This window comes from Nocardia gamkensis NBRC 108242, assembly GCF_001612985.1.
Lineage (GTDB): Bacteria > Actinomycetota > Actinomycetes > Mycobacteriales > Mycobacteriaceae > Nocardia > Nocardia gamkensis.
In genome coordinates this window covers 1-57,096 of the sequence record NZ_BDBM01000014.1, presented here as the reverse complement: position 1 = coordinate 57,096, position 57,096 = coordinate 1, and the positions used below count along the sequence as shown (strand labels likewise).

The window sequence follows — 57,096 nt, the reverse complement described above, 5'->3', positions numbered from 1 at the left end:
GCTGTATCTGTTCGGCACGCCTGCCGAGGACGGTCTCGTCTTCCTGTGGGACGAACTGGTCGACGGGGCGCTCGGCGCCGTGATCGTGGTGGACACCGGCCGGGTCGAGGATTGTCAACCCGTGCTGGACCATTGCGCCGAACGCGGTACGCCCTTCGTCGTCGCGGTCAACCGCGTCGACGGCGGTGACCACCGCGATGTCCGCGCGGTCCGCGCGGCGCTCGGGCTCGCACACTGGATCCCGGTTCTCGACTGCGATGCCAGGCAACGTGATTCGGTCAAGAAGGTGCTGGTCACCCTGGCCGAACAGGTCGTGGCGCACCGCACGGATCACCTCACCGCCCGTACCGCGGGCTGAGCGCGGCGCGGGTGCTGGCCCCGAGCGCGGGGCCCGCCGAGAATGTGAACCGCGCCGCCGATGAATTCTCCGCGTGCTCGTCGTCTGTACTGTTGCCCAGCCCTGACGAAGACAAGGAGCACCATCATGAGCAACGGCGCGGACCTCGCTCTCACCCATATCGCCGTACTGGTCGGTGACCAGGACAAGGCCCTGGAGTTCTATCGCGACGTGATCGGCCTCGAGGTACGGGCCGACATGCCGTTCGCCGGTGGGCGCTGGGTGACCGTCGGCCCGGCGAAGCAACCGGGCATCGAGTTCATTCTGGAAACCCCCGAGATGGTGCCGGACGAGGCGGCCGGTGCGGCGGCGCGGGCCCGGCTGGCCGGCGGCGCGCAGGGCACGTTGATCTTCACCACCGATGCCGTGGACGCCACCTTCGCCCGGCTGCGCGACGCAGGCGTCGAGGTGACGCAAGAGCCGATCTCGCAGCCGTACGGGGTACGCGACTGCGGCTTCCGCGACCCGTGGGGCAACTACCTGCGCTTCTCCGAACTCCTCGGCTGAGCCGCGGGCGGCCGGTGTGGGCCGCGTCGCATACCCGCGCGGCCCGGAGGGCAATACTGTCTGATCATGGGCGAATCGATGAGCGAGATCGAACAGGACGCCATCCGGCCGCTGCGCGACGACATCCGTTTCCTCGGCGGCGTACTCGGCGACACCATTCGCGACCACGAGGGTCCGGAGGTCTTCGACCTCATCGAGCGGGTGCGCATCGAGGCGTTCCGGGTGCGACGCGAGGAGGTCGAGCGCAGCGCCGTCGCGGAGATGCTCGACGGTGTGGACATCGCGGTCGCCCTGCCGCTCATCCGCGCGTTCAGCTACTTCGTGCTGCTGGCCAATCTGGCCGAGGACATCCAGCGCGACCGCCGCCGCGCCGCGCACGAGGCGGCGGGCGAACCGCCACAGGACTCGTCGCTGGCGGCCACCTACCGCAAACTGGACGCGGCGGCGCTCGACGGGTCCCGGGTCGCGGAGCTGCTGGCCGACGCGCTGGTGTCGCCGGTGATCACCGCGCACCCGACCGAAACGCGCCGCCGCACCGTGTTCGACGCGCAGGCCCGGATCACCGAGTTGATGCGCCTGCGCTTGCGCTACGCCGAGAACGAGCGTGAGCGGGCCGACCTCGAAGTGCGGATCCGCCGCCAGGTGCTGAGCCTGTGGCGCACCGCGCTGATCCGCCTGGCCCGCTTGCGCATCCAGGACGAGATCTCGGTGGGTCTGCGCTACTACGACCTCACCCTGTTCGACGTGATCCCGGCGATCAACGCCGAAGTGCGCGCCGCGCTTCGCTCGCGCTGGCCGGGCGTCGAGTTGCTGCCGCGTCCGATGCTGCGTCCCGGCTCGTGGATCGGCGGGGACCGCGACGGGAACCCGTATGTCACCGCCGATGTCGTGCGTCAGGCCGCTTTCCGCGCCGCGGGCGTCGCGTTCGAGCGCTACCTGCGCGAGCTGGTGGAACTGGAGAAGACGCTGTCGCTGTCGGCCCGGCTGGTCACCGTGACGCCCGAGGTCGCCGCGCTGGCCGAGACGGGATACCCCGATCCGGCGGCGCATGCCGACGAGCCGTATCGCCGGGCGCTGCACCATGTCCGGGCCCGGCTTACCGCCACCGCGCGTGAGGCGCTCGGCGAGGTTCCGCCGAACGGTCTGGATGCCGGTGCGCGGCCCTATCCGACTCCGCAGGCGGTGCTGGACGACCTGGACGCGATAGACGCCTCGCTGCGGGGCAGCGGCGACGGCTTGCTCGCCGACGATCGCCTCGCCGCGTTGCGCCACGCCATCGAGACCTTCGGCTTCCACCTACAGAGTCTGGACCTGCGGCAGAACTCCGAAGTGCACGAGCAGGTCGTCGCCGAACTGCTGTCCTGGGCGGGAGTCCACTCCGACTACGCGAGCCTGCCGGAGCAGCGCCGGGTGGAACTGCTGGCCGCCGAGCTGCGCACCCGCCGCCCGCTGCTCGGCCCGCACGCACGGCTGAGCGAGTCGGCCGCCAAGGAGCTCGGCATCGTGCGCGCCGCGCGGGATGTGGTGGACACGCTCGGCGCGGCCGCGGTGCCGAACTACATCATCAGCATGTGCACCTCGGTCAGCGACCTGCTCGAGGCCGCCCTGCTGCTCAAGGAAGGCGGGCTGCTCGACCCGGGGGAGCCGGACGGGCCGCCCAGCTGCCCGGTGGGCATCGTCCCGCTGTTCGAGACCATCGAGGACCTGGGCGCGGGGGCGGCGACACTGTCCGCGGCGCTGGAGGTGGGGGTCTATCGCGATCTGGTCGCCGCGCAAGGCATGCGCCAAGAGGTGATGCTCGGCTATTCCGACTCCAACAAGGACGGCGGATACCTCGCGGCGAACTGGGCGCTGTACCGGGCCGAGCTGGATCTGATCGAGGTCGCCCGCAAGACCGGGATCCGGCTGCGGCTGTTCCACGGCCGCGGCGGCACGGTAGGCCGCGGCGGCGGCCGCAGCTACGACGCGATCCTCGCCCAGCCTGCCGGGGCGGTGCGCGGCTCGCTGCGGCTCACCGAGCAGGGCGAGGTGATCGCCGCGAAATACGCCGAACCCGGTAGCGCGCACCGCAATCTGGAGTCCCTGATCGCGGGCACCCTGGAATCGACCCTGCTGGACGTGGAGGGCCTCGGCGCCGACGCCGAGCCGTCCTACGGGATCATGGACGACCTCGCGGCCCGCGCCCGCGCCGCCTACGCGCGGCTGGTGCACGAAACCCCCGGATTCGTCGAATATTTCCGGCAGTCCACGCCGGTCGCCGAGGTCGGGGACCTGAACATCGGCAGCAGGCCCGCCTCGCGCAAGCCGACGAATTCGGTCGCGGACCTGCGGGCCATCCCGTGGGTGATGTCCTGGAGTCAGGCGCGGGTGATGCTGCCGGGCTGGTACGGCACCGGCGCCGCCCTGGAGGAGTGGATCGGCGGCGACCCGCAACGCCTGGCCACCTTGGCGGACCTGTACCGGCGCTGGCCGTTCTTCCGCACGGTGCTGTCCAACCTGGCCCAGGTGATGGCCAAGAGCGATCTCGACATCGCCGCGCGCTACGCCGAACTCGTGGACGACGTGGCGTTGCGTGAGCAGATCTTCGGCATGATCCGCGACGAGCACGCCCGCACCGTCCGCATGCACGCCGCGATCACCGGCAACGATCACCTGCTGGCCGACAACCCGTCGCTGGCCGAGTCCATCCACAACCGCTTCCCCTACCTGGAACCGCTCAACCAGATGCAGGTGGAGCTGCTGCGCCGCCTGCGCGCCGGGGACGATTCCGAACTGGTGAAACGCGGCATCCTGCTGACCATGAACGGCCTGGCCACCGCGCTGCGCAACTCGGGCTGAGCCGCAGAGGGCCCAGGGCCGGGAAGGAATGTCGTGTCGATCGATGAAGCCGCCGTCGCGGCGCTCGCGGACCGCCGGATCGGTCCCGAGCACAAGGGCATGCCACCCGAGTCCTGGGGGCTGACCGTGCGGGAATTCCGCACCGGCGCTGTGCCGCTCGACTCGCTGGAGACGCCGGTGCTCACCGTCGACCGCGCGGCCTTGCGGACGAACATCGCGGTCATGGCCGACTGGGTGCGCGCGGCCGGTGTGCGGTTGGCGCCGCACGGCAAGACCACGATGGCGCCACAGGTGTGGGCCGACCAGTTGGCCGCCGGCTCGTGGGGCATCACACTGGCCACCATCTGGCAGACCCAGGTGGCCCGATCGTTCGGCGTCGCCCGGGTGCTGCTGGCCAACGCGCTGGTCGATCCGGTCGGATTGCGCTGGGTCGCGGCGGAATCGGCGCGCGACCCGTCCTTCGAGTTCGTCTGCTGGGCCGACAGCGTCGAGACGGTCGCGCTGATGGACGCGCACCTGCGCACCGCCCCGGAGTCGGCGCGGGTCCGGGTGCTGGTGGAACTCGGCGGCCCGCACGGCCGAACCGGTGCGCGCACGGTGGAACAGGCGCATGCCGTGGCGCGGGCGATCGGCGCGGCGTCCCGGCTGACGCTCGCCGGCGTCGGTGGCTACGAGGGCGCGCTCGCCCACGACCGCACCGCGAGCGGCGTTCGCGCGGTGCGCGACTACCTCGGCGAACTCGCCCGCCTGCACCGGGAACTCCTCGCGGCGGGGCGATACCGCGGTCCTGCCGTCGTCACCGCCGGTGGCAGCGCCTATCCGGAGCTGGCGCTCGAATACCTCGCCCCGCTGTCCGACGAGCAGGGCGCGCAGGGTGTCGCGACGACGGTCGTCCTGCGCTCGGGTGCGTACGTCATCCACGACGACGGCTTCTACGCGAGCATGTCGCCGCTGGCGGCTCCCGGACGCGCGCGGCCGCTGCGTTCGGCGATGCACGGCTGGGCGCGCACCCTCTCGCGCCCTGAGCCGGGGCTCGCCCTGCTGGACGCGGGCAAACGCGATCTGCCTTTCGACGAGGGGCTGCCGATTCCGCAACGCGTCGCGGGGCCCGCGGGCGGTGCGCTGGACGCGGGCGCGACGGTCTCCGCGCTCAACGACCAGCACGCCTTCCTCCGGCTTCCGGTCGGCGCCGCGGAGTTGCCCATCGGGTCGGTCGTGCGGCTCGGGCTGTCGCACCCGTGCACCGCCTTCGACAAATGGCGCCTGATCCCGGTGATCGACGACGCCGACGCCCAGACGCCCCGGGTGGTCGATCTGCTGCACACGTTCTTTTAGGAGACCCGGTTTCCCGGTATACGAAAAGCTTCGGCCCCAGCGAGGCCGGTCGCTCGCGCGACGGCTCGGCCCTGCGTTCCTCGATCACCCGGTGCGAGCGGCGCACGCTCCGAATGGTTCGGCGGGAAGGCGCGAAGTCCGGCACCGGAGCCACCCGTATTCGTCTCGCCAGGGCAGCGGCAGTGATACCGGTTACGCTCCCGCTACTTGACACTACATCTGTAGTAAAGTTTGCGGTAGCTGCTCGTCGAGCGGTTCGGAGAAAGGGGAAGCGATGGCCGAGGCGCTCATCGTGGGCGGTGGCATCGGTGGCCTGGCGACCGCGGTGGCCTTCTTACGGCGAGGTCACCGCATCGAAGTGCTCGAGCGGGCCGCCGAGATCACCGAAGTCGGCGCCGGGCTGTCGCTGTGGCCCAACGCGATTCGCGCCCTCGACGCCCTCGGCTTGGGTGACGAGGTGCGGGCACGGGCGGTCGAGCAGGGGGCGGCGGGCATCCGTGATCGCGCCGGACGGTGGCTGACCAGGATGGACGCCGAGGCGATCCGGGCTCGGTACGGCAGCCCGGTCATGCTGCACCGCGCCGACCTGGTGCACATCCTGCGCTCCGCGATACCGGCGGCGGCGCTGCGCACCGGCGTCACCGTGGCCGAGGCCCGAGCCGACGGCACGGTGGTGCACTCGGCCGGAACCTCCAGCGCGGACATCGTCGTCGGCGCGGACGGCATTCGCAGCGTCGTGCGTCGCACCGTCTGCGGTGAGATCCGCCCCCGCTACGGCGGCTACACCGCGTGGCGGGTGGTCGTCACACCGCGTGAGCCGGTCCAGGAGATGGGCGAAAGCTGGGGGCGCGGTGAGCGTTTCGGGTACGTTCCGCTCGCGGACGGCCGCGTCTACTGCTTCGCCACCGCGAACATGCCCGCCGGGAAGGCGGGCGGCGGGGTGGACGAGTTGCGCGCCCGGTTCGGCGGATGGCACGACCCGATCCCCGCCCTGCTGGCCGCGGCCGGGGACGCGGAGGTGCTGAAGCACGACCTCTACGACCTGCCGACGCCGAAGAGCTTCGTGGCAGGCCGGATCGCGCTCGTGGGAGACGCGGCGCACGCCATGATGCCCACCCTCGGGCAAGGCGCCTGCCAGGCGCTGGAGGACGCCGTGGTGCTGGCCAGGGTGGCCGACAGCGGCGGTGACCTCGCCGATTACGACCGGGAACGCAGGCCGCGCACCCGGATGATCGCCGCACGCTCGCGCCGGATCGGCGCGGTGGCGCAACTGTCCTCGGCGCCCGTCGTCGCGATCCGCGACGCCGTGGTGCGGGCGGTCCCCGACTCGGTGCAACTCGGATCGCTCGCCGCCGTTCTGGATTGGCGCGGCTAGCCGGTGCGCTCGCCGCGGTAGTCGCGCACGGCGCGCACGCAGCGGGCGGCCTGGGCGCGCAGCGCCTCGACGAGTTCCGGTGGGCCGTCGAGCAGGGTGAAGTCGAGATCGACCGAGGTGATCATCCACACCAGCTGCTCCGGCGACTCGCTGCCGACGCGCAGGCGGCAGCTGTGCTCGTCGACGGCTTCCAGGACGCCGGTGCCCGGCCACACGCGGTCGGCGGCGTCATCGGCCGAGCGGTGCAGGAGCACCGTCGCCTGATACGGCCAGGCACGGGTCGACAGCCGCATCGAAAGATACGCCGCGACATCGCCTTCCGGCGGCTCGCGTGGTGCGTAGCGTGGGCCGGTCGGAATCCGCGGGGTGATCCGGTCCGCCCGGAAAGTGCGCCAGTCGGTGCGTTCCACGTCCCAGGCGACCAGGTACCAGTGCCTGCTGAAGTGCACGAGGGTGTGCGGCTCGACGGTGCGCAGGCCCAGTGCTCCGTTGTGCGCGCGATAGTCGAACCGCAGCCGTTCGTGGCGCTGACACGCCTCGGCGATGGCCATGAGCGTGTCCGGATGGACCTCGGGCACCGGCGCCGCGACGCGCAGGGTGGCGCCGCGCAGCGTGCGGACCCGGTGGCGCAACCGGGGCGGCAGTACCTGCTCCAGCTTGCTCAGTGCGCGCAGCGACGCCTCCTCGAGGCCGGTCACGCTGCCACCGGCGGCGCTGCGCAGCCCGACCGCCACCGCGACCGCTTCGTCGTCGTCCAGCAGCAGCGGCGGCAATGCGGCGCCCGCGCCGAGCCGGTATACCGCGGCGCCCCGGGTGGCATGCACCGGATAGCCGAGTTCGCGCAGCCGATCGATGTCGCGGCGAACGGTTCGACCGGTGACGCCGAGCCGTGCGGCCAGCTCGGCGCCGGTCCAGTCGGGACGGGTCTGCAACAGAGTCAGCAGGGCGAGCAGGCGAGCCGACGTTTCCAGCATCACGCCAGGATGCCGGAAAGATAGGAACGACCCCGTCCTAAGCGCTTCCTACCGTGGCCGACATGACAACCGAACCGGACATTCGCCCTTTCCGCATCGACATCCCCCAGGAGAAAATCGACCACCTGCACCGGCGTCTCGCCGAGACGGCGTGGCCGAGCGACCTGCCCGGCACGGGATGGGGCAAGGGCATGCGGGTGTCCTACCTGCGGCCGCTGGCCGAGTACTGGCGGACCGAATTCGACTGGCGCGCCGTCGAGGCGAGGCTGAACGAGCTGCCGCAGTTCGTCACCGCCATCGACGGGCAGCGGGTGCACTTCCTGCACGTGCGCTCGCCGGAGCCGGATGCGCTGCCGCTGGTGCTCGGTCACGGCTGGCCCGCGTCGTTCGTCGAGTTCCTGGACGTGTTCGGGCCGCTGAGCGATCCCCGCGCCCACGGCGGCGACCCCGCCGACGCGTTCCACCTGGTCGTTCCCTCGCTGCCGGGGTTCGCGTTCTCGGAGGTGTCCCCGGATCCGGGTGCGGGCTCGACCGAGCGGTTCGCGGAGGTGATCGCGGCACTCATGGCGCGTCTGGGCTACGACCGCTACGGCGTGCAGGGCGGCGACGCCGGATACTTCATCGCCGCACAGCTGGGCCATATCGCTTCCGAACACGTCGTGGGCCTACATGTGAACGGCCCGATCACTATTCCCTCCTGGGACAGCGGCGACGGCGAATCGTGGGGGACGGCGGCGTCCGCTTCGGCCGAGTGGTCCCCGGCCGCATCGGAGGCGGAGTACAGCCCGGAGGACCAGGCGAGGCTGGCGACGCTGACCGGCCCGGAGAGCTACGCCCGCTACGACTACGCCACTGTGCAGGCCAACCGCCCGCACACGCTGGCGATCGGCGTGCAGGACTCGCCCGCCGGGCTGCTGTCCTGGATCGCCGATCTGTTCCGGCAGTACACGAACCCGGCGATCGAACTGCCGGACGACGCGGTGGGCCGGGACGCGCTGCTGACCAACGTCAGCCTGTACTGGTTCACCGCAACCTTCGCCTCCTCGCTGCGGCTCTACAGCGAATCCGCGGCCTGGGGCGCGCCGGTGGTGAAGTCCGATGTGCCGACCGCGGCGGCGATCTTTCCCGGCGACATGTCCGTTCGCAAGCTCGCCGAACAGGCGCACGACATCGTCCGGTGGACGGAGTTCGATCGTGGCGGGCATTTCGCGGCGATGGAGGCGCCGGACCTGTTGATCGCGGACGTGCGCGAGTTCTTCCGCACGCTGCGCTGAGACGCGGCCCTGCCGTCATCGGCGTCATCGGACAGGACGCGGTAGGAACGCGGGCCTACCCGCCGAATTGCCGGGCAGCCGAGCCCGGGTGGTCGGAGTTCGCGGAGTAGCGCGCGTGCATGGCGGCGGCTGTCGCCGCGAGCCGTGCGCGCAGCTGCGGCGGGTCCAGCACTTCGACGAACTCGCCGAGCGGCAGCAGGCCGTGCGCGAGCACCTCGTAGGACTCCGACGGCACGACCACCTCCACCCACCCCTCGGCATCGGGCGGCCCGCAGGAGGCCAGTGCTTCGGCGACCGCCGCCGGATCGTTCATCAGCCGCAGCAACCGCAGGTGGGTGGCGGCGATCCGGCAGCGCGCCCGGACACGCAGCATCGAACGCGCGAAATCGGCGGCGGCGTCGGTCCAGTGCGCCCGCAGATCGAATCCGGCCGGGCGGGCGAAGGATTCGCCGGTCGTCTCGGCGGAGAGGATCCGGCCCACCCGATACGAGCGGGGCGTGTGCCCGCTGCGGGCGACGAGGTACCAGGTGCCTGCCTTGAGCACCAGGCCGAGTGGGTCGAGCGGGCGTTCGACCACCTGGTCCTTGCGCGCGTAGCGCACGCGCAGCCTGCGATCGTGCCAGAGCGCGTCGGCGATCGTCGCGAGCGTCGGCGTCTCGTCCGGCCGGTGGAACCAGCCCGGCGCGTCTACATGCACCCGCTCGGCGATGCGCGTCGCCCGGCCCCGCAATTCCGGCGGCAGCGCGGCGAGCATTTTCAACTGCGCGGTGGCCAGCACGGTGCCGAGGCCGAGATCGGCGGCGGCGCCGGGCAAGCCGGTCAGCAGCACCGCGTCGGCCTCGTCGGTGGTCAGGCCCGTGAGCCGGGTGCGATAGCCGTCCACCAGCCGGACGCCGCCTGCCCGGCCCGGTTCGCTGTAGACCGGGACACCGGCCGCCGAAAGAGCCTCGACATCGCGATAGACGGTGCGCACCGACACTTCCAGTTCCCTGGCCAGTTCGGGCGCGGTGAGCCGGCCTCGGGTCTGCAACAGCAGAAGCAGTTGCACCAGCCGACTCGCCCGCATGCAGGCGACACTAGCCGCAAACCTTGACACGAGACGGCAGGGTTTCGCCGTACCGTCCTCGTCATGACCACTTGGAGCCGATTCACCGAAGAAGCACCGCACGTCGCCGAGGTCTTCACGCGCAGGCACCGCGCGGCGGGCAATCTCTGCATGCTCGGCACGATCCGGTCCGACGGATCACCGCGGATCAGCCCCGTCGAACCGCGCGTCTTCGAGGAGTTCCTGGTGATCGCGGGCATGCCGGGCACGACCAAGTTCCGCGATCTGGCTCGGGATCCACGCTTCTGCCTGCACACCGCCACCGTGGACGCGAACGTGTCCGACGGTGACGCCAAACTCTTCGGCGCCGTCGTCGACCTGCCCGACCGCGACGTGCACGTCCGCTTCGCCCAGCACCTGTTCGACGAGACCGGTTTCGACATCCGGGGGCGGGAGTTCGACCACTTCTACGTCGCCGATCTCACCGGGGCGTCGACGGTGGAGGTCGACGGCGACCACCTCGACATCACCATTTGGAAGCCCGGCGAAGGGGAGCGTGTGGTGCGCAAGCACTGAGTCGGCGGCTCGGCGCGACGACCTCACTCCCGCGCCGTCAGTTGGGCGGCGATCGGGCTCGGGACCGGGACGCCGCGGCGGTGCAGGTCGGTGAGGAATCGGCGGACGAGGGGATCGCCCGGGGTGGAGGTGAGGCAGACGACCTCGCGTGTCAGTGGCGGCCGCAGGCTGCGGACGGCGCCGGGGAACGTCGCGGTCAGCGCGCTGGTGGGCACGAGGGCGGTGCCGAGACCGGCGGCGGCGAGCTGGGCGGCGGTGGTGGCTTGACGGGTCCTGGTCGCCGCGGTCAGCACCACTCCTCGGCTCGCGGCGACTTCGTCGAGCCAGGCGCTGAGGCCGTTGTCGGGGTGGTAGTGCACCACCGGGCGTTCGGCGATGTCCGCCAGTGTCATCGCTGCCGGAGGCTTCCCGGCGTCGTCCGGCAAAGCCGCGACGATCTCCTCGTTTCCGATCACGACGAGGTGGCCCGCCCAGCGCGACGGCCTCGGCCCGAGGGCGAGATCGGCCGTGCCGATGGCCACCATCTCGGCCATGGCGTCGGCGCTGGACACCTCGGACAAGGTGAGGCGTACCTCTGGACGACGGCGATGCCAGACGCGCAGCACGGGGGCGAGCAGGCTCGCGGACATGCTGTCCGCGCACGCGATGCGCAATTCCCCGGTCGCGCCCGAGGCGACGGCGCGCCCGCCCGCGACCACCCGTTCGGCGGCAGCCACCGCGGCGCGTGCGTCCGCGGCGATCGCACGGCCCGCGGCCGTCGCCCGTACCCCACGCGGGAGCCGCTCGAGCAGCGGCGTGCCGAGTTCGCGCTCCAGCGAGGCGATCTGGTGCGACAGCCCGGGTTGCGACAGATGTAGTCGCGCGGCGGCTTCGGTCACCGACCCGGAGTCCAGCACGGCGATCAGGCACTCCAGCGCGCGCAACGTAGGCATTCGATAATTCTATGGCAAAGCACGAAACTATCGATCCCGCGACGGGATGGCGGTGATCGCCCAGGTCGTTCCTCTCGGTGGGGGACTGCACACCTACCGAGAGGAACACTCATGACAGGCACGTTGGACGGCAAGAAGCTCGTCATAGTCGGCGGTGGATCGGGCATCGCTCGACAGATCGCCCGAGACGCGGTCGCCGCGGGCGCGACCGTGGTGCTCGCGGGCCGCGACGAGCACGCCGTGGCCGCGGCACGGGAGCAAGTGATGGGCGCGGCCCGCGGTCGCCGTGCGGCGGTCGAAGCGATCCGGATCGACCTCGGTGCCGAGGACTCCGTCGTCCGGGCGGCCGAGGAAGTCGGTGAGCTGGACTATCTGGTGTCAGTGGCCGCGTCCCACGCGAACGGGCCCGTAGCCGAGCTGGCTCGGGCGGCGATCGTGCGGGCCTTCGACGCCAAGGTGATCGGCCCGATCCTGCTCGGCAAGCACTTCGGCGCCCGGATCAGGCCGGGCGGAGCGCTGCTGCTGTTCTCCGGAGTAGCCGCGTGGCGGCCCGCGCCGGGACGGACGGTGATGGCGACGACCAATGGCGCGGTGAGTTTCCTCGCCGAGGCGCTGGCGGTCGAGCTGGCGCCGGTCCGGGTGAACGCGCTGTCGCCGGGCATTGTCGACTCGGGCGTCTGGGACGGCATGGGCGAGCGGAAAGAGCATTTCTTCGATGAGGTCGCGGCCGTCAATCCGGCGCGCCGGGTCGGCAGCCCCGCCGATATCTCCGCCGCGGCGCTGCTGGCGCTGACCAATCCCTTCTTGACCGGAACGACCCTGCACGTCGATGGCGGCGGCCGACTGGCCTGAGCGCGGATCGCATCGCTACCGGTTCGGTTCACCTTTGCCGAGCTCGGCGCGCCGACGCGTCAGGAAATTTCGTTCGGCCGCGTTGTCGGTGCGGTCGAGGGCGGCGTCGTAGGCGGCGACGGCGTCCGCGGTGCGCCCGAGACGGGCCAGCAGGCTCGCGCGGATGGCGTGGAACAGGTGGTATCGCTCGAGAGCGAGGGCGTCCACCAATTCCAACGCCGTCGCAGGACCGTCCACTTCGGCGACCGCCACCGCGCGATTGAGGGCGACGACCGGGCTCGGTGTGAGCGCGGTGAGCTGGTCGTAGAGCCGCAGGATCTGGGTCCAGTCGGTGGCCGCCGCGATCACCGCGTCGGCGTGCACCGCGTTGATCGCCGCCTGCAACTGATACGGCCCCGGCCGGTTGCGGCGCAGGCACTGCCGCACGAGCGCGTGCCCCTCGGCGACGAGGTCGCGGTCCCATCGGCTGCGATCCTGTTCCGCGAGGGGGATCAGGGAGCCGTCGGGGCCGGTGCGGGCCTTCCGGCGGGACTCGCTCAGCAGCATCAGCGCGAGCAGGCCGGTCACCTCGGGCTCGTCCGGCATCAGCTCTGCCAGCAAGCGGCCCAGGCGAATCGCCTCGGCGCAGAGATCGGTCCTGACCAGCTGGGCACCGGATGAGGCCGTGTGTCCCTCGGTGAAGATCAGGTACACGACGGCGAGTACCGCGCGCAGCCGGGCGGGCAGGTCCGCGTCGGCGGGCACCCGGTACGGGATGCGGGCGTCGCGGATCTTGCCCTTGGCGCGAACGAGGCGCTGCGCCATGGTGGTTTCGGAGACCAGGAACGCGCGGGCGATCTCGGCGGTGCTCAACCCCCCGAGCAGCCGCAGAGTCAGCGCCACCTGCGCCTCCGGCGCCAGAGCGGGGTGGCAGCAGGTGAAGATCAACCGCAGCCGGTCGTCGCGCACGGCGCTCACCGCCTCCTCCGGCTCGTCCTCGGCATGCAGGAGGGCGGCCTGCGCGTGCCGGTCCGCGCGGGAGGCCTCGCGGCGCAGGCGGTCGATGGCCCGGTTACGCGCGGTGGTGATGATCCAGCCGGGCGGGCTCGGCGGGAGACCGTCGGCGGGCCAACGCTGGACGGCGGCGGTGAAGGCGTCCTGCACCGCGTCCTCGGCGACGCCGATGTCGCCGAAGACGCGGATCAGGCTCGCGACCGCACGGCCGTAATGCCGCGCGAAGACCGTTTCGATCACCGAGCCGGTCACGGGTTCGCCCATCTGTCAGTCCTGGATCGGACGGACCTCGACGGGCAGGCCGACGACGGCGGTGAGCTTGCGGCCCCATTCCAGCGCTTCGTCGAGATCGGCGGCGCGGATGACGGTGAAACCGCCGATGTGCTCCTTGCCTTCGACGTACGGGCCGTCGGTGATCAGCACGTCCTCGCCGCGGGCGTGCAACACGGTCGCGGTGCCGGGCGCGTGCAGACCGGCGGCGAACACCCAGGTTCCCGCCGCCCGCATCTCGTCGTTCAGCGCGCCGAGTTCGCGCATGATCTCGTCCAGGTTCTCCGGCGCCCCCGCGTCGGGCTGGTAGATGCTGAGCAAGTAGTGCTTCATCGCGTCGTCCTCCTCATCCGCGCCGGTAGGTGGTGATGACGACACCGGTTCCGGTCGTCACCGTGTCGGTCGTCCGCAAGCCGCCCAGCGCCACGCCGTCGAACAATCGGCGGCCCGAACCGAGTACCAAGGGGTGGATCAACAGGAGGTACTCGTCCACCAGATCGTGGCGCATCAGCGAGCGCAACAGGTCACCACTGCCGAGCACCACCAGATTCCGGTCCGGTTCCCGCCGCCGCAACTCGGGGACCGCCGTCACCGCGTCGCCGCAGAGCCATGTCGAGTTCTGCCAGGCCAGCGGCCCGCTTCCGGTGCGGGAAGCGACGAACTTCTCGGTCTTGTCCAGCGCATCGGCCATCGGGTTGCCGACCTGTCGCGGCCAGTATCCCGCGAAGTCCTCGTAGGTACGCCTGCCGAGCAGCAGCGCGCCGCGGTTCGCCGCCATGTGCCTGCCCATGACCTCGGCCTGCACCGGGTCGTCGTGCCGGTGCGCCCAGCCGCCGTGCGCGAATCCGTCTCGGATGTCCTCGTCCGTCCGCCCGGGCGCCTGCATGACGCCGTCCAGCGTCAGGTGCTCCACCGCGATGATCTTGCTCATCTCCGCTCCTTCCGGGACCGGCGCGGCGCCGGTCGCACCATCTACACGAACGGGCCCCCGGCGGATCGACAGCGTCGCCGAAAAAAATCTTCGCTCATGATGAACAGCCGCGAGAAGCCTCGACGGGCGCGGGCAAGAGACGTTGGATCTCGGCGTAGCCGACGATTCCCGGCGGAACGGAGGCGTCGTGCCGCACGGCGCGTGCGACGTCCAACGCGGCCGACAGCGCAGCCCGGTACAGCAGCGACCCGGTGCTGATCCGGCGCACGCCCAGCTCGGTCAGCGTCGCGAGGCCCGGACCTTCGGCCGAATAGAGGACGTTCACGGGCACTTCGCTCGCCGCCACCACCCGCTCGATACGCGCCGGGTCGGTCAGGCCGGGCACGAAGGCGCCGTCGGCTCCGGCCGCGGCATACCGGCGTACGCGATCGTGGGTGGAGCCGTGATCGAGCCCCAGCCAGTAGGTGTCGACGCGAGCATTGACGAACAGTTCCGGTGTGCGCTCCTTGACCGCCGCGATCAGCGCCGCCTGGTGCTCGGGCGCGGCGAGCGCCGATCCGAGGCGGCCGTCTTCCAGGTTGACGCCCGCGATCCCGCAGGCCGCGAGCTGTTCGGCGAAATCCGCGACCGCGCCGGGCCGCTCGTCGAACCCGGCCTCGATGTCCACGGTGACCGGGATCGGCAGCCGCGCGAGGCGCCGGGCCGAGGCGAACGTCTCCGCCTTCGTGACGCCCGCGCCGTCGGCGCGCCCGGCCGCGGCGGCCACGCCCAAGCTGGTGGTGCCGATCGCCGCGAATCCCTCGTTGGCCAGCAGGGCGCCCGAGGCGAAGTCCCAGGCGTTCGGCAGGACGAGGGGACGGTCGCGGTGGTGCAGGCCGCGGAAGATCTCGAACATGGCCGGCGGGGTCGCCGCCGCAGAAGACGAAGTCATGCCGCGACCGTAGCCACGGGACATTTCGGTGAGCGCCGAAACGACGGCCCGCCATGATGGTGTGGTGCCGACCAGAGGAACCGAACTGGCGGGCTTGGCCGCACTGCTTGCCGACCGCACCCGCGCCGACATCTGCCTGGCGCTGGTGGACGGGCGGGCCTGGACCGCGGGCGAACTCGCGCGCCACACCGGCGTCGCGCCGTCCACCGCCACCGAGCATCTGGACCGCCTGCGCGACGGCGGGCTGGTCGTCGAGCACCGGCAGGGCAGGCACCGCTATCTGCGGCTGGCAGGCCCGCAGGTCGCGGAGTTGCTCGAGACCATGGTCGCCCATCTCGGCCCGCCCGCCGCACCGGTCACCGGGCTGCGCACCGCCACCGTCGCGGCCGGGCTGGCCCGGGGCCGCACCTGCTACGACCATCTCGCGGGACGCCTGGGCGTGGCCGTCACCGACGCCATGACAGCGCGCGGTCTGCTCAGCGGTGACGGTGGTTTCGCCCTGACCGGGTCCGGCGCGGCGTGGCTCACCGGGCCGATGGGCATCGACCCTGCCGCGTTGCGCGCCACGCGCCGCCCGGTGGCGCGGCCCTGTCTCGATTGGACCGAACGCCGAGTCCATCTGGGCGGCTCGGCGGGCGCGCAACTGTGCCGCCGCCTGAAAGAGATGCGGTGGATCGAGAGCGTCGGCAGCGGCCGCGCCGTGCGCGTCACCGCGCTGGGCGAAGCCGGATTGGCGCAAGCACTGGACATCGACCCGCTCGCACTGCGCTGACCTGCGACGAACCGGCTGGGCGGGATTCGGGCCGCCATGCCGTTTGCGCGCGGACCGGGTGGGTATCAGGTCCTCGTGACCACGCTCGCGGCGACCAGGCTGTGAATGAGCTTGCATAGTCATGCATAATCATCACATGGTTGATTCCTCGGTCGGACCCGTCGTGCGGGTCGCGGTAGCCGGTGCCAGCGGGTACGCGGGCGGCGAAGTGTTGCGTCTGCTGCTGGGGCATCCGGCCTACCGAACCGGGCGCCTCGTCATCGGGGCGCTGACCGCGGGCTCGAACGCAGGTACCGCTCTGGGAGAGTTGCAGCCGCATCTGCTGCCGCTGGCCGACCGGGTGCTCGCATCGACCACGACCGCCGAGCTGGCCGGCCACGATGTGGTCTTCCTCGGCCTGCCGCACGGTCAGTCGGCGGCCATCGCCGCCGAACTCCCCGAGTCCACGGTGGTCATCGACTGCGGCGCCGACTTCCGCCTCACCGACCCGAAGGCCTGGGAGAAATACTACGGCAGCCCGCACGCGGGCAGCTGGCCCTACGGTCTGCCCGAGCTGCCCGGCGGCCGGGAGAAGTTGCGCGGCGCGACGCGGATCGCGGTCCCCGGCTGCTATCCGACCGTCGCCAGCCTCGCGCTGGCTCCGGCCGTCGCCGCGGGCATCGTGGAGCCCGCCGTGCACGTGGTCGCGGTGAGCGGCGCCTCCGGCGCGGGCCGCAAGCTGGACATCGGCCTGCTGGGGTCGGAGGTGATGGGTTCGGCGCGGGCCTACGGGATCGCGGGCGCGCACCGGCACACACCGGAGATCGCGCAGAACCTGACGGCGGCGGGCGGCACGGACGTCGCGGTGTCGTTCACACCGGTCCTCGCGCCGATGCCGCGCGGCATCCTCGCCACCTGCACCGCGCCCACGCGCGTGGACGCCGCGCAGGCGCGCGCCGTCTACGAGAAAGCCTATGCCGACGAGCCTTTCGTGCACCTGCTGCCGGAGGGCACGCTGCCGCAGACCGGTTCGGTGCTCGGCTCCAACGCCGTGACCCTGCAGGTCGCGGTGGACGCCGACGCGGGCCTGCTCGTGGTGATCGGCGCGATCGACAACTTGACCAAGGGCACCGCGGGCGCCGCGGTCCAATCGATGAATCTGGCCCTCGGATTCGAGGAGACCGAAGGACTTTCCACCGTAGGAGTGGCACCGTGACGACAGTCGACATCGCCGACGGCAAGCTGGTCCGCACGCAGGGCGTGACCGCCCCGCTCGGCTTCCGCGCGGCGGGCATCGCCGCGGGCATCAAGGCCAGCGGCAAGCCCGATCTGGCGCTGGTGTTCAACGAAGGTCCGGAGTACCCGGCCGCGGGTGTGTTCACCCGCAACAAGGTGAAGGCCGCTCCGGTGCTGTGGTCTCAGCAAGTGCTGACCGGCAAGCGGCTGCGCGCGGTGATCCTGAACTCGGGCGGCGCCAATGCCTGCACCGGCCCTGGCGGATTCCAGGACACCCACAAGACCGCCGAGGAACTCGCCGCCGCGCTGAGCAATTGGGGCACCGAGACCGGCGCGGGTGAGATCGCCGTCTGCTCGACCGGACTGATCGGCGACCGGCTCCCGATGGACAAACTGCTCCCCGCCGTCACCGAGATCGTGCACGAGATGGGCGGCGGACTGTCCGGCGGCTCGGATGCCGCCTGGGCCATCATGACCACCGACACCGTGCCCAAGGAGGCGGCGTTCCATCACCGCGACAAGTGGAACGTCGGCGGCATGGCGAAGGGCGCGGGCATGCTCGCGCCTTCGCTGGCCACCATGCTGGTGGTGCTCACCACCGACGCGGCGGTGACCGCCGAGCAGCTCGACCGAGCGCTGCGCAACGCCACCGCGCGAACCTTCGACCGGCTCGACGTGGACGGCTCCTGCTCCACCAACGACACCGTGCTGCTGCTGGCCAACGGCGCCAGCGAAGTCACGCCCGCCCAGGAGGAGTTCGACGCCGCCGTGCTCGCGGTCTGCGACGACCTGGCCGCCCAGCTGATGGCCGACGCGGAGGGCGTCACCAAGCGGGTGCTGGTCACCGTGGCGGGCGCGGCCACCGAGGACGAGGCCGTCGCCGCGGCGCGCACCGTCGCCCGCGACAGCCTGGTCAAGACGGCGCTGTTCGGGTCGGACCCGAACTGGGGCCGGGTGCTCGCCGCGGTCGGCATGGCACCGGTCACGCTCGACCCGAACCGGATCTCGGTGTCGTTCAACGGCAAGCCGGTGTGCATCGATGGCGTCGGCGCGCCCGGCGCCCGTGCGGTCGACCTGTCCGGCACCGACATCGAGGTGCTGATCGAGCTGAACGTCGGGTCGGCGAGCGCGAGCATCCGCACCACCGACCTGTCGCACGGTTACGTCGAAGAGAACTCGGCCTACAGCTCATGACCAGTCAGGTGCTGCATTCGCTCTCCGCGCTGGACAAGGCGCACGTCCTGGCCGACGCCCTGCCGTGGTTGCAGAAGTTCCGGGACAAGATCGTCGTCGTGAAGTACGGCGGCAACGCCATGATCGACGATCACCTCAAGCAGGCCTTCGCCGCCGACATGGCGTTCCTGCGCACGGTCGGCGTGCACCCGGTGGTGGTGCACGGCGGCGGCCCGCAGATCAGCGCGATGCTGAAGAAGCTCGGCCTGCAAGGCGAATTCCGCGGCGGCTTCCGGGTGACCACTCCGGAGGTGATGGACGTGGTGCGGATGGTGCTGTTCGGTCAGGTCGGTCGCGAACTGGTCGGCCTGATCAACTCGCACGGCCCGTACGCGGTCGGCATCTCCGGTGAGGACGCCGGGCTGTTCACCGCGACCCGCCGCACCGTCGAGGTGGACGGCGAGCCGACCGACATCGGCCTGGTCGGTGACGTCACCGAGGTGAACCCGGACGCCGTGCTGGACCTGATCGGCGCGGGCCGCATCCCGGTGGTGTCGACCATCGCGCCGGACGCCGAGGGCGTGGTGCACAACATCAACGCCGACACCGCCGCCGCGGCGCTCGCCGAGGGCATCGGCGCCGAGAAACTGGTGGTGCTCACCGACGTCGAGGGCCTGTACACGAACTGGCCGGACCGGTCCTCGCTCACCTCCAGCATCGATACGGCCGCGCTGGCCGAGTTGCTCCCGCGTCTGGATGCGGGCATGGTGCCCAAAATGGAAGCCTGTCTGCGCGCGGTGTCGGCCGGTGTACCGACCGCGCATGTCATCGACGGCCGGGTGCCGCACGCCGTGCTGCTGGAACTGTTCACCGGAGAAGGAATCGGAACGATGGTGACCCCCGCCCCGCTCATCCCGAACGGGTCCGGCGCACCGAACGGAACGAAACAATGAGCACAGCTGAACTGCAGAAGCGGTGGTCCGCCGCGCTGATGAACAACTACGGCACGCCGAAGGTCGCGCTGGTACGCGGTGCGGGGGCCGTGGTCTACGACGCGGACGGCAAGCGCTACGTCGACTTCCTCGGCGGCATCGCGGTCAACAGCCTCGGCCACGCCCACCCGGCGATCCTGGAGGCGGTCACCCAGCAGCTCGGCACGCTCGGTCACGTGTCGAATCTGTACGCCAGCGAGCCGGTCGTCGAGCTGGCCGAGCGGTTGCTCGCGCACTTCGGCGACGGCGAGGGCCGGGCGTTCTTCTGCAACTCCGGCACCGAGGCCGTCGAAGCGGCGTTCAAGATCGCCCGGCTCACCGGGCGGCCCAAGATCGTCGCCTGCGAGGAGGCGTTCCACGGCCGCACCATGGGCGCGCTCGCCCTCACCGGGCAGCCGTCCAAGCGCACCCCTTTCGAACCGATGCCGCCCGGTGTCGTGCACGTGCCCTACGGTGACGCCGCGGCACTGGAAGCCGCGGTCGACGAGCACACCGCGGCGGTGTTCCTCGAGCCGATGATGGGGGAGAGCGGTGTGGTCGTTCCGCCGTTCGACTACCTCGCCAAGGCGCGGGAGATCACCGCGCGCAAGGGTGCGCTGTTGGTGCTGGACGAGGTGCAGACCGGCATCGGCCGGACCGGGAAGTTCTACGCCCACCAGGCCGTCGGCATCGTGCCCGACGTGATCACGCTGGCCAAGGGCCTCGGCGGTGGACTGCCCATCGGTGCGGTGCTGGCCAACGGCCGCGCGGCCGATCTGCTCACCCCCGGCATGCACGGCACCACCTTCGGCGGCAATCCGGTGTGCGCGGCGGCGGCGCTCGCGGTGCTGCGCACGATCGACGAGACCGATCTGCTCTCGCACGTCGAGTCGGTCGGCAAGCGGCTCAGCGACGGAATCGAGCTGCTCGAGCACCCGCTCATCGACCAGGTGCGCGGTGCGGGCCTGCTGCTGGGCATCCTGCTCACCGACGAGGTCTCCGCGCACATCGAGGCGCGGGCGCGGGAGGCGGGCTATCTGGTCAACCCGGCCAAGCCCGACGTGATCCGGCTGGCGCCGCCGCTGGTGCTCACCGAGACCCAGGCGGACAACTTCGTCGCCGACCTGCCGGAAATCCTCGACGCCGCGCTCGCGGACGCGAAAGGGGCTGCGACGCAATGAGCCTTGTGAGGCACTTCCTGCGTGACGACGATGTCAGCCCGGCCGAGCAGGCCGAGATCCTCGCCCTCGCCGCCGAACTCAAGAAATCACCCTTCGCGCGCCGCCCGCTCGAGGGCCCGCGCGGCGTCGGGGTGATCTTCGAGAAGAACTCCACCCGCACCCGGTTCTCCTTCGAGATGGGCATCGCCCAGCTCGGCGGGCACGCCGTGGTCGTCGACGGCCGCGACACCCAGCTGGGCAGGGAGGAGACGCTCGGCGACACCGGCCGGGTGCTGTCCCGGTACGTGGACGCCATCGTGTGGCGCACCTTCGAGCAGTCCCGGCTGGACGAAATGGCCGCCACCGCGACGGTGCCGGTGGTCAACGCGCTGTCCGACGAGTTCCATCCCTGCCAGGTGCTCGCGGACCTGCAGACGCTCGCCGAGCACAAGGGCGACCTGACCGGACGCGAACTCGCCTACTTCGGCGACGGCGCCAACAACATGGCGCATTCGCTGCTGCTCGGCGGCGTCACGGCGGGGCTGAACGTGACCATCGCCGCGCCCGCCGGGTTCGAGCCCCAGCCGTGGGTGGTGGAGGCCGCGCGCAAGCGGGCCGCCGAGACCGGCGCCACCGTCACGGTGACCGGCGACCCGGTCGCCGCCGCATGGGGCGCCGATGCGCTGGTCACCGATACCTGGACCTCCATGGGACAGGAGAACGACGGCCTGGACCGAGTCGGTCCGTTCCGGCCGTTCCAGCTCAACGCCGATCTGCTCGCCCACGCCAAGCCGGACGTGGTGGCGCTGCACTGCCTACCCGCGCACCGTGGCGAAGAGGTCACCGACGAGGTGCTCGACGGGCCGCGCAGCGTGGTGTGGGACGAGGCGGAGAACCGCCTGCACGCGCAGAAAGCGCTGCTGGTCTGGCTGCTCGAGCGACGATCCGGGGGAGCGGCGTGACCGAGGTCAGAAGCGGCCCGGCCATCGCGCGCACCCGTGCCGGGCGGCAGTCGCGCATCATCGAACTGCTGTCGGCGCACGCGGTGCGCAGCCAGACCGAGCTGGCGGCGCTGCTCGCGGCCGAGGGCATCGAGACCACGCAGGCGACGCTGTCGCGGGACCTGGACGAACTGGGCGCGGTGAAGCTGCGCGCCGCCGACGGGGGCGCGGGCGTCTACGTGGTGCCCGAGGACGGCAGCCCCGTCCGAGGCGTCACCGGCGGCACCGACCGGTTGTCCAAGCTGCTCGGCGATCTGCTGGTCTCCACCGACGCCAGCGGCAACATCGCCGTCTTGCGCACCCCGCCCGGCGCGGCGCACTACTTGGCCAGCGCCCTCGACCGCGCCGCCTTGCCGTACATCGTCGGCACCATCGCGGGCGACGACACCATCGCCGTCTTCGCCCGCGAGCCGCTGAGCGGGGCCGAAGTAGCCACGAAGATCGAACAACTAGCCTGAGCCGGGCGCGTCCGTGCGACTCGCCTTCGTCGCTGATCCCCGACGTGCAGCGATAAGCAGTCCGATGCGCGGTTCGCTCGGCCCGAAGCCGGGCGCTCACCTGCTTGCGGGGCGCGCGGTTTCGGCTCCTTTTCGCCCACGGGTAGGCATCGCGAGCGCGGAGGACGGCGGCTGTGCGAGGGTGTAGACGGAGCCGTTGTCCCAGCACAGGGCGACGCCCCACCCGATTATGAATGGGCTTGCATCGTCGTGCATAATCATTTGCAGGACGTGCGGGCCGCTGTGGCGGGAAGCCGGTCCGCATCAGGCACACGAACCATCGAGGAGCACACAGAACATGTCCGAGCGCGTCGTACTCGCCTACTCCGGTGGGCTGGACACCTCCGTCGCGATCAGCTGGATCGGCAAGGAGACCGGCGCCGAAGTGGTGGCCGTGGCCATCGACCTCGGCCAGGGCGGCGAGGACATGAACGTGGTGCGCCAGCGCGCGCTGGATTGCGGCGCCGTCGAGGCGATCGTGATCGACGCCCGCGACGAGTTCGCCGAGCAGTACTGCCTGCCCACCATCCAGGCCAACGCGCTGTACATGGGCCAGTACCCGCTGGTGTCGGCGATCAGCCGCCCGCTCATCGTCAAGCACCTGGTCGAAGCCGCGAAGTTCCACGGCGCGAGCACCGTCGCGCACGGCTGCACCGGCAAGGGCAACGACCAGGTCCGCTTCGAGGTCGGCATCGGCGCGCTCGCGCCCGACCTCAACGTGATCGCCCCGGTCCGCGACTACGCGTGGACCCGGGAGAAGGCCATCGCCTTCGCCGAGGAGAACTCGCTGCCGATCAACGTCACCAAGAAGTCGCCGTTCTCCATCGACCAGAACGTCTGGGGCCGCGCGGTCGAGACCGGGTTCCTCGAGGACCTGTGGAACGCCCCGACCAAGGACGTCTACGACTACACCTCCGACCCCACGGTCAACTTCGAGGCGCCGGACGAACTGATCGTCACCTTCGACAAGGGCGTGCCGGTGGCCATCGACGGCCGCCAGGTGAGCGTGCTGGAGGCGATCGTCGAACTGAACAAGCGTGCGGGCCGCCAGGGCGTGGGCCGGCTGGACATGGTCGAGGACCGCCTGGTCGGCATCAAGAGCCGGGAGATCTACGAGGCGCCCGGCGCCCTCGCGCTGATCACGGCGCACCAGGCGCTCGAGCACGTCACCATCGAGCGCGAGCTGGGCCGCTACAAGCGCCAGGTCGAGCAGCGCTGGGGCGAACTGGCCTACGACGGCCTCTGGTTCTCGCCGCTCAAGCGGGCGCTGGACGCCTTCATCGGCGACACCCAGCAGCACGTGTCCGGCGACATCCGGATGGTCCTGCACGGCGGCTCCGCCGTGGTCAACGGCCGCCGCTCGGAGCAGTCGCTCTACGACTTCAACCTGGCCACCTATGACGAGGGCGACACCTTCGACCAGTCGCTGGCCAAGGGCTTCGTGCAGATCCACGGCCTGTCCTCCAAGGTCGCCGCCCGTCGCGACCTCAACCAGAAGTAGGCGCCGGGCGTGCCGGTGCTCTGACACGCACCGGCACGCCGACGGCCCGCGCCCGCTGCTCGAGATGGCATCGGCCATGCGCGATATCGCTCATACCAGCGACGCGCCGACCCCGGCGACATCGGTCTCCGCGATCAGCGGGTGCAGCCCGGGCGCGAGGTCGTGGCTCGAGACAGGCTTCGACGTGTGGCGACCCCCGCCGTGGACGCACGACCACGACCGCGACAATGATCTCGCGGGGACATGGGTAACTCACCGGGTACGCCCAGAACCCGAGCGACATCTGACGCAGGACCTGAACGCAACCCACCAGTCACCCGACTGGTACGGCCTGAGAACTCGGAGAGGCGGACGAGCATGAGTGGCGGCACGAACCAAGGCGCGCTGTGGGGCGGGCGATTCGCCTCCGGCCCGGCCGAGGCCATGGCCGCGCTGAGCAAGTCGACGCATTTCGACTGGGCGCTGGCCCCCTATGACATCCGTGCCTCGAAAGCGCACGCGCGGGTACTGCACAAAGCGGGCCTGCTGTCGGACACCGATCTGTCCGGCATGCTGGACGGGCTGGACCGCCTCGCGGCGGACGTGGCCTCCGGCGCGTTCGGTCCCGTCGAGTCGGACGAGGACGTGCACGGCGCGCTGGAACGCGGCCTCATCGAGCGGGTCGGCGCGGAGCTCGGCGGACGTCTGCGGGCGGGACGTTCCCGCAACGACCAGGTGGCCACCCTGTTCCGGATGTGGCTGCGCGACGGGGTGCGCCGGGTGGCCGCGGGCGTGCTCGCGGTGATCGACGCACTGGTCGAGCAGGCCGCCGCGCACCCGGACGCCGTGATGCCGGGCAAGACGCACTTGCAGGCGGCGCAGCCGGTGCTGCTGGCGCACCATCTGCTCGCGCACGCCCATCCGCTGCTGCGCGACCTCGACCGGCTGCGCGACTTCGACCGCCGGGCGGCGGTGTCGCCCTACGGTTCCGGCGCGCTCGCGGGTTCCTCGCTCGGACTCGACCCGGAGGCGATCGCCGCGGAACTGGATTTCGACGCGTCGGCCGCCAACTCCATCGACGCCACCTCGGCGCGGGACTTCGCCGCCGAGGCCGCGTTCGTGCTGGTCATGATCGGCGTCGACCTGAGCCGGATGGCCGAAGAGGTGATCATCTGGAGCACCCCGGAATTCGGCTACGTCACGCTGGCCGACGCCTGGTCGACCGGCTCATCGATCATGCCGCAGAAGAAGAATCCGGACGTCTCCGAGCTGACCCGCGGCAAGGCGGGCCGGTTGATCGGCAACCTCACCGGTCTGCTGGCCACCCTCAAAGCGCAGCCGCTGGCCTACAACCGCGATCTGCAAGAAGACAAAGAACCCCTCTTCGACTCGGTCGCGCAACTGGAACTGCTGCTGCCGGCCATCGCGGGCCTGGTCTCGACGCTCACCTTCCACACCGACCGCATGGCCGAACTCGCACCCGCCGGCTTCACCCTGGCCACCGATATCGCCGAATGGCTCGTGCGCCAAGGCGTTCCATTCCGGGTCGCGCACGAGGCGGCGGGCGCGTGCGTGCGCGCCGCCGAGTCCCGCGGCGTCGGCCTCGACGAGCTCACCGACGAGGAGTTCGCCGCCGTCGACCCGGCGCTGACCGGGAAGGTGCGCGAGGTGCTCACCGTGCAGGGGTCCATCGCGTCCCGCAACGCCCGGGGCGGCACGGCCGGTGTTCAGGTCGCGGCGCAGCTCGCCGAGGTGCGTGCGGCGGCGGCCACGGCGCGGGACTGGCTGGGCTGACGCCGGACTGGCTTGCCCGGACCGGCGCCGGGCGCGGCCGGTCGGGAATCGCTGTCGGCGCACCTACCCGGTGACAGTGATATCGGCGCCGCTGAACAGCAGATCGCTGCGCCGCCGGCTTTCACTGGAATCCGGCAGCAGGTCGGCCTCTGGAACCAGCTCGCGCAACTGCCGCAGAAATACTTCGACGGCCAACGTCGCCATGCTCTTGCCGGGGCACACGTGCCTGCCGAAGCCGAAGGTCAACGGCAACTTGCCGGTCCCGTCCAGGGCCAGGCAGTCGGGGAAGGCGTCCGGGTCACGGTTGGCCGCGGCGAACAGCACGAGCAGCGGTCCCGCGGGCAGCCGCGTACCGCTGGACAGCACGACCGGCGTCCTGGCCTGACGTTTCCACGCCACCAACCCGGGATCCAGTTGCAGGATCTTCGCCGCCACCCGGGTGCCGCCGTCCGGCTCGGCGAGCAGGTCCCACCACACGCGGTCCGGATCGCCGAGCAACCGCTGGACGCCTTGCTGGATGCTGCCGCTGACCGTGTGCACTCCCGCGGCGAGCGAATTCGCCATGGCGGACACCGCGATCCGATGGGAGAGCCCGGCGTCGCGCAGCCTGCGGGCGAACCCGGTCGCCTCGCTGCCCCGGCTCTCCCGCACCGCCGCTCCGCTCACCGTGAACAACCAGCCGAGCGCGCTCACCGCGTCGGCCAGTTCGCGTCCGCGCATCACCCGGCCGAGCAGTCCCGATTGCGCTCCGCTCCAGGCGGCCACCTGCGGCCAGTCCGCGGCGGGCAGGCCGACCGCCGCACCGACGGACCGGGCCGCGTAGCCGATCGATAGCGCGGTCACGTCCAACGGAGCACCGGTGCGGAACCCCGTATCGCGCACAGCCTCGTGGAAGTACTCGGCCATAGCCGCGGCCCGGGCGGGACGATCGGCCGGGGAGATGGTGAAATGTCCCGACGGTCCGGCCATGGTGTTCCACACGCGCTTGTGCAACCGGTCGTCGGCCAGGTTGGCGGTCGCCTTCGCGGGCGGGGGGATCAGGTGCCGGACGAACGGCGGGATGGCTCGCGGTGTCGCGGCGATCCGCGCGTAACCCACGAGCGGGTCCAGCGAATTCGCGTTGGAGATGCCCGGCGTGGCCGCCTCCAGCACCTCGCGTACGTCGGCGTACTTCCAGATCATCCGCAGCCCGGACCGATGCGCATAGCTCGGCTCGGGCCACTCGTGCAATCGCCGATACCGTTCGTCGCGCTCGGCGTACGGCAACTCGTTGCACGTCACCTCATCGAACGGAAAACCGGTCACCGCAACGCCCGAGCTACGCATCGGCCGATCGTATCGACGCGCCGTCCACCGCGACCGGGCCGCGAATCCCCGGGGCTGGGGAGCGGCTACGCCGGTGGCCGAGTGCCGCTGTGCCTGCCCGCGACTCTGACTACGCTGCGAAAATGACCTTGCTCCTGCTCGCCTTGGCCATCGCTTCCGAGGTGACCGCGACCGTTTCGCTGAAACTATCCGACGGATTCGCCAAGCTCGTCCCCTCGATCGTGGTGGTCGTCGGCTATTGCGCCGCGTTCTTCTTCCTGGCCCAGGCGTTGAAGCGAGGCATGCCGATCGGCGTGGCCTACGGCATCTGGTCGGCGGTCGGTGTCGCCGCGATCGCCCTGATCGGCGTGCTGTTCCTGGAGGAGCGGCTCACCCTCGTGCAACTCGGCGGCATCGCGCTGGTGATTCTCGGCGTACTGGCCTTGGAACTCGGGGGAGCGCATTGACTTCCTAGCGGCGCACGCACGCGACCCGAAGCCGTCTGGGCGACGCGAAGGCACCGTGTCGCAGGCCGGTTCGCCCCTGCGGGCGGCATCGCGGTCAATCCGCGGCGCGGACCGCGTATCCGGCGTTCGCGAGGGCGGTGAGTACGTCGTCGCGATGGTCGGAACCGCGCGTTTCCAGCGTGAGCGCTACCTCGACCTCGTCCACCGCCAGCCAGGTCCCGGTGCGCGAATGCGCCACGTCGACCACGCTGGCGCTGGTCTTGCCGATCACCGCCAGCAGCGCCCCCAGCGCACCCGGGCGATCGGAAATCGTCACGCGCACCGCGAGGTAGCGGCCTGCCGCGCTGAGCCCGTGCCCGATCACCCTGGTCAGCAGCAACGGGTCGATGTTGCCGCCGGACAGGATCGCGCAGACCGGCCCGCGCAGGCCGAGTTCCTCCGGCGTGCGACTCATCAGGGCGGCGACCGCCGCGGCACCCGCGGGCTCGACGATCAGCTTCGCGCGTTCCAGACACAGCAGCAACGCCTGCGACAGGGCTTCCTCGTCTACCGTCACGATGTCCGAAACATGCTGCGCCACGTGGGAGAACGGCACCACGCCCGGCCGGCCGACCGCGATGCCGTCGGCCATCGTCGCCATCCGCTCCACCCGGACCGGACGCCCCGCCGCCAGCGAGTCCGGCCAGGCGGCCGCTTCCGCCGCCTGCACGCCGATGACGCGCACGTCCGGCGCGAGATGTCGCAGCGCGACCGCGACGCCGGCCAAGAGCCCACCACCGCCGGTGGGTACGAGGACCGTCCCCACCTCCGGCAACTGCTCCGCGATCTCCGTGCCGACGGTGGCCTGACCGGCCACGATATCGGGATGGTCGAACGGGTGGATGAGCGTCGCGCCGGACCGGTCGGCGAACTCCAGAGCGGCGTCCAGTGACTCGTCGATGGTCTCGCCGACTTGGCGGACCTGCGCCCCGTACGCCTTGGTGGCCATCAGTTTCGGCAGCGACGCCCCGATCGGCATGAACACCGTCGACGTGAGGCCGAGAGCCGCCGCCGACCACGCGACCCCTTGCGCATGGTTACCCGCGCTCGCGGCCACGACGCCGCGTTCCCGCGCCTCCTGCGGCAGATTCGCGATCCGGTTGTAGGCGCCGCGCGGCTTGAACGAACCGGTGCGCTGCAAGTTCTCACACTTCAGCCACACCTCGGCACCCGTACGTTCGGACAGCACCCGCGAGGCCAGCAGCGGTGTGCGCCGGATCACCGGGGCGAGCAGCCGCGCGGCCGCCTCGATCCGGGACATATCGACCGACTCCATACCGTCATGCTGCCATCAGGCAGACGGGACCGGAGGCAACCGCTCACGCGCCCGCAGGCCCCGGCCCGGATGTGCGGGGAATCACCGAACGCACAGGGAAACGGCTGGGCGGATCTGCGTGAGTCAGAGCGAGAGTCCGCCCCGCCGCACACCGGCCCGCTGCGAGCAGACGGCGCTCGAACAGGTCAGGCAGCCACCGCGGTGGCGAGCTTGCGCAACTCGGTGTCGGGGTCGGCCACGTCGACCACGAGCCGTGTGACATCAGCGCCCGCCAAGTCGATACGGATGGCGTGCCCGTCGAAGCGCGTGTCCCAGAATTCCTTGCGGCCCTTGCCGCGGAATGTCCCGGCCGCGATCACTCCGGGGAAGAAGGTGCCGGGCGTGCGCACCCACGGCGGGCGGCGGTCGACCCCGGCCACGCCGAGCGCGGTGATGTCGGACAGGTCGAAGGTCAGCTGGTCGCGCAGCGCCAGCAGTTGATGGGTACCGAGTACGTGCACTGTCACCCTGGTTCCGGTGACTTCGAATTCCACCATCACGCACCTCACTTCACCGAGAACTCCTACAACATCAACGATGCCGAACGGTCCTGGCCGCAGCCTGTGCCGTTCCTTTGAGTTCTCTCAGTTTCCGTCCATGGTGTTACAGAAATATGCGCATCTATGGATGTAGCCAGGTCCGGGAGTCAAGGGGCGACTCGACGTGCAACACAGCCGGGAAGGGAGACCTTCCCGAAGTCCGAAGCTGGGCCGAGGCAGCCGCGCGGCCGCAGTCGACGACGCGCTCGACCGCCTCGGACCAGAAAAGTGCAGAACGCCGACGATCAGGGGGCCGAGATTCTTCTGACCTGCGCGTGCTCCGCGACGTCGAGGACACCGGCCAGCCACGGCGTGTAGGCGTCCGGATTGTCGGCCAGCGCGTCGCGTAAGGCGTCCGGGTGGATCCAAGCGAAATCGGCGACCTCGGCCGGGTCCGGGCGAGGCGCGCCGATGTCCAGCCGCCCGATCAGGACGTGGTCCCATTCGGACTCGACGCGGCCGGTGCGGAGGTCTGCCGCGTGGTAGCGGTAGATCCCCGCCTCGGTGAGCGCGATGGTCAGGCCCATTTCCTCCGTCAGCCGCAGGCCCGCCGCGGTAGCGACCGGTTCACCCGGTGCGGGGTGGCCGCAGCAGGTGTTGGCCCACAGCGACGGGAACCTGGTCTTCACCGCCGCGCGCTGCTGCAGCAGCACGCGGCCCGCCGAGTCGAACAGCAACACGGAGAACGCGCGGTGCAGCCGTCCCGGGGCCAGGTGGGCCTCCGCGACCGAGCACGCGCCGACCGCGCGGCCCACGTCGTCGACGAGCTCGACGGGCAGGGCCTCGCGGTCGGTGTGCGGCTGGGCGAGGGCGTCGGTCACCTTCCCACCTTATCGGCGGCTATGAGCAGGTACTGGAAGCTGCCCTCCCGATAGGCGGTGAGGAACGGCTTCTCGACACCCGTGGCGAGCTCGGATTTCGTGCGCAGCTCCCAGTACGGGATGGTCGCCGCGGTGAGGTCGGTCACGGCGATGGGCACCAGGTTGTTCTCGGCCATGGCGCGGAAGTACTCGCTGCGCGGATGGATCATGCAGCCGTAGTGCGCGTCGATCCAGCTCACCGAGGACGATCGGCCACCGGTCACGTCGTTGGAGCAGCCGGTGATGCACACGTAGCGCCCGCCCGGCTCCAGCAGCCGGGAGAACTCGCGGAACAGATCGAACAGGTCCACGTACATGGTGGTCTCGTTGGTCCAGATGCCGCGCATGGAACCGGACTCGAAGCCGGTGTCCAGCATGTTGCGGAAGTGGAACCTCACCTTGTCCGCGATGCCGCGATGCCCGGCCTGGTCGTTGGCGAAGCCCACCTGATACTCGGAGATGGTCACGCCGTCGACCTGACAGCCGAAGCGCTGATTGGCCATGAAGCTGGTGCCGCCGCGGCCGGAGCCGCCGTCCATCAGCCGGTCGCCGGGCCGGACGTCGCCGAGATGGTCGAGCAGGAAATCGGCCTGTGCGGTCTCCAGTCGATGCAGTTCGGTGACGAGACGTTCCTCTCGGGTGTCCTCCGGACCGGTCAGCACCGACAGGTCCGGGTCGCCGATGCCGTAGTGATGGTGGTAAAGCCCGTCGACCTCACCGAGTTTGGTGTTGACCCGGTCGTCGTTCGGGTTGTTGTTCCAGTACGCGGCGACAGACTTCTGGTAGCTGGTACGCAGAACGGTCCCGGTCTCCGGGTTGAGCATGGTCATGCGCGATCACCCTCTCTCGGTGCGGTACTGCTTCATTGCTTTCACTGCGGGTCGCGATAGCGTTTGCTGTCGGCGTGCCAGGCGCGGTTTCCTCCCATCCACGCCCACAGGCCGGTGAGGAAGCGGCGTAGTTCCGGCGACCCCGCCGCGGCCAACGGCGCCGCCTCCCGTTCGAACCGGTGCACCAGCTCGTCGTGCACCTCGGCGGTGCGCAGCACGGCCTCGCGGCGCGAGCAGCGCTCCTCGGCGGCGAGGACGGTCGGCAGATTGAACTCCCTGCCGTTGGACAGGTCCTCGCGAGCCATCGAGTACAGGTCGTTGACCATCTGACTGGCCAGCGCCGCCGTGGTGACGACGCGGCGCACCGCGGGGGCGGTGTACTCCGCGGCGTGCAGCTCGTATCCGCCCAGCACGTCGGTCGGTGCCATGCACGGCAGGAAACTGTGCGGTTGCCGGTTGGTCAGGTACTCCCATACCGGCGGCATCCGCCCGGCCGCGCGCCACCCCGCTTCCGCACCGAGCGCGATGAACCAGCCCGCGATCTCGGTGCGCAGCCGGGCCAGCTGCGCCGGGCGCGCGTAGCGAGCCATATGGTCGAAGGACGTGCGAAACGCGCGCAGGATCGGGTCGGCCTCGAGGGCCGCCTCGAGTTCGGCGGCGTAACGCGCGGGAAGGTGGACCGGATCCATGGCCGCGGCGGCCAATTCGAGCCGGGGACCCAACTCCGCCTCGGCGCTGGAGGGGGTGCCGTCCGGAGCCCGGTCGTCGGCATCCTCCTCGCAGTAGTAGTCGTCCACCGACCATTCCGAGACCGCGCACTTCGCCGCCGCCAGCAGGCGATCGGCGTCGTCGCAGTCAGGGTGGGCGAGCATGATCAGCCGGCCGAAATCGGCGTCGCGCAGTTCGTCCAGCCGACCTTGGTACAGCCCGATCTCTTCGGCCCAGTCCACGATCCCGGTGTTGACCGCCTCTGCGAGCGCAGGATCGTCCCGCAGGGGCGGCGGGCAGTACAGCGGCGGAATCGGATCCGGGCGGTCCCGGTCCACCGTCGCGGTGCCCGGGCCGCTCGGCCCCCGCGGAACAAGTGCGGGACCGCGAGCGGAGTCCGACCCGGTTCGCGGGGCGGGCGCCGCATGCGTGGCCGTGCGTGGCGTTGCGGCGATGCCATGTCGTCCGAGGAACGCGGACGCGGTGCCGAGCCCGGTGGGGCCGGACGGAATGCGTGGTGCGGTCGGCAACGGGTTCCGTCCCGCTACCGGAATCGGTCCCGGCACTACCCCCATGCCGTCGGTGGCGGCCGCCAGGGCAGCGGCCGATGTGACGGCGGGCGTCGTGGCACGGTCCGGGCTGCCCGGAAGCAGCAGCGCGGCGGCACCCAGGCCGGACGGGCCGAGCAGCCCGCGAGGCGTCACACCCGACAGTTCATCCGAACCCGAAATCCCTTGCAGTTCAGTTGCTTTCGGAGAGAAGAGCTCGGACGGAGCGGTCGTCCGGGTGTTGGTGAGTAGCGCGACGACGGTGGCGGCCACCTCATCGGTGGCATGCGCCGCCGCGGCGCGGGAGAGCACCGACATGCCCATCACCCCGGTCAGTCGGCCTGCCGGGCGACCAGGACGTTGCCGAGCACGCCGAGGGCATCCGGTACCAGGACGGCGGCCGAGTAATAGCAGCTGACCAGGTAGGAGATGATCGACTGGTCATCGATGCCCTTGAAGCGCACGTTGAGGCTCGGCTCGTATTCGTCCGGGATCCCGGTCTGGTGCAGGCCGATGACGCCCTGGTCCTTCTCGCCGGTGCGCATGGCCAGGATCGACGTGGTCTGGGTGTCGCTGATCGGGATCTTGCCGCAGGGGAAGATCGGCACGCCCCGCCATGCCGGAACGCGGTGCCCGTCCACCTCGACCGGGTCGGGGTAGAGCCCCCGCTTGGTGCATTCGCGTCCGAACGCGGCGATCGCCTTCGGATGGGCCAGGAAAAATTTCGTGCTGCGCCGCATGCTGAGCAGTTCGTCCATGTCGTCCGGGGTGGGCGCGCCGGACTCGGCGTAGATGCGCTGTTTCAGGTCGCAGTTGTGCAGCAGGCCGAAGTCGGGGTTGTTGACCAGGTCGTATTCGCGCCGTTCGTAGAGCGCTTCGATGGTCAGGCGCAGCTGCTGCTCGACCTGGTTCATCGGGTCGTTGAACAGATCGGCGACGCGGGTGTGCACCCGCAGCACGCTCTGCGCGAGGCTGAGTTCGTACTGGCGCGGGGAGGCGTCGTAGTCGACGAACGTGCCTTCCAGCAGCGGCTCGCCGGAGTGACCCGAGGCGACCTCGATGTCCGCCTCGCCTTTGTGGTTCTGCGGACGCGTGGGCGCGGAGGCGACGCGGGAGAGTTGCTCGCGCAGTGCCGGAGCGCTGTCGATGAACTCGGTCAGCGATCGCCGCGGGAGGACCAGCATGGTCGTCGGCGTGACCGTCTTGATCGTGACCGGCCAGATCGCCGATGGCTCGGTGAGTATCGTATCGCCGAAGAAGTCGCCGCCACCCAGGATTCCGAGCTTCGTCTGCTCGCCGTACTCACCCGACCCGATCTTGCTCAATTTGCCGTGCACGATCAGCAGAACCTGATCCATCGGATTTCCGAATTCCGCTACTACAGTGCCCGGTTCGAGATCACGCTGTTCGAAACGGTCTGCGAGGCCGCGCAGCACGTCCTCGTCGCCGAAGCCGCGCAGTGCCGGAAGCTCTTGCAATTCCAGGGGAATGACCCGAGCGGTGGACCCGTCGATGACGAATTCCACCTCACCATTGCCCACCGTATGGGTGAGGCGGCGGTTCACGCGGTACACCCCGCCGTTGACCTGCGTCCATGGCAGCGCGCGCGTGAGCCACCGCGAGCTGATGCCCTGCATCTGCGGTTCGGATTTGGTGGTGTGCGCGAGCAGGCCGGCCGTGCTGGTACTCAGGCTCTTGCGCACGTTGTTTTCCGTTTGGACTGGCATTTCTATGGTCATGCGTGGTCCTCACCTCGAGACGGCCACCGAGACATGGTGACGGGTTTTGGGGCAGGGGAAATCGAGAAGTCGTCGATAGTTCAGAGTCGCTGGGTGTTCACATCAAACAGCAGCGGGCATGCCCGCGGAGAGCTCATCGAACGAAATTGCCTACGCGCCACGGCGTTCCAGACGAGTTCGATGGTAGACGCCGAAAGCGGCTGTGCACAGGAAAATTTCGAAGATCGCCCCGGTGGCCCGCGGATGGTCACGACACGCGGTCGATTCCGGTAACGGCGGGTGGCGTCGTGGATCCCGCAATTGCGTTCTAGTAGCGAAGAATTAGCTGCCTTGTGGAGCGGTCTCCTGGTCTCCCCGCCCGGCGGTCGTCCCGCGCTCATGCCGATCGGTCCGAGAGCCCGGGCGATCCATCGGAGCCGCGCCGGGGTAGCGGCCGAGGACGTCGCGTCCGGCCGCCGGAAAGCGATGAGACGTTCGGCCGAAGCCGGGCGTGTAGTGTCGCTCCTCCGTCGAGCCGGGTAGGTGATCACGTCCCGAACGGACATCGACCCCTATCCGGTACGCGGGAGTCGGCCGGGGCGGCGCGCACGGTTGCGCCGGGCGGTGGTTCCCGGCGGCTCGAGCGTCCGCGGGGGTGTGCTCGGGGTCGAGGGGGGAATGCCGAGGGGGAGCCGACCGTGGCAACCTGGCATGCGACGTGTCACAGCGGACACATAATGGACAGGTGGTATGGGAAGCTCGTCTGAACACCTCGCGGTGTGTGATGCGGGTCACGTTCTAGGGTAGGCCAGGAGCGACGGTGAAGTTGAACGCGAATGTTGTGGTGGGCTCGGTGCAGCGGTTGATGGCGACCGCGCAGAACGGCCTGGAGGTCATCCGCTTCGGCGGGCTGACCCATGACGTCGCGTCCTCGCCGTTCGAGGTCGTGGAACGCAGACGCATGTACCGGCTGCGCCATTACTTCCCCGACGACACGACGCCGGGGCGGCCGGTGGCACTGCTGGTGCCGCCGCTGATGGTCAATGCCGACATCTGGGATGTGAACGCCGAGGACGGCGCGGTCGGGATCCTGCACCGCGGCGGAGTCGACTGCTGGGTGGTGGACTTCGGCTCGCCCGCGAGCGAGGAGGGCGGCTGGCAGCGCGACCTCGCCGATCACGTGCTGGCCGTCAACAGCGCCGTCGACACCGTCAACGAGGCCACCGGCTCCGGCGTGCACCTGATGGGTTACTCGCAGGGCGGCATGTTCGCCTACCAGACCGCCGCCTACCGGTACGGCAAGGGCGTGGACAGCATCGTGACCTTCGGCAGCCCGGTCGACATCGTCGCGGGCATGCCGTTCGGGCTGCCCTACGGCATGGTCTCCGACCTCGCCGACTTCCTGGCCGATCATGTGGTCACCCGGCTGCCGATCACCGATTCCATGGTGCGGATCGGCTTCCAGCTGCTCGACCCCGTGAAAACGGCCAAGTCCAGAATCGATTTCCTCCGGCAATTGCACGACCGTGAAGCGCTGCTGCCCAAGGAGCGCCAGCGCCGCTTCCTCAACAGCGACGGCTGGGTCGGTTACGCGGGCCCGGCCGCGGCGGATCTGCTCAAGCAGTTCGTCGCGCACAACCGGCTGATGCTCGGCGGTTTCGTCATCCGCGATCATCCGATCTCGCTGGCCGAGCTGAAATGCCCGATCCTGGCGTTCGTCGGCGAAGTCGACGACATCGGACAGCCCGCCGCGGTGCGCGGCATCGTGCGGGCCGCGCCGAACGCGGAGGTCTACGAGGCGACGCTGGTCGCGGGACACTTCGGCCTGGTGGCCGGGAGCACGGCCACCAAGCACACCTGGCCGCTGGTGCGGCAGTGGGTCGGATGGATGAACGGCGACAAGCCGCTGCCCCCCGAGATCGTGCCGATGGCCGAGCACGTACCGAGCAACCGCCCCCGGTCGGCGGCGACCAGGGTGGTGCACACCGCCGCGTCGCTGGCGGAGGCGGGCACCGGCGTGGGCAAGGCGCTCGAGGGCATCGCGAACAACACGGTGCGCGGTTCCATCGAACTGGCAGGCGAAGCGGCGCGGGCACTGCCCCGGCTGACCCGCCTCGGCATGATCCAGCCGCACACCCGGGTATCGCTCGGCCGGTTGCTCACCGAGCAGGCGCGGCGCGCGCCGCAGCGGGACCTGTTCCTGTTCGACGACCGTGTGCACACCAACGAGGCGGTCAACCAACGCATCGACAACGTCGTGCGCGGCCTCATCTCGGTCGGCGTGCGCCCCGCCATGCGGGTCGGCGTGGTGATGGAGACCCGGCCCAGCGCGCTGGCCTCCGTCGCGGCGCTGTCGCGTCTCGGCGCGGTGGCGGTCCTGCTGGCCCCGAACGGCGAACTGAGCCGCGCGATCGAGCTGACCGGCGTGGAGACCCTGATCGCCGACCCGGAGAATCTGCGGCGGGCCGCCGAGACCGGCGCAAGGGTGCTGGTGCTCGGCGGTGGCGACACCAGGGAACTGGCGCTGCCCACGAGCGACCGCTTGATCGACCTCGAGCAGATCGATCCGGCGCGGGTGCGGGTGCCCGCGTGGTACCGGCCCGATCCCGGCCTGGCGCGGGAGCTGGCGTTCGTGCTCGTCACCGGCACCGGCGAGCGGCTGGAGACGAAGTACATCAGCAACCACCGCTGGGCGCTGTCGGCGTTCGGCACCGCGACCACGGCCGACCTCGATCGCAAGGACACGGTGTACTGCCTCGCGCCGCTGCATCATTCGTCCGGGCTGCTGGTCAGCCTCGGCGGGGCGGTCGCGGGCGGAAGCCGGATCGCGCTGGCCCGGTCGCTGGACCCGCAGCGCTTCGCCGAGGAGGTGCACCGCTACGGCGTCACCGTGGTCACCTACACCTGGACCATGCTGCGCGACATCCTCGATGCCGAGGTGTTCCCGCTCGGCCACCGCCATCCGATCCGGTTGTTCATCGGCTCCGGCATGCCCGCCGGGCTGTGGCGGCGCACCGTCGAGCAGTTCGACCCGGCCCGCGTGCTGGAGTTCTACGCCTCGATCGAGGGCGACGTGGTGCTGGCCAACGTGGCCGGAGTGAAGCGCGGGTGCAAGGGCAGGCCGGTTCCCGGCACCGCGAAGGTGGAGCTGGTCGCCTACGACCCGCTCACCGAACGCATCCTGGTGGACGGATCCGGCTTCGCCAGGCGTTGCGCGGACAACGAGGTGGGCCTGCTGATCGGCAAGGCGTCCGACGGCGTCGACATCTCCGCGGGCGGCCTGCGCGGGGTCTTCACGGCGGGCGACTCCTGGATGCCGACGGAGAACCTGTTCCGCCGCGACGGCGACGGCGACTACTGGCTGGTCGACCGCACGGACACGGTGATCCACACCCGGCGCGGACCGGTCTTCGGTCAGCCGATCGTCGACGTGCTCAACGACATCACCGCCGTCGACATGGAGGTCACCTACGGGCTCAACGTCGGCGACCACTGCCTCACGGTGGCCGCGGTGAGCGTGCGCGAAGGCTTCCGCCTGGAACCGAAGGACGTCACCGAGGCGTTGCGGGTGTTGGAACCGGACCAGCGGCCCGATCTGGTCTACGTGGTGGACGACATCCCGCGCAGTCCGTCGTTCCGTCCCTCCGCCCGTGCGGTGCAGGCGGCCGAGCGGCCGGAGCCCGGACCGGACACCTGGTGGTACAACCGCGCCTCGGACGCCTACGAGATCCTCACCGAGGACCGAGCGAGCACCCTGTTCGGCGGCTGACGCGATTCCTGTTGCCGAAACACCGGATTCGCCGACCGATGGCATAGTTTGTGCCTGTGAGAACGAGCCTCATCTACCGCAACGGGACCGTCTACGAGGTCCTGATGCGCGGGTTGTACGGCAGGCATTACGCGGCTCGGTATCGCGCTATCGCGGAACTCGTCCCGGACGGTGCGAGCGTGGTCGATCTGTGCTGCGGGCCCGCGACGCTCTACACCCGCTACCTGCGCCACAAGTCGGTCGACTACACCGGCCTCGATCTGAACGAGCGCTTCGTCGCACGCGTGAACGAAGCGGGCGGGCGCGGGCGGGTGTGGAACCTGCGTTCCGGTGACCCGCTGCCCGCGGCCGATTTTGTCGTCATGCAGGCCAGCCTCTATCATTTTCTGCCCGAGCCGGGCCCCCTGCTCGATCGGATGCTCGCGGCGGCCACCGAGCGGGTGATCGTCGCCGAGCCGGTGCGCAACCTGGCCAGCAGCGCCAATCCGTTCCTCGCCACGATCGGCAAGCGGTTCACCGACGCGGGCGACGGCGAGCAGGCGCATCGCTTCACCGAGCGGACGCTGGATGAGTTCTTCACGCCGTACCGGCCGCGGGTCGCCCGGCAGTCACTGATCGCGGGCGGCAGGGAGAAGCTCTACGTCCTCACCGCGTGAGGCCGGATGTCGCGCGCCGGGCCGGCGCGCTCACACGGTGAAGGCGGTGACCGCGTCCACGACGCGGGCTACCTGCGCGTCGGTCAGATCCGGCCACAGCGGCAGGCGCACGACCGTTCCGGAGAACTCGGCGCTGCGCACACACGCGCGCGGCGTGCGGCCGAGCTTGAAGCCTGCCGGGCTGGAGTCGAGCGGGATGTAGTGGAACGGCGCGGAGATGCCGTGTGCGGCGAGATGCGCGATGAGGTCGTCGCGACGGCGCTCGGTCGGTGTCCGCAAGTAGTACAGGTGGGCGGTGTGCTCGCGATCGGCGGGCACGGACATCAGGCGCACGTCGTTGCGGCGGGCCCAATCCGGCAGGGCGGCGGCGTAGGCGTCCCATACCCGGTGCCGTCCGGCCTGAATGGTGTCGAACTCGTCCAATTGCGCGTCGAGCACGGCCGCGTTCAACTCGCTCGGCAAGTAGCTGGAGCCGATGTCCTGCCAGGAGTACTTGTCCACGGCTCCGCGCAGGAACCTGGCCCGGTCGGTGCCCTTCTCCCGGATGATCTCGGCGCGCGCCATCAGGATCTCGTCGGTGAGCAGCAGCGCCCCGCCCTCGCCGCAGTGCACGTTCTTGGTGTCGTGGAAACTGAGCGTGCCCATCGTGCCGATGGTGCCCAGTTTCCGGCCGCGCCAGGTGCCGCCGAGCCCGTGCGCGTTGTCCTCCACGACGGCGAAGCCGTGCGCGCCGGCCAAGTCGAGCAGGCCGGCCATATCGGCGGCGACGCCACCGTAGTGGATCACCACCACGGCCTTCGTCCGCTCGGTGATCAGGGCGGCCACCGACTGCGGGTCCAGGTTGCCGGTGGCCGGATCGATGTCGCCGAAAACGCAGGTCGCGCCGCGCAGCGCCATCGAGGTGGCGGTGGAGGTGAACGCGAAGCTGGGCACGATCACTTCGTCGTCGGGGCCCAACTCCAGCAGCAGGCCCGCCATTTCCAGCGCGGACGTGCAGGAGGTGGTGAGCAGGGCGTGCGGCGCGCCCGTGATCGCCTTCAGCTTCGCGGTGGCCGACGCGGTGAACTGTCCGTCGCCGTGGCTGTGATCGGAGGCGAGCACGGCCTCCAGGTTCGCTAATTCCCGGCGCGCCCGGTACGGGCGGCTGAAGATGACGCGGTCAGTGCTCAACCCGGTCGGTCCCCCTGCTGGCTGCGGTCGCGGTCGGTTCCGAAGTGTCGGCCGGACGCGGTGTCGGCGTCTCGACGGTGAGATAGAGCGGTTTGCCCACCAAGATGTGCAACGCGACGCCCAAGTACTCGGCGATGAGCCCGAGGGAGAACAGCACAGCGCCGGAGCACAGCAGCAACACCACGATGGTGGAGGCCCAGCCCTCGGGCGCCCAGCCGTCGGTGGTCAGCGCTTCGAACACGACGATCGCGGCCATCACGCCACCGGCCAGCGCCAGGGTGACGCCGAGCATGCTGACCAGCCGCAGCCCGCGGGTCCCGCTGCACAGCACCATCTTCCAGAACAAGGAGAACAGGCGGCGGTAGTTGTAGCCGGATTCCTCCCTGCCCTCGGCGCGCAACGTCACCGGCGCCTGCGCGACGGCGCCGACCACCCAGGTCAGCGCGACGTCCAGGTAGACGCCGTTGGAGGCGACCTCGGCCAGCTGCCTGCCGATGTCCCCGCGGATCAGCCGGTAGCTTTCGAACCGGGTGGAATCCGGGAAGGCGAACAGCGTCGCGAGCACCAGCTTGGCTCCGCGCGAGGTCAGATTGCGCAGGAATCCGTGCGGCCTGGTGTTGGTCGGCTTGGAGTAGACCAGATCGGCTCGCTGCGCCAAGGCCGTGTCCAGGAACGTGCTGATGAAGCCGGGATCGTGCTGGCCGTCCTCGTCCATGGTGACGATCCAGTCACCGGCCGCGACGGACATTCCGGCGATCGTCGCGGCGTCCTGACCGAAATTGCGGCTGAGCCAGACGGCGCGCACCGTGGGATAGGTCCGTTGCAGTTCCTGCAGGACCACATCGGAGCGGTCGGGACCGTGGTCGTGCACCAGAATGATCTCGGTGACGGCGAACGTGGTGCCGCCGGGTGTCTCGGCGGGGCGGGTGAGATCGTGCAGTTCGGCGACCAGACCGGCGATCGTGTCCTCGCCCCGATACACCGGCACGACCACCGACACCCGGTGCGGCCGGTCCACGCCGGGCCGTGCCGGGGCGCCGTTCGTCGCGGAGGCGCCGGAACGGAGTGCGCGGGCGGAGGGAATCGGCATCAGCTGGATCGACTTTCGATGACGGTGCGTGCCGGTACTCGTCGCAGAACTGCGGAGCCCGAACCGGTGTGGACTTTAGCACGGTGCGATATCCGGCTACCGGAGCAGCTGATCATGCCCTCATCTTGGTGGCGTCCACGACTCATGCCAAGCGGAGAGCCGCCCTGTAGGGTTTGGAACTCGTGACGGACAGTGCAGTGCCCGGCTCGCGGCCGGATGTCTATTCGCGGCGAGAGGTCTACCGGTGGGGGGTCATCACCGCGCTCGGAGTGGTCGCGGGTTACCTCGCTGTCCTGCTCGCCAACGCCCGCCATTTCTTCACCGACGACACCGAATCCCAGTACACCTCGCTGTGGGTGGGTCTCGGCCGTGCGCTGCGCGCCGGTGAGTTCCCGGTCATGGTGCCCGAGCAGTGGATGTCGGGCAACAACACCATGGACGACGCGGGCCTGTTCAACCCGCCGCAGCTGCTGATCGATCTGATCGCGCCCTCGGTGGACAACGTCGCGCTGTACGCCACCGTCGTGAAGCTGATCTTCTCGATCATCGCCGCACTCGGCGTCTACCGGATCTGCCTGGTCTACGGCGGGCGGCCCGCGTGGTCGGCGGTGGCGGGTATCGCGCTGCCGCTGTCGGGCTTCTTCCTGTTCTTCGACGAAGCCAGCTGGATGACCGCGCTCACCGGCACCGCGTGGATGGTGCACGCCTGGGCGGCCTCGGTGCGGTACACGCGAGGGCAGGGCGGCCCCATCCCGGTTTTCGTCTACCTGTATCTGACCATCTCGACGCAGTACATCTTCCCGGCGGTCGAAGCGGTGCTGATGCTGCTGGCGGTGGCCGTGGGTGAACTCGTCTACCAGCGCAAGTGGCAGCCGGTGCTCCGGCTGACCGTCGCGGCGGGCTGCGGCGGGCTCGCCGGCCTGCTGACCTTCCTGCCGAGCATGCTGTCGGCGAAGGTGACCTGGCGCGGCACCGCGCAGATCAACAACGACCAGTTCCTCACGGTGCCGTGGTCGGAGTCGCTGAACGCCAGCCTGCCCAGCTCGCTGCCCGCGTTCAGCTCGTGGTGGGGATACGTGCAGCCGCTGCCGGTCACCTACATCGCCTGGTTCCTGATCCCCGCGCTGGCGTTCGTCGACTGGCGCCGCGCCAGGGAAGCATGGAGGGAACTGAGCGCCGTCGCGATCTTCGCGATCATGATGCTGATGTGGACCGCAGGCCCCGGTTCGATCGGACCGCTGCGCTGGCCCGCGCGCGTACTCCCGATGCTGGCCATCGGCCTGCTCGTGCTGGTGTGCGTGCTGCTCGGCCGCTACGGGACGGCGCGCGATCCGAAGAACCGCGCCGTCGCGGCGGGCGTGCTGATCGGTCTGCTGTGGGTGCGCTCGTTCTCCGCCGATCCGCACGACGCGATCCGGCACGTGATCGCGGCGTTCGCGCTGGCCGCGCTGGTGACCGGGGCGGTGTGGCTCGGGCGCGCGAAGGGGACCGCGGCGGCGTGCGCGCTGACCATCGCCGCGATGTTCCCGATCGCCTATTTCCAGGTCGAAGCCGCGCAACCCACGCCGATGTCGTGGAACCTGCCCGTGCAGCGCTCGGTGGCGCAAGAGGCGTTCCCGGATTTCGCGGGCAACACCATCCAGCTGGGCGATCGCGGACTGTTGCAGCCGCAGGACAAGAGCATCGAGGGCGCCTACGGGTCGCTCGTCTTCGGCAACTACGCCCGCGGACTCGAACTGGACTACGTCAACGGCTACACCCCCAGCGGCCATTTCTACTTCGGTGAGCTGCTGTGCATGCGCTGGGACGGCAGCGTCTGCCCGGACGCCTACCGGCGGATGTTCGCACCGGAGCCCACCACCGGGCGGCCGCTGGTCGACCTGATGAACCTGGACCGCGTGGTGCTGCAACGAGCGCTGTTCCCGGACGCGCCGAACCAGGCGGCGCCCGAGGGCTGGAAGTGGGTCGACTATCCCGGGCACGAACGTTTCATCGCGGTATTGGAACGCGTGGGCGGCCCCATCTCGACGACGAACGGCCGCGTGACCGATGCGGCGAAGGTGCGCGCGACATCGATCTCCGAGACCGACACCACCAGCCGCGTGCGCGTGTCCTCGGCCGAAGGCGGCCGGATCGTGTTCGCCCGGCTGGGCTGGCCGGGATATCGGGTCACGCTGAACGGGAAGTCGCTGCCGATCACCACGGTCGCCAAATCGTTCATCGCGGTCGACGTTCCCGCGGGCACCCAGGACGCCGAGCTCGTGCTGACCTGGCGCCCGCCCGGGTGGAAGATCGGCATCGCCGCCGCGGTGGCGGGCGTGCTCGGCATCGGCGTCCTGCAATGGTTCCAGGTCCGGTCGCGCCGCCGCGACGAACCGGAGGAGCCCGGCGACGCCGAGGGCGCCGAGCCGGATCGTGAGCTGGCGGACGTCGTTTCGTGAAGACGAACGCGCGGCCGGTCGCCGCGGATTCCGCCGCGACGGGCGACGGGCCCGCGGCGGGGCTTCTGCTGCGGCTGGTCCGGCGCCAAGAGGTCGCGTTCGCCATGGTCGGCGCGTGCAACACCCTGCTCGGCATCGGGCTGACCGTCGCGTGGCTGGCGGTGCTGGGTGACGCGTGGCCGCCCGCCGTCTCGGTGGTGCTGGCCTACGCCGTGGGCATCGTCGTCGCCTTCGTCCTGCACCGGACCCTCGTATTCCGGGTCCGCGGCAGGCTGTTGCGCGACTTCGCGGCCTTCGTCGTGGTGAATTCCGGTGGCTTGCTGATGAATACGGTGCTGCTGTCGCTGGCCGTCTCGGTGCTGCACCTGCCGCGCATTCCGTCGGCGGTCGTGGTGATGGGCCTGGTCGCGGTCGGCAGTTTCTTCGGCCATCGCTACATCTCGTTCCGTCGCGGGCCCGAGGACGGGTCCGCGAGCGGGGCCGGATAGCGCGGTGGCGGACCGCATCCCGGCACTGGCTTGCCGGACGGGCGGACAGGTGCGGGTAGGGTCTGGGACTCGTGGCCGAACGTAGCACCATTTCTTCGCGAGAAGTCCGCACATGGGGCGTCATCACGGCGCTCGGGGTGATCGCGGGATACGGTGCGGTTCTAGTGGCCAACGTCCGGCACTTCTATACCGACGACACCGAATCGCAGTACGCGCCGCTGTGGGTGATGCTGGGGCGATACCTCCGCGAAGGACGGTTCCCGGCACTCGTACCCGAGCACTGGATGGCGGGCAACTACACCATCGAGGAAGCCGGGCTGCTCAATCCGCCGCAGTTGCTGATCGACCTGATCGCGCCTTCGGTGGACAACCTCGCGCTGTACGCCACCGTCGTGAAACTGATCTTCGCGATCATCCTCGCGCTCGGCGTCTACCGGATCTGCCTGGCCTACGGAGCGAAGGCGCCGTGGGCGGCGGTCGCGGGCGTCGCCATACCGTTCAGCGGATGGCTGCTGTTCTTCGACGAGGCCAGCTGGATGACGGCGTTCACCGGCACGGCTTGGATGGCGCACGCGTGGGCCTCCGGGGTGCGCTACGCGCGCGGGCGCAGCGGGCCGATTCCCACCTTCGTCTTCTTGTATCTGGCCATTTCGGTCCAATATGTCTTTCCCGCGGTGGAGGCCGGTCTGATGGTGGGCGCCGTCGCGATCGGCGAACTCGTCCATCAGAAGGCGTGGCGCCCGTCGCTGCGCCTGCTCACGGTCGCGGCGTGTGCCGCGGTGGCCGGATCGGCGACCTACCTGCCGAGCATGCTGTCGGCGAAGGTGACCTGGCGCGGCACCGCGCAGATCAACAACGACCAGTTCCTCACGGTGCCGTGGTCGGAGTCGCTGAACGCCAGCCTGCCCAGCACGTTGCCCGCGTTCAATTCGTGGTGGGGCTACGTGCAGCCGATGCCGGTGGTCTACATCGCCTGGTTCCTGATCCCCGCGCTGGCCTTCGTCGATTGGCGCAGGGCGCTCGGCTCGGCGCGCGAATTCGTCGCGCCCGCCCTGTTCGCAGTGATGGCGCTGATGTGGACAGCCGGTCCCGGCGCCATCGGCCCGTTGCGCTGGCCCGTCCGAGTGCTGCCGATGGTCGCGCTCGGCCTGCTGGTGCTCGTATGCGTGCTGCTCGGCCGCTTCGCGACCGTTCAGGACTGGCGGCGGCGCGGAATCGCGGCCGCGGTGCTGATCGGTCTGCTGTGGGTGCGCTCCTTCTCGGCCGCACCCCACGAGATGATCAGGCATGTCATCGCGGCGCTCGGTGTCGCGGCGCTCGGCGCCGTCGCGGTATGGCTCGGCCGCAGCCGTGGCGCGGCCGCCGCGTGCGCGCTGATCGTCGTCTCGGTGTTCCCGATCGCGTATCTGCAGGTGTGGGACGCGCAACCGACTCCGATGGGGTGGAATCTGCCGGAGAAGCGGTCGGAGATGAAGGCCGCGTTCCCGGATTTCCCCGGCACCACGCTGCAACTCGCGGACCGTATGCTCATCCCGCCGCCGGAACGGAACCTTTCCGGGGCGTACGGATCGCTGGTCTTCGGCAACTACGCGAAGGATCTCGAGCTGACCTACGTCAGCGGATACACCCCCAACGGGCACTACTGGTTCGGCGAGACGTTGTGCATGCGCTGGGACACCAGCGTCTGCCCCGATGCCTACCGCCGCGCGTTCGCGACGGAGCCGACCACCGGCCGGACCATCGTCGACCTGATGAAGGTCGACCGGGTGGTGCTGCATCGCGCCTTGTACCCGGACGCGCGCGACCAGCCCGCGCCCCCCGGCTGGAAATGGGTCGACTATCCGGGGCACGAGAAGTACATCTCGGTCCTGGAGCGCACCGACGGCCTGATCTCGACCCGTGACGGCCGGGTGGCGGCCGCCCAGGGCGTGACGGCCACATCGATCGGCGAATCGGATACGACCAGCCGGGTGCGGGTGAGTTCCCCGGACGGCGGGCGGATCGTGTTCGCCAGGCTCGGGTGGCCCGGTTACCGGGCGACGCTCGCCGGCCGGGAGATCCCCACCACGCTGGTAGGGAAAACCTTCGTGGCCGTCGATCTCCCGCCCGGCGCCTCCGGTGAGCTGGAGTTGTCCTGGCAGCCGCCGGGCTGGTGGATCGGCGTCGCCGCGGCACTGCTCGGGCTGCTCGGCCTCGGTCTGCTGGAGTGGGTGTACCTGCGTAGCAGGCGGCGGCTCGACCGGCCGATCGGCGAGAGCGGCGAGCCGTCCGCACCCGATGCCGCTGTGACACCGGAAACCGACTTGGCCGACGCCACCCGATGAGCGCGGGGGACGGAGCCGGGGCGGCATCGGAGGTGCGACGCTTCGATGCCGATGCCGATGCCGATGCCGATGCCGATGCCGATGCCGATGCCGATGCCGATGCCGATGCCGATGCCGATGCCGATGCCGCGACGAGCACGCCACCGCCCGCCGAGGCGGATGCCTCACTTCCCCCTGCCGCGGAACTCCCCGCCGACCCAGGCCCGTTGCTGCGTTTGGTGCGTCGCCAGGAGATCGCGTTCGCCGTCGTCGGCGTGGTGAACACGGGTCTGGGCATGGCGCTCACGGTGATGTGGCTGGCGGTGCTCGGCAACCGGGCGCCCGCCGCGCTCGCGCCCGCCCTGGCCTACAGCATCAGCGTGGTCGTCGCGTTCGTCCTGCACCGCACCCTGGTGTTCCGGGTGCGCGGGCGGCTGATGCGGGATTTCGCCGCGTTCGTCGCGGTGAACTCCGGCGGGCTGGTGCTGAACATGGTGCTGCTCCAGTTGGGGGTGTCGCTGCTGCACCTGCCCAGCATTCCGTCGGCGGTCGCCGTGATGGCGCTGGTGGCGGGCGCCAGCTTCTTCGGGCATCGCCACATCTCGTTCCGCCGCGCTCCCGCACTCGACGCGGACGGTTCCCGGTCCGGCACGGCGGGCAGGTAGGTTCCTCGTATGCCTGAGCACACCACTTTGGACGCCACACTGCTGAGCCTGCTGGCCTGCCCGCAGGACAAGGGCCCGCTGCGGCTGGTCCATGCCGCCGACGGCAGCGCGCTGCTCTACAACCCGCGCCTGCGCCGGGCATACCCGATCGAGAACGGCATCCCGGTCCTGCTCGTCGACGAGGCAAGGGACGTCACCGACGCCGAGCACGACGCGTTCACCGCCCAGCCCGACGCCTGACCCGCCGACCTCTCTTCTCACGACTCGCCCGCCGCCGGGCAACGGATGCGTCACGGTCGTTTTGCGGCCATTGACCGTTTGGAGCCGGTCCGCCATGATCATTTGCACTTCGCGACGGTCCACGCGCTCCAGCGAAGGGGCGCTGCGGCCGACCTGATGAGCGGCACAGGTGGCGTATGGGAGAGAGGTCGGGAACGTAATGAGCGCTTCGCGTTTACGTAACTGGACGGCTCGATGTGCGATCGCCTGCGGAGTCGCGGCGGCGGCATTCGCCACGGCGGTGCCCGCCCAGGCCGAACCGCTGTGGCCGGGCGGCCCGGACATCCCCGGTATGCCCGCGCTGATTCCGCCCCCGCCGCCCGTCGCGCCGTGCTCCACCGCGGCCCGCGCGTGCATGCGGCTGTCCACCGACGAAGCCTGGCTGATGGACGAGGGCAAGGTGGTCTACGGCCCCACGCCGATCTCGCACGGGATGCCGGGGTACGAGACGCCGCCCGGAGTCTTCCACGTGTCGTTCAAGAAGGAATTCCACTGGAGCACCATGCACAACGCTCCGATGCCGTACGCGACCTTCTTCAACGGCGACATCGCCTTCCACGTCGGCCCGATCGAGAAGAAGTCGCACGGCTGCGTCCGGATGACCCACGAGGGAGCCAAGGCGTTCTACGAATACCTCTGGCCCGGTGACGTCGTCGAGGTCGTGGAGTGACGGCTCCGGCGTGCCCCGGTGATCGCCGCGGTCATGGGGACGCCGGTCCCCGGCCGATGTCTCCTGTGAGGTAGCGCTGCAGCGTCGGGCCCACCGCGGTGACCAGGTCGGCCACGGGCATCGAGGCCAGCGGTTCGACCCCGACGATCTTGCGGCCCACCAGCACACCGAGCATCTGCGACGCGACCAGGCCGATCCGGACCCGGCCGTCGTCCTCCGGGGTGGCGATGCGCAGGCGGACGCGCTCCAGCACCACCTCCAACAGGAATCTCCTGGCCAGGGACGGGTCGTCGTTGCCGGACAGGATGCTGCGCACCACGGCGACGACGCCGGGCCCCGCGGGGGAGTCCCACACCCCGACCACCGCGCGAATGATGGTCTCGCCCAAGCGATCCAGCGGCGCGGCATCGATGATGCGCAGTGTCGTCTCGGGATTCACCGGGAATTCCACCACCGCGGCGAAAAGTTGCTGCTTGGTGCCGAAGTAGTGATGCACGAGGGCCGGATCCACCCCAGCGTCGGTGGCGACCGCGCGCACCGAGGTCTTGTCGAAGCCCGCGTCGGCGAAACGCGCGCGGGCGGCCGCGAGGATGGCCTCGCGGGCGCCCGATCGCCCCGGTCGGCGGCCCGTGCGGGTAGGCCGCTCGTTGCCGCCGGAGCCGTTGCCTGCCGTCATGTGGTCCGCCGTCGTAGCGTGGCAGCGCCCAGGCACAGGGCGACGATCGCGAACCCGGCGACAACGGCCAGATCACGCCACATCTGGCCGGTGACCTCCGGATGCGTCGAAACCTGCTGTAGTGCGTCGACCGCGTAGCTCAACGGCATCACGTTGCTGATCACCTCCAGCCAGTCGGGCAGCTGGCCGCGGGGAACGAGCAGGCCGCACAGGAAGATCTGCGGCGCGACCACGACCGGCATGAACTGTACGGCCTGGAATTCGGTGCGCGCGAACGCGCTTGCCAGCAGACCCAGCGCCACCCCGCACACCGCGTCGACCACCGCGATCAGCACCACCCAGCTCGGACTGCCCGCCGCGTCGAGCCCGAGCAGCCCGAAGGAGACCAGACAGGCGACGACGGCTTGCGCGGCCGCGGCCAGCGAGAACGCGGTGCCGTAACCGGCGAGCAGATCGAGTTTCGACAGCGGTGTCGACAGCAGCCGCTCCAGCGTGCCCGAGGTGCGTTCGCGCTGCATGGCGATCGCGGTGATCAGGAACATCACGATGAACGGCAGGATGCCGAGCATGCTGATGCCGACCCGGTCGAACAGCGAGACGGGGTTCAGCGGGTTGGTCGGGGTGTCCTTGTAGATGAAATACAGCAGCGCCATCAGCAGCGCGGGGACCACCAGGATCATGGCGACGGTGCGGTGGTCGTTGCGCAGCTGACGCAGGATGCGGCCGGTGGTAGCGGCGTAGGGGCGCAGCGTCGGTGTCCGCCGGGGCGCGGCGTCCATGGTGGCGGTCATGCGTTCTGTCCCATCGTGATCAGGGTGAGGAAGGCGGTCTCCAGGTTCTGCTCGCCGGTCTGCGCGCGCAGTTCGTCGGGGCTGAGCTGGGCGAGCAACTGCCCCTCGCGCATCAGCAACAGCCGGTCGCAGTGCTCGGCCTCGTCCATGACGTGGCTGGACACCAGCAGCGTCGTCCCGTTCGAGGCCAGTTCGTGGAACTGCTTCCACAGTTCGACGCGCAGCACGGGATCGAGGCCGACGGTCGGTTCGTCCAGAACCAGCAGATCGGGCTGGGCGACCAGCGCGCACGCCAGGGACGCGCGGGTCTTCTGCCCGCCGGAGAGCTCGTCGCCGCGCTGGCGGGCGTGATCGGTCAGACCGACCGCCGTGATCGCGTCGTCGACGTCGGCGCGGTCGCGGCCGTAGAGCGCGGCGAAGTACGCGACGTTCTCGCGGACGCTGATGTCGTTGTAGATGCTCGGCGCCTGGGTGACGTAGCCGATCAGGTGGCGCAGCGCCGCGGAGCCCGCCGGGCGTCCGAGCGCGCTGACGTCGCCCGATTCGATGATCTGCGTGCCGACGATGCTGCGCATCAGCGTGGTCTTGCCGCATCCCGACGGGCCGAGCAGCCCGGTGATCGACCCGCGCGGGATGGTCAGCGAGACGTCGTGCAGTACTTCGCGGCCGCCGCGACGGACCCGCAGGTTCCGTACCTCGACGGCGGGGGATGGGATGGCTTGCGACACGGTCGCCTCAATTCATCGAGTGTTGAATTCACTATGTGATGAATTTAGCGCGCCCGCGCTGAACAGGCAAGAGCGTCGGTCGGGGAGTCAGTGGCCGTGGTGCGCCGGCGGGGTCCCCGGTGCCTGGCCCGGGTTCACGACGACGAACTGGCCCATCATTCCGAGGTCTTCGTGCCAGAGCAGGTGGCAGTGGTACATGTAGGGCGCGTCCGGATCGGCCGGGCCGTCGAAGCGCATGGCCAATCGCGCCGTGCTGCCCGGTGGCAGGAAGACGGTGTCCTTCGGGCCGGTCAGCGCCGCCGGTGGCGGGGCGTCGTCCACCGCGAGCACGCGGAATCGCACGTCGTGGATGTGGAAGTTGTGCGGCATGCCGTCGCCGTTGCGCACCACCCACGTCTCCGTGGTGCCGCGCGTCACCGCGAAATCGATCCGGTCGATGACCATCGGGGTGCCGTTGATCCCGGCGAGGTTCAGGTCGAAATTCCGTTCCCGGACCGAATCGCCGGCGTCCGGGGTGCTGGGAGGAGCCAGGGCCGCGGGCAGCTCCGGCGACGGCCGCAGCGTCTCGGCCGCGCGCAGTTCCAAGATGTCGAAGGTGTCGTCACCCCCGGCGAAACGCTGTGTCCAGAAATCGAGTCCGGCGTCGAGTTCACCGGAGCGCAATACGGTGCGCTCGCCAGGTCGCATCCGCACCACGATCTCGGCGCGTTCACCCGGCGACAGCCGCAGCCGATCCTGGGTGCTCGGCCGTTCGGTGAAGCCGCCGTCGGTGGCGACGAGCGCGAACGGGCGCCCGTCGGAGAATTCGAAGGTGTAGATCCGCGCGGTGGAGGCGTTGAGCAGGCGCAGCCGGACCAGTTCGTCGCCGACGTTCCGGTACGGCGCGAGCGTGCCGTTGACCATCGTCCGGTCGCCGAGGAAACCGACATCGCGGAACATTCCGTGCGAGGAGTCGAACGCCGCGCCGTCGAACTTCACGTCCTGCACGATCACCGGCAGATCGTCCACGCCGTAGGTGGAGGGGAGCGCCAGGGAGGTGGACACGTCGTCGTCGAGCAGGAACATGCCCGCCAACCCACGGCGCACGTGGGTTTCGGTCGCGCCGTGCGGATGCGGGTGGTACCACAGCGTCGCGGCGGGTTGATCGACGGTCCACTGCGGTGTCCACGCGGCGCCGGGCGCCACCGTCTGGTGCGGGCCGCCATCCATCGCGGCGGGCAGGTGCATGCCGTGCCAGTGCACGGTGGAGGCCTCCGGCAGGGTGTTGCGCACGGTCACCGCCACCTTCTCCCCGCGCCGCGCCCGCAGTGTCGGACCGAGATAGTCGCCGTTGAACCCCCAGGTCGGCGTGGCCCGGCCGGGAAGGAACTCCCGTTGCCCGGCGCGCATGTCGAGTTCGAACGTGCGCGTGCCGTCGGCGCCGACCCGCGACGGAGCCAGCGCGGGTACGGCCAGTTCGTTGCGGAATTCCGTCTTGCCAACGGTGGATACGGCCGCCCCGGCGTACACCCATGCGACACCACCGAGGACCAGGACCGACAATGCCGCGAGGCAGCCGAGAACGAGGAACAACCGCCTGCGCGGCCGGGAATCCGAAGACATGGACCGACGGTAGAAATCCGCGGTGCCACAACACATCCGGAAGCGTCCCGATTTCGTCCCCGATCCCGCCCCTGATACCCGTGCCGCGGCCTCAGGGTGCGCGCGGGATTCGCTCGGCCGACCGCGCCCGTCGAATGTGACCCAGAACACACTGTCGGGTGTCACGTTCCGGACCGCTCAGCTGTCCCATGGTCGTCACCATCCGCCAACACTGCCTCGGTGACCCGACCATTGGAGCACTGTCATGAACACCGCACATCGGATCGTCATCCTCGGCGGCGGCTACACCGGCATGCTGGCCGCCGTGCGGCTGGCCCGGCGCACCCGTGCGCTGGACGTCCGGATCACGCTGGTCAACCCCTCGGCGCGATTCACCGAGCGCCTGCGCATGCACCAGGTGGCCGCGGGCCAAGAGCTGGCGGACCACCGGATCCCCGCGCTGCTGGAAGGCACCGGCGTCGCCTTCGTCCAGGGCTGGGTCACGGCCATCGACCCGATGGCTCGAGCGGTCACCGTCGACGGTGCCACTCGCCTTCCCTATGACGAGTTGATCTACGCGCTGGGCAGCACCGCCGACACGAGCATCGTGCCCGGTGCCGCCGACCATGCGTGGACCCTGGACAACCCCGCCACCGCACACCGATTCGGCCGGCGCCTCGCCGAGGTGGCGGCGCGCGGCGGCACGGTCGCGGTCTGCGGCGGCGGCTTGACCGGCATCGAGGCGGCGGCCGAGATCGCCGAGAGCCATCCCGGCGCGCGCGTGACGCTGATCAGCAGCGGGGAGCCCGGCGCCATGATGGGCACGAAGGCCCGCGCCTACCTGCATCGGGCACTCGATCGGCTCGGTGTCATCCGGCAGACCGGCCGGGCCGTGGTGAAGGTGCTGCCCGACGCGGTCGAACTGGCCGGCGGGGAACTCGTGCACACCGACCTGACCCTGTGGACGGCCGGTGTCCGCGTCTCCCCACTGGCCGCGCAGGCTGGGATCGAGACCGACCCGCACGGGTTGATCGTGGTCGACCCGACCCTGAAGTCGGTGTCGCACCCTACGATTCACGCCATCGGCGACGCCGCCGCGGTCCGCCAGGCGTGGGGGCGGATCCACGGCACCTGCCAGAGCGGGATGCCGACCGCCGCCTACACCGCGGACGTCATCGCGCGGCAGCTGCGCGGCAAGCGGGTTCGTCCGTTCCGCTTCGGTTATTTCCACCAGCCGGTCAGCATCGGGCGCAAGGACGCGGTCATCCAGTTCACCAAGGCCGACGACCGTCCGCGCCGCGGCTACCTGACCGGACGCGCCGCCGTCCGCTACAAGGAGGCCGTCAGCGGCAGCCCGGTGCCGGTCTTCACGCTGAGCAAGCGGATGACGGTGTCGGTCACGCTGTCCAAAGGTGGCCGGGCAACCCGGAGAATCTAGCCATGGCCGACCCGACATCCGAGCAGGATCCTTTTCTCGAGCACCGGCGTCTGTTGTTCGCCACCGCGTACCGGATGCTGGGCACCGTCACCGACGCGGAGGACGTCCTCCAAGACGCCTGGCTGAAGTGGAACGAGACCGACCGCTCCACGGTGCGTCAGCCCAAGTCCTACCTGGTGCGGGCGGTCACCAACCTGTCGCTCAACCGGCTCACCTCGGCCAGGGCCACTCGCGAGAGCTATGTCGGGCCCTGGCTTCCCGAGCCGTTGCTCACCTCACCGAACGTCGCCGAGGAGACCGAATTGGCCGACACCGTCTCCACCGCGATGCTGGTGGTCCTGGAAACACTCGGTCCCGTCGAACGCGCGGTCTTCCTGCTGCGCGAGGTCTTCGGCTACACGCACGCCGAGATCGCCGAGACCCTGGACCGGCCGGAGGCCGCGATCCGGCAGATCGCGCACCGCGCCAAGCGGCACGTGCAATCCCGCCGACCGCGTTTCGACACCGACAAGGCCGAACGCGACCATGTCACCGCCCGGTTCATGGCCGCGTGTTCGGGCGGCGACCTCAACGCGCTGATGGATCTGCTCGCCCCGGATGTCACCTCGTGGTCGGACGGCGGCGGCGTGGTCACCGCGGCGCGCCGGCCGTTGTACGGACCCGACCACGTGGCGCGCTGGATACTCGGCGTGCTGGCCAAGCCGATCGTCGCCGGATTCGTGCTCGAACCCGCGCACATCAACGGTGAACTCGGCGCGCTGGCGCTCATCGATGGGAATCCGGTGGCCGTGTTCACCTACGACATCGCGGACGGACGGATCCAGAACCTCCGGTTCCAGGTCAACCCGTACAAGCTGAAGGGCCTCTCCATGGGCACCGACACGCTGGGGTGACGGCGGTCGTTCTAGGCTTCAGCCGTGACCGACCAGAGCGCCCTGTCCGCCGACGGCGGGCAGCTGCGGGCCTCGACGCTCGAACTGTTCTTCGATCTCGTCTTCGTCCTCACCATCACCCAGCTCTCGCACGTCTACACGCATCATCCGGGCTTCCAGGCGCTCGTCCAGGTCGCGCTGCTGTTCGGACTGGTCTGGTGGATGTATTCCGGCTACGTCTGGCTCACCAACGAGGTCGCCCCGAACAGTTCCAGCAGGCGGACCTGGCTGCTGGTGGGCATGTTCGCGTTCTTCGTTCTCGCCTTGGCGATCCCGGATGCGTTCCACGGCACCGGCATAGCGTTCGGCTTCGGGTACGTCCTGGTCACCGCCGTTCACACCGCGCTGTTCGCCTCGGCGGGCGGGGCATCGGCGGCGATCGCGATCCGCAGGCTCGCGCCGCTCAACGCCCTGGCCGCCGCGCTCGTACTGGCAGGCGGGTTCGTGCACGACTGGATGCAGTACGCCTGTTGGACCGTCGCGTTCACGGTGCAGGTGATCAGCCCCTATCTGGTCGACACGCGCGACTTCGTGATCCGAGCGCGCCACTTCTGCGAGCGGCACGGGCTGGTCGTGATCGTCGCGATCGGCGAATCCATCGTCGCCGTCGGCGCCGGGCTGGCCGGAGAGAAGATCACCCCGCAGTTGATCGCCACCGTGGGCCTCGGCCTGGGCCTGGCCTACGTCCTGTGGTGGGCGTATTTCGGCGTCGACGACGAACGCGGCGAGCACGCGCTGGCCGCGGTGCCGGACCGGGAACGTTCCCGGCCCGCTCTGCTGGCCTACGGCTACTCCCTGTACCCGCTGCTGATCGGCGTCATCGTGGCCGCGGCGGGCATTCAGATGAGCGTCGCCCGCGGCGACGAAGCGACCTCCGTCGCCGTGGCCGCCGCGCTCTCCGGCGGCGTCGCGCTGTACTTCCTCGGCCAGTTCTTCTTCCGCCTGACCCTGCGGCTGCCGCGCCCATGGGCGCGCTTGCTCGCGGCGCTCGCGGTGGCGGCGACAACGCCGATCGGCATCTTCTGGGTGTCGTGGGCCCAATTGGTCGCGATCGTCGTCGTGGGCTACGCCGCGGTCATCGCCGACGACCTGCTCACGCTGCGGTCCGGCGAGCACAGTACGTACTTCTGAGTGCCGTGGTCGCCGTCCGTCCGGGTTCCTCGGGCGGACTTGCGTTTTCGGCTCGTAGCCGGGTGTCCCGGCCTGCGCGCGAACGCGTTCCGCGCACTCGGCGTTGCTTCTACCCGCGCGATCGCCCGCGCCGAGGGCGGTACGGTCGCCGAGCGGCTGTGGATCGGGGCCGGCGCCGGACCACCCGGTGCGCCTGCGGGCGCCGGGCCGCAGCCTGCGCTGAGGCGAGGAACGGCCCTGACCGACAGCCTTGCCACTCGCCCGTGCCGCGGTCGAGGACAATGGCGGCTGTGTGTGCCAAGCCTGTCGAGGAACTCGCGGTCGAACCACCCGCTGCCGCCCGGCGTCTGCTCGGGGCGACCCTGTGGTCGGGCCCGGTCGGTGTCCGGATAGTCGAAGTCGAGGCCTACGGGGGAGACCCGGCCGGGCCATGGCCGGATCCGGCATCGCATTCCGGGCGCGGCCGGACCAAGCGCAACGACGTGATGTTCGGTCCCGCCGGTGTGCTGTACGTCTACCTCAGCTACGGCATGCACACCTGCATCAACGTGACGAGCGGCCCGGATGGGGTCGCCAGCGCCGCGCTGATCCGCTCCGGCGAGGTTGTCGAGGGGCTGGAGACGGTGCGCGAAAGGCGCCCCGGAGCTCGAAGCGACCTCGACATGGCCCGCGGCCCGGGCAACCTCGGCAGCGCGCTGGGAATCACGTTGAGCGACTATGGAACCCCGCTGTTCGATCCGGCGTCACCGATTCGGCTCGAGTTGCACGATCCGATCGCGGACGCCGAGATCGCCAGTGGTCCGCGGGTCGGGGTCAGCAGCGCGGCGGACCTGCCATGGCGTTTCTGGCTTCCGGGTTCGCGGGCGGTGTCGGTCTACCGGCGCAGTCCGCGTGCTCCGCTGCCCACCGAGAAGTCGGCTTGAGCACGGCGACAGCATCGTCGCGGTGCGGGAAACCCTGTGGCGGCGAGCGCTCGCGCACGCGCACGGCAGAGTCGTCGGCGCACAGCAAAATCGTTCGACTCACGCCGTGCCGCGCCACGACACTGAGGTGCGCACGAAGCCCCGGATCCGGTGCGGAAAGATAGGACAACGTGAGCGGCGACATCATCGACGAACTGACCTGGCGCGGACTGATCGCGCAGTCCACCGATCTGGATGCCCTGCGCGCGGCAGCGGCCGCCGGGCCGCTGACCCTGTACGCAGGCTTCGATCCCACCGCAGCCAGCTTGCACGCGGGACACCTCGTGCCGTTGCTCGCACTGAAGCGTTTCCAGCGCGCCGGACATCGCCCCATCGTGCTGGCCGGTGGCGCCACGGGGCTGATCGGTGACCCGCGCGACGTCGGCGAGCGGACCATGAATTCCACCGATACCGTCGCGGGCTGGGCCGGGCGGATCCGCTCCCAGCTGGAGCGCTTCGTCGACCTGGACGACTCGCCGACAGGTGCGGTCATCGTCGACAATATGGAGTGGACCGGGCGGCTGTCCGCGGTCGACTTCCTGCGCGATATCGGCAAGCACTTCTCGGTGAACGTCATGCTGGCGCGCGACACCATCAAGCGGCGGCTGGACGGCGAGGGCATCTCCTACACCGAGTTCAGCTACATGCTCCTGCAGGCCAACGACTACTTGCAGTTGCGTCGCGACTACGGCTGCACGCTGCAGGTGGGCGGCTCCGACCAGTGGGGCAACATCATCGCGGGCGTCGAACTCAACCGGCGGGTGGACGGCGCGTCCGTGCACGCCCTGACCGTTCCGCTGGTGACCTCCGCGGACGGCAAGAAGTTCGGCAAGTCCACCGGCGGCGGCAGCCTGTGGCTCGATCCCGAGATGACCAGCCCCTACGCCTGGTACCAGTACTTCGTGAACACGGCCGACGCCGACGTGGTGCGGTACCTGCGCTGGTTCACCTTCCTGTCCCGCGAGGAACTCGATGAACTCGAGCGGGCGACCGCAGAGCGACCGCATGCCAGGGAAGCGCAGCGCAGGCTCGCCGCCGAGATGACGACCCTGGTACACGGGGAGGCCCATACCCGTGCGGTGCAGCTGGCCAGCCAAGCGTTGTTCGGTCGCGGTGAACTCCGCGAGCTCGACGAGGCGACGCTCGGCGCGGCCCTGCGCGAAGCGGCGGTCGACGGTGAGGTCGCGCAGATCAAAGCCGGCGAGCCGAGCACCATCGTGGATCTGCTCGTCGCCACCGGCCTCTCCGAAAGCCGCGGCGCCGCGCGCCGCGCGGTGAACGAAGGTGGCGCCTCGGTGAACAACGTGAAGATCGCCGATATCGAGTGGACCCCGGCGGATGCCGACTACCTGCACGGACGCTGGCTCGTCCTGCGGCGCGGGAAGAAGAACCTCGCGGGGGTTCTGCGGGCAGGTGCATGAAGATCGCGGTGGCTTGAATCACATCCGTGTGATTCAAGCCGGCCATCACTGCGGTCCCATGCTCTTGACCTGCGGAAACGCCAGCTTGTCCAGGCGATTTGACGTAGCGTTTCCCGCCGCGTAACTTTATCCAAGTCAGAGCGACACGGACACCAACCCGGAGCCGAAGCGAGGCGGAGACGCCGAGCGGGACCGGGAAACGAGGTAGTACGAGGAGCGCCTGGTAGCTCAGTGCAATGTGGATCATCCGATAGTCTTGACTTCGGTGGACTGCTTGCTTAGA

General features: G+C 70.0%; 51 protein-coding genes (1 of these 51 only partly in view). 31 read left to right on the top strand and 20 right to left on the bottom strand.

Translation table 11 applies throughout. From position 1 onward, the window contains the following. From NG1_RS13735 to NG1_RS13715, 5 genes are all read left to right on the top strand, one after another. Window positions 1-358 carry the 3' portion of a GTP-binding protein gene (locus tag NG1_RS13735; protein ID WP_245659893.1) on the top strand. It extends 242 nt beyond the left edge of the window, so 358 of the gene's 600 nt are visible here — the last part of the coding sequence; the start codon falls outside the window, past its left edge; it ends in the stop codon at window positions 356-358. 126 nt (window positions 359-484) lie between these two features. Beyond that, window positions 485-904, top strand: a complete 420-nt coding sequence (locus NG1_RS13730) for a VOC family protein (RefSeq protein WP_062970770.1) — start codon at window positions 485-487, stop codon at window positions 902-904. A 66-nt stretch (window positions 905-970) separates the two neighbouring features. After that, window positions 971-3,742 carry a phosphoenolpyruvate carboxylase gene (ppc, locus tag NG1_RS13725; protein ID WP_373686140.1) on the top strand — a complete coding sequence of 924 codons (2,772 nt, stop codon included), beginning with the start codon at window positions 971-973 and terminating at the stop codon, window positions 3,740-3,742. Window positions 3,743-3,781: 39 nt separating this feature from the next. Then, entirely contained in the window at window positions 3,782-5,077 is a 1,296-nt protein-coding gene (locus NG1_RS13720; protein WP_439956427.1) for a type III PLP-dependent enzyme domain-containing protein, read from the top strand. A gap of 274 nt (window positions 5,078-5,351) precedes the next feature. After that, window positions 5,352-6,452 carry an FAD-dependent monooxygenase gene (locus NG1_RS13715; protein WP_062970765.1) on the top strand — a complete coding sequence of 367 codons (1,101 nt, stop codon included), beginning with the start codon at window positions 5,352-5,354 and terminating at the stop codon, window positions 6,450-6,452. Here the strand turns inward: NG1_RS13715 and NG1_RS13710 are convergent. After that, window positions 6,449-7,426, bottom strand: coding sequence for a helix-turn-helix transcriptional regulator (locus NG1_RS13710; RefSeq protein ID WP_062970763.1), 978 nt, complete (start codon window positions 7,424-7,426; stop codon window positions 6,449-6,451). The genes NG1_RS13715 and NG1_RS13710 overlap by 4 nt on opposite strands. A 62-nt stretch (window positions 7,427-7,488) precedes the next feature. Here NG1_RS13710 and NG1_RS13705 point away from each other — a divergent pair, with 62 nt between their 5' ends. Then, window positions 7,489-8,700, top strand: a complete 1,212-nt coding sequence (locus NG1_RS13705; protein WP_062970955.1) for an epoxide hydrolase family protein — start codon at window positions 7,489-7,491, stop codon at window positions 8,698-8,700. 55 nt (window positions 8,701-8,755) lie between these two features. Here the strand turns inward: NG1_RS13705 and NG1_RS13700 are convergent, their stop codons facing one another. Then, window positions 8,756-9,766 carry a helix-turn-helix transcriptional regulator gene (locus tag NG1_RS13700; RefSeq protein ID WP_062970761.1) on the bottom strand — a complete coding sequence of 337 codons (1,011 nt, stop codon included), beginning with the start codon at window positions 9,764-9,766 and terminating at the stop codon, window positions 8,756-8,758. 63 nt (window positions 9,767-9,829) lie between these two features. Between NG1_RS13700 and NG1_RS13695 the strand changes: the two genes are divergently transcribed. Further along, the gene (locus tag NG1_RS13695; RefSeq protein WP_062970759.1) at window positions 9,830-10,321 is read left to right on the top strand and encodes a pyridoxamine 5'-phosphate oxidase family protein; all 492 of its coding nucleotides are present in this window, start codon (window positions 9,830-9,832) and stop codon (window positions 10,319-10,321) included. A gap of 23 nt (window positions 10,322-10,344) precedes the next feature. Here the strand turns inward: NG1_RS13695 and NG1_RS13690 are convergent, their stop codons facing one another. After that, a complete protein-coding gene (locus NG1_RS13690; RefSeq protein ID WP_062970757.1) occupies window positions 10,345-11,253 on the bottom strand; it encodes a LysR family transcriptional regulator in 909 nt (302 codons plus the stop codon). Between the two features lie 111 nt (window positions 11,254-11,364). Here NG1_RS13690 and NG1_RS13685 point away from each other — a divergent pair, with 111 nt between their 5' ends. Next, on the top strand, window positions 11,365-12,105 hold the full coding sequence (locus NG1_RS13685) for an SDR family oxidoreductase (protein ID WP_062970755.1): 741 nt from the start codon (window positions 11,365-11,367) through the stop codon (window positions 12,103-12,105). A 15-nt stretch (window positions 12,106-12,120) separates the two neighbouring features. Here the strand turns inward: NG1_RS13685 and NG1_RS13680 are convergent, their stop codons facing one another. The 4 genes from NG1_RS13680 to NG1_RS13665 form a co-directional block, all read right to left on the bottom strand. Beyond that, window positions 12,121-13,362, bottom strand: a complete 1,242-nt coding sequence (locus NG1_RS13680; RefSeq protein ID WP_062970753.1) for an RNA polymerase sigma factor — start codon at window positions 13,360-13,362, stop codon at window positions 12,121-12,123. A gap of 3 nt (window positions 13,363-13,365) precedes the next feature. Continuing rightward, window positions 13,366-13,701, bottom strand: coding sequence for a YciI family protein (locus NG1_RS13675; RefSeq protein WP_062970751.1), 336 nt, complete (start codon window positions 13,699-13,701; stop codon window positions 13,366-13,368). Window positions 13,702-13,714: 13 nt separating this feature from the next. Beyond that, the gene (locus NG1_RS13670; protein WP_062970749.1) at window positions 13,715-14,299 is read right to left on the bottom strand and encodes a dihydrofolate reductase family protein; all 585 of its coding nucleotides are present in this window, start codon (window positions 14,297-14,299) and stop codon (window positions 13,715-13,717) included. Window positions 14,300-14,393: 94 nt separating this feature from the next. After that, on the bottom strand, window positions 14,394-15,230 hold the full coding sequence (locus tag NG1_RS13665) for an isocitrate lyase/PEP mutase family protein (RefSeq protein ID WP_245659892.1): 837 nt from the start codon (window positions 15,228-15,230) through the stop codon (window positions 14,394-14,396). A gap of 64 nt (window positions 15,231-15,294) precedes the next feature. Here NG1_RS13665 and NG1_RS13660 point away from each other — a divergent pair, with 64 nt between their 5' ends. The 9 genes from NG1_RS13660 (at window position 15,295) to argH (ending at window position 25,293) form a co-directional block, all read left to right on the top strand. Continuing rightward, window positions 15,295-16,002, top strand: coding sequence for an ArsR/SmtB family transcription factor (locus tag NG1_RS13660; RefSeq protein WP_062970953.1), 708 nt, complete (start codon window positions 15,295-15,297; stop codon window positions 16,000-16,002). 136 nt (window positions 16,003-16,138) lie between these two features. Continuing rightward, a complete protein-coding gene (gene argC / locus NG1_RS13655; RefSeq protein ID WP_084498900.1) occupies window positions 16,139-17,197 on the top strand; it encodes an N-acetyl-gamma-glutamyl-phosphate reductase in 1,059 nt (352 codons plus the stop codon). Then, window positions 17,194-18,411 (top strand): bifunctional glutamate N-acetyltransferase/amino-acid acetyltransferase ArgJ, encoded by a 1,218-nt coding sequence (gene argJ / locus NG1_RS13650; protein ID WP_062970742.1) that lies wholly within the window; start codon window positions 17,194-17,196, stop codon window positions 18,409-18,411. The genes argC and argJ overlap by 4 nt, the downstream gene beginning before the upstream one ends. Further along, entirely contained in the window at window positions 18,408-19,343 is a 936-nt protein-coding gene (argB, locus tag NG1_RS13645; RefSeq protein ID WP_062970740.1) for an acetylglutamate kinase, read from the top strand. Before argJ ends, argB begins: the two co-directional genes overlap by 4 nt. Then, the gene (locus NG1_RS13640) at window positions 19,340-20,542 is read left to right on the top strand and encodes an acetylornithine transaminase (protein WP_062970738.1); all 1,203 of its coding nucleotides are present in this window, start codon (window positions 19,340-19,342) and stop codon (window positions 20,540-20,542) included. The genes argB and NG1_RS13640 overlap by 4 nt, the downstream gene beginning before the upstream one ends. Further along, window positions 20,539-21,483, top strand: a complete 945-nt coding sequence (gene argF, locus NG1_RS13635) for an ornithine carbamoyltransferase (RefSeq protein ID WP_062970736.1) — start codon at window positions 20,539-20,541, stop codon at window positions 21,481-21,483. Before NG1_RS13640 ends, argF begins: the two co-directional genes overlap by 4 nt. Further along, complete coding sequence (locus NG1_RS13630; protein ID WP_062970734.1) at window positions 21,480-21,980, top strand: arginine repressor; 501 nt, start codon at window positions 21,480-21,482, stop codon at window positions 21,978-21,980. The genes argF and NG1_RS13630 overlap by 4 nt, the downstream gene beginning before the upstream one ends. A 337-nt stretch (window positions 21,981-22,317) precedes the next feature. Beyond that, window positions 22,318-23,520: an argininosuccinate synthase gene (locus NG1_RS13625; protein WP_040866126.1), complete on the top strand. Its 1,203-nt coding sequence runs from the start codon at window positions 22,318-22,320 to the stop codon at window positions 23,518-23,520. Window positions 23,521-23,877: 357 nt separating this feature from the next. Next, entirely contained in the window at window positions 23,878-25,293 is a 1,416-nt protein-coding gene (gene argH, locus NG1_RS13620; protein ID WP_062970732.1) for an argininosuccinate lyase, read from the top strand. A 63-nt stretch (window positions 25,294-25,356) separates the two neighbouring features. Here argH and NG1_RS13615 read toward each other — a convergent pair whose 3' ends face one another. Next, window positions 25,357-26,619 carry a cytochrome P450 family protein gene (locus NG1_RS13615; protein WP_157114041.1) on the bottom strand — a complete coding sequence of 421 codons (1,263 nt, stop codon included), beginning with the start codon at window positions 26,617-26,619 and terminating at the stop codon, window positions 25,357-25,359. 122 nt (window positions 26,620-26,741) lie between these two features. Between NG1_RS13615 and NG1_RS13610 the strand changes: the two genes are divergently transcribed. Next, on the top strand, window positions 26,742-27,065 hold the full coding sequence (locus tag NG1_RS13610) for a DMT family transporter (protein ID WP_040866129.1): 324 nt from the start codon (window positions 26,742-26,744) through the stop codon (window positions 27,063-27,065). Between the two features lie 94 nt (window positions 27,066-27,159). Here the strand turns inward: NG1_RS13610 and ilvA are convergent, their stop codons facing one another. The 6 genes from ilvA to NG1_RS13580 all read right to left on the bottom strand — a co-directional run bounded on the left by ilvA (window position 27,160) and on the right by NG1_RS13580 (window position 33,643). Beyond that, entirely contained in the window at window positions 27,160-28,380 is a 1,221-nt protein-coding gene (ilvA, locus tag NG1_RS13605; protein ID WP_062970728.1) for a threonine ammonia-lyase, read from the bottom strand. 185 nt (window positions 28,381-28,565) lie between these two features. Beyond that, window positions 28,566-28,916 carry a hypothetical protein gene (locus NG1_RS13600; RefSeq protein ID WP_062970726.1) on the bottom strand — a complete coding sequence of 117 codons (351 nt, stop codon included), beginning with the start codon at window positions 28,914-28,916 and terminating at the stop codon, window positions 28,566-28,568. A 287-nt stretch (window positions 28,917-29,203) separates the two neighbouring features. Next, a complete protein-coding gene (gene idi, locus NG1_RS13595) occupies window positions 29,204-29,779 on the bottom strand; it encodes an isopentenyl-diphosphate Delta-isomerase (RefSeq protein ID WP_062970724.1) in 576 nt (191 codons plus the stop codon). Beyond that, window positions 29,776-30,648, bottom strand: a complete 873-nt coding sequence (locus tag NG1_RS13590; protein WP_062970722.1) for a geranyl diphosphate 2-C-methyltransferase — start codon at window positions 30,646-30,648, stop codon at window positions 29,776-29,778. Before NG1_RS13590 ends, idi begins: the two co-directional genes overlap by 4 nt. A 41-nt stretch (window positions 30,649-30,689) precedes the next feature. Beyond that, window positions 30,690-32,222, bottom strand: coding sequence for a family 2 encapsulin nanocompartment cargo protein terpene cyclase (locus NG1_RS13585; RefSeq protein WP_062970951.1), 1,533 nt, complete (start codon window positions 32,220-32,222; stop codon window positions 30,690-30,692). A gap of 14 nt (window positions 32,223-32,236) precedes the next feature. Next, window positions 32,237-33,643, bottom strand: a complete 1,407-nt coding sequence (locus tag NG1_RS13580; RefSeq protein ID WP_062970720.1) for a family 2B encapsulin nanocompartment shell protein — start codon at window positions 33,641-33,643, stop codon at window positions 32,237-32,239. Between the two features lie 799 nt (window positions 33,644-34,442). Between NG1_RS13580 and NG1_RS13575 the strand changes: the two genes are divergently transcribed. Further along, a complete protein-coding gene (locus NG1_RS13575) occupies window positions 34,443-37,391 on the top strand; it encodes an acyl-CoA synthetase (protein WP_084498899.1) in 2,949 nt (982 codons plus the stop codon). A gap of 56 nt (window positions 37,392-37,447) precedes the next feature. Continuing rightward, the gene (locus tag NG1_RS13570) at window positions 37,448-38,047 is read left to right on the top strand and encodes a class I SAM-dependent methyltransferase (RefSeq protein WP_062970718.1); all 600 of its coding nucleotides are present in this window, start codon (window positions 37,448-37,450) and stop codon (window positions 38,045-38,047) included. A 30-nt stretch (window positions 38,048-38,077) separates the two neighbouring features. Here the strand turns inward: NG1_RS13570 and rffA are convergent, their stop codons facing one another. Together rffA and NG1_RS13560 are read right to left on the bottom strand one after the other, a co-directional pair. Then, a complete protein-coding gene (gene rffA, locus NG1_RS13565) occupies window positions 38,078-39,217 on the bottom strand; it encodes a dTDP-4-amino-4,6-dideoxygalactose transaminase (RefSeq protein WP_062970716.1) in 1,140 nt (379 codons plus the stop codon). Next, window positions 39,207-40,307, bottom strand: a complete 1,101-nt coding sequence (locus NG1_RS13560; RefSeq protein WP_083863363.1) for a glycosyltransferase — start codon at window positions 40,305-40,307, stop codon at window positions 39,207-39,209. The genes rffA and NG1_RS13560 overlap by 11 nt, the downstream gene beginning before the upstream one ends. A gap of 269 nt (window positions 40,308-40,576) precedes the next feature. Between NG1_RS13560 and NG1_RS13555 the strand changes: the two genes are divergently transcribed. The 6 genes from NG1_RS13555 (at window position 40,577) to NG1_RS13530 (ending at window position 47,153) form a co-directional block, all read left to right on the top strand. Next, a complete protein-coding gene (locus NG1_RS13555) occupies window positions 40,577-42,748 on the top strand; it encodes a putative glycosyltransferase family protein (protein WP_063910344.1) in 2,172 nt (723 codons plus the stop codon). Continuing rightward, window positions 42,745-43,236: a GtrA family protein gene (locus NG1_RS13550; protein ID WP_062970713.1), complete on the top strand. Its 492-nt coding sequence runs from the start codon at window positions 42,745-42,747 to the stop codon at window positions 43,234-43,236. The genes NG1_RS13555 and NG1_RS13550 overlap by 4 nt, the downstream gene beginning before the upstream one ends. 71 nt (window positions 43,237-43,307) lie before the next feature. Continuing rightward, window positions 43,308-45,560 carry a hypothetical protein gene (locus NG1_RS13545; RefSeq protein WP_062970711.1) on the top strand — a complete coding sequence of 751 codons (2,253 nt, stop codon included), beginning with the start codon at window positions 43,308-43,310 and terminating at the stop codon, window positions 45,558-45,560. A 32-nt stretch (window positions 45,561-45,592) separates the two neighbouring features. Further along, window positions 45,593-46,204: a GtrA family protein gene (locus tag NG1_RS13540; protein ID WP_245659891.1), complete on the top strand. Its 612-nt coding sequence runs from the start codon at window positions 45,593-45,595 to the stop codon at window positions 46,202-46,204. A gap of 9 nt (window positions 46,205-46,213) precedes the next feature. Further along, a complete protein-coding gene (locus NG1_RS13535) occupies window positions 46,214-46,444 on the top strand; it encodes a Trm112 family protein (protein WP_062970709.1) in 231 nt (76 codons plus the stop codon). 199 nt (window positions 46,445-46,643) lie between these two features. Beyond that, window positions 46,644-47,153, top strand: coding sequence for a L,D-transpeptidase (locus tag NG1_RS13530; protein WP_062970708.1), 510 nt, complete (start codon window positions 46,644-46,646; stop codon window positions 47,151-47,153). Between the two features lie 31 nt (window positions 47,154-47,184). On the opposite strand, the gene NG1_RS13525 is transcribed toward NG1_RS13530, so the two are convergent. The 4 genes from NG1_RS13525 to NG1_RS13510 all read right to left on the bottom strand — a co-directional run bounded on the left by NG1_RS13525 (window position 47,185) and on the right by NG1_RS13510 (window position 50,950). Beyond that, the gene (locus tag NG1_RS13525; RefSeq protein ID WP_062970706.1) at window positions 47,185-47,829 is read right to left on the bottom strand and encodes a TetR/AcrR family transcriptional regulator; all 645 of its coding nucleotides are present in this window, start codon (window positions 47,827-47,829) and stop codon (window positions 47,185-47,187) included. After that, entirely contained in the window at window positions 47,826-48,620 is a 795-nt protein-coding gene (locus NG1_RS13520) for an ABC transporter permease (RefSeq protein WP_062970704.1), read from the bottom strand. Before NG1_RS13520 ends, NG1_RS13525 begins: the two co-directional genes overlap by 4 nt. Beyond that, window positions 48,617-49,348, bottom strand: coding sequence for an ABC transporter ATP-binding protein (locus NG1_RS13515; RefSeq protein ID WP_062970702.1), 732 nt, complete (start codon window positions 49,346-49,348; stop codon window positions 48,617-48,619). The genes NG1_RS13520 and NG1_RS13515 overlap by 4 nt, the downstream gene beginning before the upstream one ends. Before the next feature lie 87 nt (window positions 49,349-49,435). Continuing rightward, window positions 49,436-50,950 carry a multicopper oxidase family protein gene (locus NG1_RS13510; protein WP_062970700.1) on the bottom strand — a complete coding sequence of 505 codons (1,515 nt, stop codon included), beginning with the start codon at window positions 50,948-50,950 and terminating at the stop codon, window positions 49,436-49,438. Between the two features lie 244 nt (window positions 50,951-51,194). Between NG1_RS13510 and NG1_RS13505 the strand changes: the two genes are divergently transcribed. From NG1_RS13505 to tyrS, 5 genes are all read left to right on the top strand, one after another. Beyond that, complete coding sequence (locus NG1_RS13505; protein ID WP_062970698.1) at window positions 51,195-52,367, top strand: NAD(P)/FAD-dependent oxidoreductase; 1,173 nt, start codon at window positions 51,195-51,197, stop codon at window positions 52,365-52,367. A 2-nt stretch (window positions 52,368-52,369) separates the two neighbouring features. Beyond that, a complete protein-coding gene (locus NG1_RS13500; protein WP_062970696.1) occupies window positions 52,370-53,260 on the top strand; it encodes an RNA polymerase sigma-70 factor in 891 nt (296 codons plus the stop codon). Window positions 53,261-53,284: 24 nt separating this feature from the next. Beyond that, the gene (locus tag NG1_RS13495; protein WP_062970694.1) at window positions 53,285-54,430 is read left to right on the top strand and encodes a low temperature requirement protein A; all 1,146 of its coding nucleotides are present in this window, start codon (window positions 53,285-53,287) and stop codon (window positions 54,428-54,430) included. 281 nt (window positions 54,431-54,711) lie between these two features. Next, on the top strand, window positions 54,712-55,353 hold the full coding sequence (locus NG1_RS13490; RefSeq protein WP_062970692.1) for a DNA-3-methyladenine glycosylase: 642 nt from the start codon (window positions 54,712-54,714) through the stop codon (window positions 55,351-55,353). A 170-nt stretch (window positions 55,354-55,523) separates the two neighbouring features. Continuing rightward, window positions 55,524-56,813 (top strand): tyrosine--tRNA ligase, encoded by a 1,290-nt coding sequence (gene tyrS, locus NG1_RS13485; RefSeq protein WP_062970690.1) that lies wholly within the window; start codon window positions 55,524-55,526, stop codon window positions 56,811-56,813. Window positions 56,814-57,096: the final 283 nt, after the last annotated feature.

Bases quoted from the DNA above. Each gene is read 5' to 3' on its own strand.
- NG1_RS13510 (WP_062970700.1), bottom strand. From the start codon at position 50,950: ATGTCTTCGGATTCCCGGCCGCGCAGGCGGTTGTTCCTCGTTCTCGGC.
- ppc (WP_373686140.1), top strand. From the start codon at position 971: ATGGGCGAATCGATGAGCGAGATCGAACAGGACGCCATCCGGCCGCTG.
- NG1_RS13640 (WP_062970738.1), top strand. From the start codon at position 19,340: ATGAGCACAGCTGAACTGCAGAAGCGGTGGTCCGCCGCGCTGATGAAC.
- NG1_RS13520 (WP_062970704.1), bottom strand. From the start codon at position 48,620: ATGACCGCCACCATGGACGCCGCGCCCCGGCGGACACCGACGCTGCGC.
- NG1_RS13675 (WP_062970751.1), bottom strand. From the start codon at position 13,701: ATGAAGCACTACTTGCTCAGCATCTACCAGCCCGACGCGGGGGCGCCG.
- NG1_RS13590 (WP_062970722.1), bottom strand. From the start codon at position 30,648: ATGACCATGCTCAACCCGGAGACCGGGACCGTTCTGCGTACCAGCTAC.
- NG1_RS13585 (WP_062970951.1), bottom strand. From the start codon at position 32,222: ATGTCGGTGCTCTCCCGCGCCGCGGCGGCGCATGCCACCGATGAGGTG.
- NG1_RS13535 (WP_062970709.1), top strand. From the start codon at position 46,214: ATGCCTGAGCACACCACTTTGGACGCCACACTGCTGAGCCTGCTGGCC.
- NG1_RS13685 (WP_062970755.1), top strand. From the start codon at position 11,365: ATGACAGGCACGTTGGACGGCAAGAAGCTCGTCATAGTCGGCGGTGGA.
- NG1_RS13680 (WP_062970753.1), bottom strand. From the start codon at position 13,362: ATGGGCGAACCCGTGACCGGCTCGGTGATCGAAACGGTCTTCGCGCGG.
- NG1_RS13715 (WP_062970765.1), top strand. From the start codon at position 5,352: ATGGCCGAGGCGCTCATCGTGGGCGGTGGCATCGGTGGCCTGGCGACC.
- NG1_RS13580 (WP_062970720.1), bottom strand. From the start codon at position 33,643: ATGACCATAGAAATGCCAGTCCAAACGGAAAACAACGTGCGCAAGAGC.
- NG1_RS13505 (WP_062970698.1), top strand. From the start codon at position 51,195: ATGAACACCGCACATCGGATCGTCATCCTCGGCGGCGGCTACACCGGC.
- NG1_RS13710 (WP_062970763.1), bottom strand. From the start codon at position 7,426: ATGCTGGAAACGTCGGCTCGCCTGCTCGCCCTGCTGACTCTGTTGCAG.
- NG1_RS13665 (WP_245659892.1), bottom strand. From the start codon at position 15,230: ATGACTTCGTCTTCTGCGGCGGCGACCCCGCCGGCCATGTTCGAGATC.
- NG1_RS13600 (WP_062970726.1), bottom strand. From the start codon at position 28,916: ATGGTGGAATTCGAAGTCACCGGAACCAGGGTGACAGTGCACGTACTC.
- NG1_RS13525 (WP_062970706.1), bottom strand. From the start codon at position 47,829: ATGACGGCAGGCAACGGCTCCGGCGGCAACGAGCGGCCTACCCGCACG.
- NG1_RS13690 (WP_062970757.1), bottom strand. From the start codon at position 11,253: ATGCCTACGTTGCGCGCGCTGGAGTGCCTGATCGCCGTGCTGGACTCC.
- NG1_RS13625 (WP_040866126.1), top strand. From the start codon at position 22,318: ATGTCCGAGCGCGTCGTACTCGCCTACTCCGGTGGGCTGGACACCTCC.
- NG1_RS13700 (WP_062970761.1), bottom strand. From the start codon at position 9,766: ATGCGGGCGAGTCGGCTGGTGCAACTGCTTCTGCTGTTGCAGACCCGA.
- argF (WP_062970736.1), top strand. From the start codon at position 20,539: ATGAGCCTTGTGAGGCACTTCCTGCGTGACGACGATGTCAGCCCGGCC.
- NG1_RS13610 (WP_040866129.1), top strand. From the start codon at position 26,742: ATGACCTTGCTCCTGCTCGCCTTGGCCATCGCTTCCGAGGTGACCGCG.
- ilvA (WP_062970728.1), bottom strand. From the start codon at position 28,380: ATGGAGTCGGTCGATATGTCCCGGATCGAGGCGGCCGCGCGGCTGCTC.
- argB (WP_062970740.1), top strand. From the start codon at position 18,408: ATGACCAGTCAGGTGCTGCATTCGCTCTCCGCGCTGGACAAGGCGCAC.
- NG1_RS13730 (WP_062970770.1), top strand. From the start codon at position 485: ATGAGCAACGGCGCGGACCTCGCTCTCACCCATATCGCCGTACTGGTC.
- argC (WP_084498900.1), top strand. From the start codon at position 16,139: ATGGTTGATTCCTCGGTCGGACCCGTCGTGCGGGTCGCGGTAGCCGGT.
- NG1_RS13560 (WP_083863363.1), bottom strand. From the start codon at position 40,307: ATGCCGATTCCCTCCGCCCGCGCACTCCGTTCCGGCGCCTCCGCGACG.
- NG1_RS13695 (WP_062970759.1), top strand. From the start codon at position 9,830: ATGACCACTTGGAGCCGATTCACCGAAGAAGCACCGCACGTCGCCGAG.
- NG1_RS13615 (WP_157114041.1), bottom strand. From the start codon at position 26,619: ATGCGTAGCTCGGGCGTTGCGGTGACCGGTTTTCCGTTCGATGAGGTG.
- NG1_RS13670 (WP_062970749.1), bottom strand. From the start codon at position 14,299: ATGAGCAAGATCATCGCGGTGGAGCACCTGACGCTGGACGGCGTCATG.
- NG1_RS13530 (WP_062970708.1), top strand. From the start codon at position 46,644: ATGAGCGCTTCGCGTTTACGTAACTGGACGGCTCGATGTGCGATCGCC.
- NG1_RS13490 (WP_062970692.1), top strand. From the start codon at position 54,712: ATGGCGGCTGTGTGTGCCAAGCCTGTCGAGGAACTCGCGGTCGAACCA.
- NG1_RS13705 (WP_062970955.1), top strand. From the start codon at position 7,489: ATGACAACCGAACCGGACATTCGCCCTTTCCGCATCGACATCCCCCAG.
- NG1_RS13500 (WP_062970696.1), top strand. From the start codon at position 52,370: ATGGCCGACCCGACATCCGAGCAGGATCCTTTTCTCGAGCACCGGCGT.
- argH (WP_062970732.1), top strand. From the start codon at position 23,878: ATGAGTGGCGGCACGAACCAAGGCGCGCTGTGGGGCGGGCGATTCGCC.